This is a genomic window from Pantoea sp. ANP04, assembly GCF_041982285.1.
GTDB classification, from domain to species: Bacteria; Pseudomonadota; Gammaproteobacteria; order Enterobacterales; family Enterobacteriaceae; genus Pantoea; species Pantoea eucalypti.
In genome coordinates, this window is sequence record NZ_JAUTYS010000004.1 from 341,397 (window position 1) to 382,786 (window position 41,390).

The 41,390-nt window shown below is 52.6% G+C and carries 42 protein-coding genes, 1 pseudogene and 1 other annotated feature (1 of these 44 only partly in view); of the genes and pseudogenes, 22 read left to right on the top strand and 21 right to left on the bottom strand.

What is annotated here, in order from left to right:
• A protein-coding gene (gene sohB / locus Q7C21_RS08405) for a protease SohB (RefSeq protein ID WP_375150608.1) crosses the window boundary here: on the bottom strand, positions 1-60 show its start. 987 nt of this gene lie to the left of the window's left edge; only the first 60 of its 1,047 coding nucleotides appear in the window; its start codon is at positions 58-60; the stop codon falls past the left edge of the window.
• Between the two features lie 173 nt (positions 61-233).
• On the opposite strand from sohB, the gene Q7C21_RS08410 reads away from it, so the two are divergent.
• Both Q7C21_RS08410 and cobO read left to right on the top strand, forming a co-directional pair.
• On the top strand, positions 234-995 hold the full coding sequence (locus Q7C21_RS08410) for a YciK family oxidoreductase (RefSeq protein ID WP_003853876.1): 762 nt from the start codon (positions 234-236) through the stop codon (positions 993-995).
• Positions 995-1,585, top strand: coding sequence for a cob(I)yrinic acid a,c-diamide adenosyltransferase (gene cobO / locus Q7C21_RS08415; RefSeq protein WP_375150609.1), 591 nt, complete (start codon positions 995-997; stop codon positions 1,583-1,585). Before Q7C21_RS08410 ends, cobO begins: the two co-directional genes overlap by 1 nt.
• Positions 1,586-1,639: 54 nt before the next feature.
• Here the strand turns inward: cobO and rluB are convergent, their stop codons facing one another.
• Entirely contained in the window at positions 1,640-2,530 is an 891-nt protein-coding gene (gene rluB, locus Q7C21_RS08420; RefSeq protein WP_003853880.1) for a 23S rRNA pseudouridine(2605) synthase RluB, read from the bottom strand.
• A 779-nt stretch (positions 2,531-3,309) separates the two neighbouring features.
• On the opposite strand from rluB, the gene Q7C21_RS08425 reads away from it, so the two are divergent.
• Entirely contained in the window at positions 3,310-3,957 is a 648-nt protein-coding gene (locus tag Q7C21_RS08425; RefSeq protein WP_003853881.1) for a hypothetical protein, read from the top strand.
• A gap of 12 nt (positions 3,958-3,969) precedes the next feature.
• Here Q7C21_RS08425 and Q7C21_RS08430 read toward each other — a convergent pair whose 3' ends face one another.
• Both Q7C21_RS08430 and Q7C21_RS08435 read right to left on the bottom strand, forming a co-directional pair.
• Positions 3,970-4,590, bottom strand: a complete 621-nt coding sequence (locus Q7C21_RS08430; protein ID WP_003853883.1) for an L-threonylcarbamoyladenylate synthase — start codon at positions 4,588-4,590, stop codon at positions 3,970-3,972.
• 12 nt (positions 4,591-4,602) lie between these two features.
• Positions 4,603-5,520, bottom strand: a complete 918-nt coding sequence (locus Q7C21_RS08435) for a PHP domain-containing protein (protein ID WP_167518470.1) — start codon at positions 5,518-5,520, stop codon at positions 4,603-4,605.
• A 120-nt stretch (positions 5,521-5,640) separates the two neighbouring features.
• Positions 5,641-5,742 (top strand) — a sequence feature (Trp leader region).
• Positions 5,743-5,765: 23 nt separating this feature from the next.
• Here Q7C21_RS08435 and Q7C21_RS08440 point away from each other — a divergent pair.
• The 6 genes and pseudogenes from Q7C21_RS08440 (at position 5,766) to Q7C21_RS08465 (ending at position 12,792) form a co-directional block, all read left to right on the top strand.
• Positions 5,766-7,331: an anthranilate synthase component 1 gene (locus Q7C21_RS08440; RefSeq protein WP_375150610.1), complete on the top strand. Its 1,566-nt coding sequence runs from the start codon at positions 5,766-5,768 to the stop codon at positions 7,329-7,331.
• Positions 7,331-8,925 (top strand): annotated as a pseudogene (trpD, locus tag Q7C21_RS08445) (bifunctional anthranilate synthase glutamate amidotransferase component TrpG/anthranilate phosphoribosyltransferase TrpD). Before Q7C21_RS08440 ends, trpD begins: the two are co-directional and overlap by 1 nt.
• A gap of 2 nt (positions 8,926-8,927) precedes the next feature.
• Entirely contained in the window at positions 8,928-10,289 is a 1,362-nt protein-coding gene (trpCF, locus tag Q7C21_RS08450) for a bifunctional indole-3-glycerol-phosphate synthase TrpC/phosphoribosylanthranilate isomerase TrpF (RefSeq protein WP_003853888.1), read from the top strand.
• Positions 10,290-10,334: 45 nt separating this feature from the next.
• Positions 10,335-11,525 (top strand): tryptophan synthase subunit beta, encoded by a 1,191-nt coding sequence (gene trpB, locus Q7C21_RS08455; protein ID WP_003853891.1) that lies wholly within the window; start codon positions 10,335-10,337, stop codon positions 11,523-11,525.
• Positions 11,525-12,328 (top strand): tryptophan synthase subunit alpha, encoded by an 804-nt coding sequence (trpA, locus tag Q7C21_RS08460; protein WP_003853893.1) that lies wholly within the window; start codon positions 11,525-11,527, stop codon positions 12,326-12,328. The genes trpB and trpA overlap by 1 nt, the downstream gene beginning before the upstream one ends.
• A gap of 149 nt (positions 12,329-12,477) precedes the next feature.
• Positions 12,478-12,792 carry a BON domain-containing protein gene (locus Q7C21_RS08465; protein ID WP_003853895.1) on the top strand — a complete coding sequence of 105 codons (315 nt, stop codon included), beginning with the start codon at positions 12,478-12,480 and terminating at the stop codon, positions 12,790-12,792.
• 48 nt (positions 12,793-12,840) lie between these two features.
• Here the strand turns inward: Q7C21_RS08465 and ompW are convergent, their stop codons facing one another.
• Positions 12,841-13,476 carry an outer membrane protein OmpW gene (gene ompW, locus Q7C21_RS08470; protein WP_181162201.1) on the bottom strand — a complete coding sequence of 212 codons (636 nt, stop codon included), beginning with the start codon at positions 13,474-13,476 and terminating at the stop codon, positions 12,841-12,843.
• Positions 13,477-13,726: 250 nt separating this feature from the next.
• On the opposite strand from ompW, the gene Q7C21_RS08475 reads away from it, so the two are divergent.
• Genes Q7C21_RS08475 through yciA form a run of 4 tightly spaced genes read left to right on the top strand, consistent with a single transcriptional unit; the run spans position 13,727 to position 15,978 of the window.
• On the top strand, positions 13,727-14,143 hold the full coding sequence (locus Q7C21_RS08475; RefSeq protein WP_003853899.1) for a YkgJ family cysteine cluster protein: 417 nt from the start codon (positions 13,727-13,729) through the stop codon (positions 14,141-14,143).
• 27 nt (positions 14,144-14,170) lie between these two features.
• Complete coding sequence (locus Q7C21_RS08480) at positions 14,171-14,905, top strand: YciC family protein (RefSeq protein WP_003853901.1); 735 nt, start codon at positions 14,171-14,173, stop codon at positions 14,903-14,905.
• 51 nt (positions 14,906-14,956) lie between these two features.
• Complete coding sequence (locus Q7C21_RS08485) at positions 14,957-15,496, top strand: septation protein A (protein WP_375150611.1); 540 nt, start codon at positions 14,957-14,959, stop codon at positions 15,494-15,496.
• Between the two features lie 59 nt (positions 15,497-15,555).
• A complete protein-coding gene (gene yciA, locus Q7C21_RS08490) occupies positions 15,556-15,978 on the top strand; it encodes an acyl-CoA thioester hydrolase YciA (RefSeq protein ID WP_003853906.1) in 423 nt (140 codons plus the stop codon).
• Between the two features lie 36 nt (positions 15,979-16,014).
• On the opposite strand, the gene tonB is transcribed toward yciA, so the two are convergent.
• Positions 16,015-16,758: a TonB system transport protein TonB gene (tonB, locus tag Q7C21_RS08495; protein WP_008925290.1), complete on the bottom strand. Its 744-nt coding sequence runs from the start codon at positions 16,756-16,758 to the stop codon at positions 16,015-16,017.
• A gap of 197 nt (positions 16,759-16,955) precedes the next feature.
• Here tonB and Q7C21_RS08500 point away from each other — a divergent pair, with 197 nt between their 5' ends.
• Complete coding sequence (locus Q7C21_RS08500) at positions 16,956-17,252, top strand: YciI family protein (RefSeq protein WP_003853909.1); 297 nt, start codon at positions 16,956-16,958, stop codon at positions 17,250-17,252.
• A gap of 76 nt (positions 17,253-17,328) precedes the next feature.
• On the top strand, positions 17,329-17,514 hold the full coding sequence (locus Q7C21_RS08505; protein ID WP_003853911.1) for a hypothetical protein: 186 nt from the start codon (positions 17,329-17,331) through the stop codon (positions 17,512-17,514).
• A gap of 223 nt (positions 17,515-17,737) precedes the next feature.
• On the opposite strand, the gene ycgZ is transcribed toward Q7C21_RS08505, so the two are convergent.
• Positions 17,738-17,980, bottom strand: coding sequence for a regulatory protein YcgZ (gene ycgZ / locus Q7C21_RS08510; protein ID WP_105099130.1), 243 nt, complete (start codon positions 17,978-17,980; stop codon positions 17,738-17,740).
• Between the two features lie 352 nt (positions 17,981-18,332).
• On the opposite strand from ycgZ, the gene Q7C21_RS08515 reads away from it, so the two are divergent.
• A complete protein-coding gene (locus Q7C21_RS08515; protein ID WP_375150612.1) occupies positions 18,333-18,650 on the top strand; it encodes a hypothetical protein in 318 nt (105 codons plus the stop codon).
• Here the strand turns inward: Q7C21_RS08515 and Q7C21_RS08520 are convergent, their stop codons facing one another.
• Entirely contained in the window at positions 18,651-18,824 is a 174-nt protein-coding gene (locus Q7C21_RS08520) for a YciY family protein (RefSeq protein ID WP_003853917.1), read from the bottom strand.
• A 159-nt stretch (positions 18,825-18,983) separates the two neighbouring features.
• Here Q7C21_RS08520 and cls point away from each other — a divergent pair, with 159 nt between their 5' ends.
• Positions 18,984-20,444 (top strand): cardiolipin synthase, encoded by a 1,461-nt coding sequence (gene cls, locus Q7C21_RS08525; RefSeq protein WP_003853919.1) that lies wholly within the window; start codon positions 18,984-18,986, stop codon positions 20,442-20,444.
• Positions 20,445-20,489: 45 nt separating this feature from the next.
• On the top strand, positions 20,490-20,813 hold the full coding sequence (locus Q7C21_RS08530) for an HI1450 family dsDNA-mimic protein (RefSeq protein WP_003853921.1): 324 nt from the start codon (positions 20,490-20,492) through the stop codon (positions 20,811-20,813).
• A 48-nt stretch (positions 20,814-20,861) separates the two neighbouring features.
• Here the strand turns inward: Q7C21_RS08530 and oppF are convergent, their stop codons facing one another.
• The 7 genes from oppF to Q7C21_RS08565 all read right to left on the bottom strand — a co-directional run bounded on the left by oppF (position 20,862) and on the right by Q7C21_RS08565 (position 29,471).
• The gene (gene oppF, locus Q7C21_RS08535) at positions 20,862-21,863 is read right to left on the bottom strand and encodes a murein tripeptide/oligopeptide ABC transporter ATP binding protein OppF (RefSeq protein WP_003853922.1); all 1,002 of its coding nucleotides are present in this window, start codon (positions 21,861-21,863) and stop codon (positions 20,862-20,864) included.
• Entirely contained in the window at positions 21,860-22,876 is a 1,017-nt protein-coding gene (locus Q7C21_RS08540; protein ID WP_003853924.1) for an ABC transporter ATP-binding protein, read from the bottom strand. Before Q7C21_RS08540 ends, oppF begins: the two co-directional genes overlap by 4 nt.
• Positions 22,877-22,887: 11 nt before the next feature.
• Positions 22,888-23,796, bottom strand: a complete 909-nt coding sequence (gene oppC, locus Q7C21_RS08545) for an oligopeptide ABC transporter permease OppC (RefSeq protein ID WP_003853926.1) — start codon at positions 23,794-23,796, stop codon at positions 22,888-22,890.
• A 14-nt stretch (positions 23,797-23,810) separates the two neighbouring features.
• The gene (gene oppB, locus Q7C21_RS08550) at positions 23,811-24,731 is read right to left on the bottom strand and encodes an oligopeptide ABC transporter permease OppB (protein ID WP_003853929.1); all 921 of its coding nucleotides are present in this window, start codon (positions 24,729-24,731) and stop codon (positions 23,811-23,813) included.
• 92 nt (positions 24,732-24,823) lie between these two features.
• On the bottom strand, positions 24,824-26,464 hold the full coding sequence (oppA, locus tag Q7C21_RS08555; protein WP_008925291.1) for an oligopeptide ABC transporter substrate-binding protein OppA: 1,641 nt from the start codon (positions 26,462-26,464) through the stop codon (positions 24,824-24,826).
• Positions 26,465-26,617: 153 nt separating this feature from the next.
• Positions 26,618-28,252, bottom strand: coding sequence for an ABC transporter substrate-binding protein (locus Q7C21_RS08560; protein WP_375150613.1), 1,635 nt, complete (start codon positions 28,250-28,252; stop codon positions 26,618-26,620).
• 571 nt (positions 28,253-28,823) lie between these two features.
• Positions 28,824-29,471, bottom strand: a complete 648-nt coding sequence (locus Q7C21_RS08565; RefSeq protein ID WP_003853931.1) for a YchE family NAAT transporter — start codon at positions 29,469-29,471, stop codon at positions 28,824-28,826.
• Positions 29,472-29,931: 460 nt separating this feature from the next.
• Here Q7C21_RS08565 and adhE point away from each other — a divergent pair, with 460 nt between their 5' ends.
• Positions 29,932-32,619 (top strand): bifunctional acetaldehyde-CoA/alcohol dehydrogenase, encoded by a 2,688-nt coding sequence (adhE, locus tag Q7C21_RS08570; RefSeq protein ID WP_375150614.1) that lies wholly within the window; start codon positions 29,932-29,934, stop codon positions 32,617-32,619.
• A 67-nt stretch (positions 32,620-32,686) separates the two neighbouring features.
• Here the strand turns inward: adhE and tdk are convergent, their stop codons facing one another.
• On the bottom strand, positions 32,687-33,307 hold the full coding sequence (tdk, locus tag Q7C21_RS08575; protein ID WP_003852240.1) for a thymidine kinase: 621 nt from the start codon (positions 33,305-33,307) through the stop codon (positions 32,687-32,689).
• A gap of 410 nt (positions 33,308-33,717) precedes the next feature.
• Here tdk and hns point away from each other — a divergent pair, with 410 nt between their 5' ends.
• On the top strand, positions 33,718-34,134 hold the full coding sequence (hns, locus tag Q7C21_RS08580; RefSeq protein ID WP_110411361.1) for a histone-like nucleoid-structuring protein H-NS: 417 nt from the start codon (positions 33,718-33,720) through the stop codon (positions 34,132-34,134).
• A 71-nt stretch (positions 34,135-34,205) separates the two neighbouring features.
• Here hns and Q7C21_RS08585 read toward each other — a convergent pair whose 3' ends face one another.
• The 5 genes from Q7C21_RS08585 to rssA form a co-directional block, all read right to left on the bottom strand.
• On the bottom strand, positions 34,206-35,213 hold the full coding sequence (locus Q7C21_RS08585; protein WP_003852243.1) for an NAD-dependent epimerase: 1,008 nt from the start codon (positions 35,211-35,213) through the stop codon (positions 34,206-34,208).
• A gap of 14 nt (positions 35,214-35,227) precedes the next feature.
• The gene (locus tag Q7C21_RS08590) at positions 35,228-36,568 is read right to left on the bottom strand and encodes a UDP-glucose/GDP-mannose dehydrogenase family protein (protein WP_003852248.1); all 1,341 of its coding nucleotides are present in this window, start codon (positions 36,566-36,568) and stop codon (positions 35,228-35,230) included.
• 22 nt (positions 36,569-36,590) lie between these two features.
• Positions 36,591-37,499 carry a UTP--glucose-1-phosphate uridylyltransferase GalU gene (gene galU, locus Q7C21_RS08595; RefSeq protein ID WP_008925296.1) on the bottom strand — a complete coding sequence of 303 codons (909 nt, stop codon included), beginning with the start codon at positions 37,497-37,499 and terminating at the stop codon, positions 36,591-36,593.
• Between the two features lie 193 nt (positions 37,500-37,692).
• Entirely contained in the window at positions 37,693-38,709 is a 1,017-nt protein-coding gene (gene rssB, locus Q7C21_RS08600) for a two-component system response regulator RssB (protein ID WP_003852251.1), read from the bottom strand.
• Positions 38,710-38,808: 99 nt separating this feature from the next.
• A complete protein-coding gene (gene rssA, locus Q7C21_RS08605) occupies positions 38,809-39,714 on the bottom strand; it encodes a patatin-like phospholipase RssA (RefSeq protein ID WP_003852252.1) in 906 nt (301 codons plus the stop codon).
• Between the two features lie 96 nt (positions 39,715-39,810).
• Here rssA and Q7C21_RS08610 point away from each other — a divergent pair, with 96 nt between their 5' ends.
• Together Q7C21_RS08610 and purU are read left to right on the top strand one after the other, a co-directional pair.
• On the top strand, positions 39,811-40,266 hold the full coding sequence (locus tag Q7C21_RS08610) for a YchJ family protein (RefSeq protein ID WP_071591703.1): 456 nt from the start codon (positions 39,811-39,813) through the stop codon (positions 40,264-40,266).
• 55 nt (positions 40,267-40,321) lie between these two features.
• Complete coding sequence (gene purU, locus Q7C21_RS08615; protein WP_003852258.1) at positions 40,322-41,170, top strand: formyltetrahydrofolate deformylase; 849 nt, start codon at positions 40,322-40,324, stop codon at positions 41,168-41,170.
• Positions 41,171-41,390 lie beyond the last annotated feature (220 nt).

The following is a 41,390-nucleotide window of genomic DNA, read 5'->3' on the forward strand; positions in this document are numbered from 1 at the left end:
GGCAACCACCAGTGTCACCGCTTTCGCTAAAAACAGTCCATACGTTGAAATAAAATCCATCAGGTCGCCTTAGTTACAGAGAATCAAAAACAGTTCGCCAGTTTAGCCGTTTTGCCCTGCTCCGTCGCCTGAAATGCCAGCAGCCGGCACAGAATGCGCAGGTTGGCGATTGCGCCCATTCGTAAATTCAGGCATAAAGCGGAATCATGCTGTTTTCGCTGGAGGATCCCGCTGTGCACTATCAACCGAAAAGCGACCTGCTCAATCACCGTATTATCCTGGTCACGGGTGCTTCCGATGGTATTGGCCGGGAGGCGGCGCTGACTTACGCCCGTTATGGCGCTGAAGTGATCCTGATGGGCCGTAACGCTGATAAGCTTCAGCAGGTCGCACAGGCTATCAATCAACTTAATCAATGCCCTGCTCACACTGTGGTGTTCGATCTGGCCGATGCGACGCCGGAACGTTGCCATCAGATTGGAGAGCAACTGGCTCAGCAGTTTCCGCGTCTTGACGGCGTGCTGCACAACGCCGGTATCCTGGGTGAGATTGTGCCGCTGGCGGAACTGGACCCACAGATCTGGCAGGAGGTGATGAATATCAATCTGGATGCGACCTTCTTCCTGACCCAGGCACTGTTACCGCTGCTGTTAAAATCGGATGCCGGTTCACTGGTCTTTACCACCTCCAGCGTTGGCCGTACGGGTCGCGCGGGCTGGGGCGCTTATGCCGTCTCTAAATTTGCTACCGAAGGGATGATGCAGGTACTGGCTGATGAATATAAGACGCACTCGCTGCGGGTAAACTGTATCAACCCGGGCGGCACGCGCACCAAAATGCGCGCCAGTGCTTTCCCGCAGGAAGATGCTAATAAGCTGAAAACCCCTGCCGATCTGATGCCGCTCTACCTTTATCTGATGGGTGATGACAGCCGACGCAAAACCGGTATCAGCTTTGATGCACAGCCGGGCAGAAAACCGGGAGCCGCGGAATAATGGCTGACGATCGTCATCAACAACGTCAGCAACGTTTAAAAGAGCAGGTCGATGCGCGCATTGCAGCGGCCACCGAGGTTCGTGGCATCCTGATGGTGTTCACCGGCAATGGCAAAGGCAAAACCACGGCAGCCTTTGGCACAGCACTTCGCGCCACCGGACATGGCAAGCGAGCAGCAGCGATGCAGTTTATTAAAGGTGACTGGCCGAATGGCGAGCGAAACCTGCTGGAACAGCACGGTGTGGAGTTTCAGGTGATGGCAACCGGGTTTACGTGGGACACGCAGAACCGCGAAACGGATACCGCCGCCTGTCTGGCTGTGTGGCAGCATGCAAAGCGGATGCTGGCCGATGAGCAGATCGATCTGGTGGTGCTCGATGAAATCACCTATATGGTCAGCATGGATTATCTGCCGCTGGACGATCTGATCACCACCCTGCAACAGCGCCCGGCACATCAGAGCGTGATTATTACCGGACGAGGCTGTCATCGCAGCCTGACGGAGATGGCAGATACGGTAACGGAGATGCGGCCAGTGAAACACGCATTTGATGCCGGTATACAGGCTCAGCAGGGAATTGACTGGTAACAGAAAAAGAAAACGCAGCCACGGGGCTGCGTTTTTAGCATTCAGGCAACGCTATTAACCGGAGTTACGTTTGCTGCCCGGATTGCGGCGTGGCGCACGAGGTGTGCTGCTCACTTTAGTGTGCCGTTTCACGGCACGACGAATCTGGTTCGCCTTGGTACGACGACGATCTTTTTCGACCACCAGCTTAGTGACGGTTTCATCATCCAGCTCAACCAGGTTACGCAAGTAGTTTACCGCTGGCAGATCCAGTTCAGTCCAGCCACCACGTGGCAGGCCTTTTGGTAAGGTGATATCGCCGTAGCGGACACGCATCAGACGACTGACCTGCACGCCGACCGCTTCCCACAAACGACGTACTTCACGATTACGTCCTTCGGTGAGGGTGACGTTATACCACTGGTTGATCCCTTCCCCGCCGCCAAACTTAAGCGTTTTAAACGCAGCCGGGCCATCTTCCAGCTGAACACCTTTACTCAACTGACGAATTTTATCATCGTCGACCTGGCCAAAGACGCGCACTGCATATTCACGTTCCACTTCACGGCTCGGATGCATCAGGCGGTTCGCCAGTTCACCGTCGGTGGTGAAGAGCATCAGACCACAGGTGTTCACATCCAGACGGCCAACGGCAATCCAGCGTGAACCACGCAGACGAGGCAGGCGGTCAAACACCGTTGGGCGGCCTTCAGGATCGCTGCGGGTACAGAGTTCGCCTTCCGGTTTGTAGTAAGCCAGCACACGGCATACTTCGGTTGCGGATTCAGCAATCGATACCAGATGGCCATCAATACGGATTTTCAGGGATTTGCTGCTTTCGACGCGGTCGCCCAGTGTGGCGATCTTGCCGTCAACGCTGACACGGCCAGCAGCTATCATTGATTCGATTTCACGACGCGAGCCATGACCGGCACGCGCTAAGACTTTCTGTAACTTTTCGCTCATTGAGCTTCCTCTTTGTCGCCTTCCCAGGCGTCATGATTGGGTGATAATCCTTTCTAAATCAACAGGTTAACTTAGTAAGTTTGCCCCATTATACAGGCATTTAACGCTGATGTAACGTGCTTTATGAGCAGAGCAATGGCTTAATAATAGTTTGGTTTCTGATTGTTTTATATCTGATAATCTTTAATTTACATTTAAATAACATCACCCTTTATCATAAGAAAATATGTTTAATAAAACGCAGACATCAAAAACTTTATAGCTGAGCGTAATTAAATTTCTTAAGCATTCATTTCCAGGCAAAACCATGTTCTGATGATAAAAACCTTAACACTACCTTAAGCTTCTTTTGCTGGGCTCGTGCTTTTGATGCTCTGCAAAAAGCGCCAGTGCTAGTGTAAAAAACTGCCTGTTTGATTTTATCCATGACAAGCGATCGGTCGATATAAAAAAGGCAGTTGATTCCTTAGGGAGATTTATTTAAAACCTTATTTTCCGTAATATTTTTTTTTATTAACTTTAATAAATTGTACGATACTATTAAGATGGTACACTTAATCTCAGCAGTACAATAAAAAAGCATAAAAACGCGATAAAGCGTTTTTGCAACATCAGCGTGTGGTTATGCCATACGTTAATAAAAATAGCGTTTTTTAATTAATCCAATAAACCGGCGCATCCGGAGTTGTTGCGTTAATACGGTTCAGTGATGAACCTCGCTTGCATGTCACAAATCTTCACCAGGGATTTTCCGACATGCCTGAATAAAGAAAACCATTATGAGAAACCTGTTTCTGTGCCCGGTGCTTGCTGCACTGGTCCTGAGCGGTTGCTCTGTGGGCCATACTGAGTACAGTCGCACGGCGATGCAGCACGTAGATATGAGCGTGACGGGCATTCCGACGATCCTCGGCCTGGGCACACTGGGCACCAGCATACCTCTGACGCCTGAATATAGCCTCACCGCTGCGCACGTTGCTAAAACTGCCGTACAGCGCGTGAAGTCATATCACCCTTATTGCGACCTTGCGATTATTTATCACAAGAATGATGCCAGCACGCTGGCTAAATTCCGCAGCGGTGACATCGGCGATCCCGTTAAAATGTATGGCTACAGCTTTATTTCCGCGATGCCCGTTGAATCGACAGGGGTTAATTTAGCCCGCACGGCTATCAGGAATAACTGGAATAAAAGCCCGTGTATCGCCATGGCGTCTAACGCAGGCGTGGTTCAGGGAATGTCGGGCGGCGGCGTTTACAACCGTGATGATACGCTAAGCGGCGTTATTGTTGGCTATTCTGATTCGATTAAGAATGGTCGTAATAACAAAGTGATCCTGAAAGATGTGTCACTTTATATTCCTTACGGCCAGTTTAAGAGCTGGCTAGAGTCGAATCTGGCTCAGACACCGACCCGCGGTGTCTGAAGCCCGACTTAATTACAGGAACGGGCGGGTATCGCCCACCCCTTCACGCACAATTTCCGGCGCATCGGTGGTCAGATCGACCACCGTGGTCGGCTGCTGACCCAGCGTGCCGCCGTCAATGATCAGATCGACCAGCTTACCAATGCTGTGCTGAATCTCTTCCGGATCGGACTCGGTGAAATCGTTGCCCGGCAGGATTAATGAGGTCGACATCATCGGCTGATTCAGGGCTTCCAGCAGCGCCAGTGCGACTGGATTGGAAGGCACGCGCAGACCAATGGTCTTACGCTTCTCATTCATCAGGCGACGCGGCACTTCTTTGGTCGCCTTGAGAATAAAGGTGTAGTTACCCGGCGTGTTGTTTTTCAGCAGACGAAAGGCGGAGTTGCCCACCTGCGAATAAACCGACAGTTCTGAGAGGTCCCGGCACATCAGGGTGAAGTTGTGGTGCCCATCGAGCTGACGGATACGGCAAATGCGCTCCATCGCGCCCTTCTCTTCCAGCCGACAGCCCAGCGCATAGCCGGAATCGGTCGGATAGACGATGACGCTGCCTTTGTTCAGGTAGTCGACCGCCTGATTAATCAGGCGCGGCTGTGGGTTATCCGGATGAATGTGAAACAATTGACTCATAAAAACCTCGTGTCACCTTTCCGTGATTGCCAGGCTGGGAGCGAGATCCGGGAAGCGTTCCCAGACCGGCTCAACCGCCGCGGGCAGCCAGAGTTTGCGGCCCAACTCAATCCACGGGCAGGGTTGATGAAAATCAGAACCTTGTGATGCGGCCAGTTCATTATCTCTGGCGTATTGCGCCAGTGTCGTGCGCTCATTAGGTGGCTGCTGGCACTGTGCGACTTCCATCGCATCGCCGCCCGCTTCGCGGAAATGGGCGACCAGTCGTTTAAGCCACTTTGCCGATAAACCGTAACGGCCAGGATGCGCCAGCACGGCACAACCACCAGAATGATGAATCGCATCAATAGCTTGTTTAATTGTACACCATTGTGGCGGCACGTAGCCGGTTTTGCCACGCGCCAGATAATTTTTGAACACCTGCACCATGTTCTCAGCTTTGCCCTGCTCAATCAGAAAGCGGGCAAAGTGACCACGGGTAATGATGCCGCCATCTGCCAGTCGCATCGCTCCCGCCAGCGCATCCGGAATACGCGCCCTGGCCAGTCGTTCACCGATCTCTTCGGCCCGTATCCGACGGCACGCATGTTGTCCGGCCAGAAAGGTCACCATCGCCGGATGGTGGATATCAATGTTCAGGCCCACGATGTGAATCTCATGGTTCTCCCACAATGTGGAGATCTCTGCACCTGCCAGCACTTTTATCGGTAAATCCTGGTCGAGTGCCGTTTGCTGCGCTTCTTCTACACCTGCAACGCTGTCGTGATCGGTGATCGCCAGTACGCCGACGCGCATCTCTACAGCTCGCTGCACCAGCGCAGCTGGCGTCAGAAAGCCATCGGAGGCACGCGTGTGACTGTGTAAATCGTAAACCGGGAAACGGGCGATATCGCTCAAAAGAACTCCTGCTAATACTAAACCGGCCAGCATGATAACGATTTTAATGCTCAGTGAAAAAGGCTATTGACTTTTCCGCGCTGAACCCGTTAACTAGTACACAAGTTCACACGTAACGGGTATTGAATCATGGCTGTTGTAATCACGCATTTAAACGGTTGGCGCGATGTTCCCGAATACGGGCGACTGGGTCGTGCACACTTTGCGTAAACGCTGTGCTAATACCTGAGCCCGCCACCGAGCGGGCTTTTTTTTGAGCGAAATTCAGAGAAATCATCATGCCAAATGCGAAACCTACAGTGAAGTTGATTACCGGCAACGCGCCCTACCGCGAAGATCCGGCCGCAGTGTTTCATCAGCTGTGCGGCGCACGTCCGGCAACCCTGCTGCTCGAATCTGCTGACATCGACAGCAAGCGCAATTTGAAAAGCCTGCTGATTGTCGACAGCGCGCTGCGTATCAGCGCCATGGGTAATACGGTTACCGTTCAGGCGCTGTCAGAAAATGGCCGCGCCGTGCTGCCACTGCTGGATGAGGCGCTGCCCGCCTCCGTCAGCAATCAGGTCCGTCCCGATGGACGCGAGCTGACTTTCCCGCAGAGCACCGATCATCAGCAGGATGAAGATTCCCGCCTTAAGGCCCTGTCGGTGTTTGATGCACTGCGTCTTATTCCACAGCTGGTTAACTCCTCTGCCGACGAACGTGAAGCCGTTCTGCTGGGAGGCTTGTTTGCTTACGACCTGGTCGCAGGGTTTGAAACCCTGCCGGAGCTGGATAATCAGCAACGCTGCCCCGACTACTGTTTTTACCTGGCAGAGACCTTACTGGTGATTGATCACCAGACCCGCAGCGCGCGTCTGCAGGCCAGCCTGTTCTGCCCGTCCACCAGCGAATTCCAGCGCCTGCAACGTCGCATTGAGCAGCTCCATGGTCAGATGCTGCAGCCTGCTCCGGCCCTGCCGGTTCAGACGGTAGAGCAGATGTCGCTGACGACCAGCCAGAGTGATGAAGAGTACTGCGACGTGGTTCGCACCATGCAGCAGGCGATTCGCATCGGCGAGATTTTCCAGGTCGTGCCGTCGCGCCGCTTCTCGCTGCCGTGCCCGTCACCGCTGACCGCCTACGACACGCTGAAAAACAGCAACCCAAGCCCGTACATGTTTTTCATGCAGGATCAGGATTTCTCCCTGTTTGGCGCGTCGCCTGAAAGCTCGCTGAAGTATGACGCCACCTCGCGTCAGATTGAGATCTACCCGATTGCCGGTACCCGTCCACGTGGCCGCCATGCAGATGGTTCACTGGACCGCGATCTCGACAGCCGCATTGAACTGGAGATGCGCACCGACCATAAAGAGCTGGCTGAACATCTGATGCTGGTGGATCTGGCGCGTAACGATCTGGCGCGTATCTGCGTGCCCGGCAGCCGTTATGTCGCTGATCTGACCAAAGTCGACCGCTATTCTTTTGTGATGCATCTGGTTTCCCGCGTCGTGGGCACGCTGCGCGCCGACCTCGACGTCCTGCACGCCTATCGCGCCTGTATGAACATGGGCACGCTAAGTGGTGCACCGAAGGTTCGTGCCATGCAGCTGATTGCCGGTGCTGAACGCACGCGTCGCGGCAGCTATGGCGGCGCGGTGGGTTACTTCACTGCCCAGGGCGATCTCGATACCTGTATCGTTATTCGTTCGGCCTATGTCGAAGACGGCGTTGCCACTGTGCAGGCGGGCGCCGGTGTGGTGCTGGACTCGAATCCGCAGGCTGAAGCGGATGAAAGCCGCAATAAAGCCCGCGCCGTACTGCGCGCTATTGCAACTGCCCATCACTGCAAGGAGATCTTCTGATGGCCGATATTCTGCTGCTCGATAACATCGACTCATTTACCTATAACCTGGTTGATCAGCTGCGGACCTTTGGTCACAACGTGGTGATTTATCGCAACAATCTTCCCGCTGAACTGTTAATTGAACAGCTGCAGCGGATGGAAAATCCGGTGCTGATGCTCTCCCCCGGCCCCGGTGCACCAAAAGATGCTGGCTGTATGCCGGCGCTGCTGCGGGTGCTGCGCGGTCGTCTGCCAATTATCGGTATCTGTCTGGGACATCAGGCAATTGTCGAAGCCTATGGCGGCCATGTGGGTCAGGCAGGCGAGATCCTGCACGGCAAAGCCTCTTCCATCGTTCATGACGGCGAAGCCATGTTTAACGGCCTGAGTAATCCACTGCCGGTGGCGCGCTATCACTCGCTGGTGGGCAGCAACACGCCGGATGAGCTGACGGTCAACGCCAGTTACAACGGGATGGTCATGGCTGTTCGCCATGAAGCCGATCGCGTCTGCGGTTTCCAGTTCCATCCAGAATCGATTTTGACTTCTCAGGGCGCGCGTCTGCTTGAACAGACGCTGGCCTGGGCGCTGGCGAAGTAACAGGGAGAATAACGATGCAACAGACACTGGAAAAACTTTACCAGGCGCAGACGCTGAATCAGGCTGAAAGTCATGCGCTGTTCAGCGCCATTATTACCGGACAGCTGGAGCCCACGCAGCTTGCTGCCGCGCTGGTTGCCATGAAAGTACGCGGTGAAACGCCGGAAGAGATTGCCGGAGCCGCCACGGCGCTGCTGGAAGATGCCAAACCGTTTCCCCGCCCGGATTACGCGTTTGCCGATATCGTGGGCACCGGTGGAGATGGCAGTAACAGCATTAATATCTCGACGGCCAGCGCCTTTGTGGCCGCGACCTGCGGTCTGAAAGTCGCGAAGCACGGCAACCGCAGCGTCTCCAGTAAATCGGGTTCATCGGATCTGCTGGCCGCTTTTGGTATTAATCTTGATATGCCCGCTGACCGTGCGCGCCAGGCGCTGGACGATCTGAACGTCTGCTTCCTGTTTGCGCCCCAGTACCACACCGGCTTTCGCCACGCGATGCCGGTCCGTCAGCAGCTGAAGACCCGTACGCTATTTAATGTGTTAGGTCCGCTGATCAACCCGGCGCGCCCTCCACTGGCAGTAATCGGTGTTTATAGCCCGGACCTGGTGATGCCGATTGCCCAGACGCTGAAAGTGCTGGGTTATCAGCGCGCCGCAGTGGTTCACGGTGGCGGCATGGATGAAGTGGCGCTGCACGATGTGACACACGTGGCTGAACTCCGTGAAGGGGAAATCACCCGCTATCAGCTTTCGCCAGAAGACTTTGGTTTTGGCTTCCATCCCAAAGAAGCGCTGGCGGGCGGCACGCCGGAAGAAAATCGTGACATTCTGACGGCTTTACTCCAGGGTAATGGCCAGCAGGCCCATGAGGAGGCGGTCGCCGTCAACGTGGCGATGTTGCTTAAAGTATTTGGTCAGGAAGATCTGCGTGAAAACGCACAGCAGGCGCTTAACGCCATCCGCAGCGGACAGGCTTATGAGCGTGTAGTCGCACTGGCAGCAAGAGGATAATCATGAAAGGCACCGTGTTAGAAAAAATTGTTCAGGACAAAGCGATTTGGGTTGAAGCCCGCCAGCAGCAGCAGCCTCTTTCCACCTTTCAGAACAGCATTGAACCTGCCAGCCGTCATTTCTACGACGCGCTGCAGGGCGCAAGAACCGCGTTTATCCTGGAGTGTAAAAAAGCGTCACCCTCAAAAGGCGTGATTCGCGAGGATTTCGATCCAGCCGCCATTGCCGGGGTTTACCGCCATTACGCTTCCGCGGTGTCCGTGCTGACTGATGAGAAATATTTTCAGGGCGACTTCGCCTTTCTGCCGATTGTCAGCGCTGCCATCACCCAGCCTGTGCTGTGCAAAGATTTTATCATCGACCCTTATCAGATCTATCTTGCCCGCTACTACCAGGCGGATGCGATCCTGCTGATGCTGTCGGTACTTGACGATGAGCAGTATCGTCAACTGGCCGCCGTGGCGCACAGCCTGAAGATGGGCATTCTGACGGAAGTGAGTAATGAAGAGGAGCTTGAGCGGGCTATCGCGCTGCAGGCTAAAGTCGTGGGAATTAACAACCGCGACCTGCGTGACCTCTCTATTGATCTCAACCGTACCCGCCAACTGGCGCCACGCCTGTCGCACGGCGTGACGGTCATCAGCGAATCGGGTATTAACAGCTACGCTGATATTCGCGAGCTGAGCCACTTTGCGAATGGCTTCCTGATTGGCTCAGCCCTGATGGAAGAAGCTGACCTGACGGGCGCGGTGCGTCGCGTCACGCTGGGCAGCAATAAAGTGTGCGGCTTAACCCGTGACGAAGATGCACGTGCTGCGTATGAAGCTGGCGCGATCTACGGTGGTCTGATTTTCGCTGAAGGTTCACCGCGCCAGATCGACACCGCCACTGCACTTACCGTGATTGCTGCCGCGCCGCTGCGCTATGTCGGCGTATTCCGCAACAACTCAGTTAGTGACATTGTCACGCATGCCACCGAACTTTCACTGTCCGCAGTGCAGTTACATGGCAATGAGACACCGGAATTTGTGGCCGAACTGCGTGCGGTGCTGCCCGCAGAGATTCAGATCTGGAAGGCGCTGCGCATTGAAGGCACGTTACCGGCGCGCGACTGGCCCCATGTTGACCGCTATGTCTTTGATAATGGCGATGGCGGCACCGGACAGCGTTTCGACTGGTCGCTGTTGCAGGGTCAGACGCTGAACGATGTGCTGCTGGCCGGTGGCCTGAGCGCAGATAACTGTGTTGAAGCCGCGCAGCTGGGCTGTGCCGGACTGGACTTCAACTCTGGCGTGGAAAGTGCGCCTGGCATCAAAGATGCCCGTAAAATTGCCGCTGTGTTTCAGACACTGCGTGCCTACTGATTTGCCCGGCCTGCTCCACAGCGGGCCCGAGAAAGGAAGATAAAAATGACGTTACTGAATCCCTATTTTGGCGAGTTTGGCGGAATGTATGTTCCGCAGATCCTGATGCCCGCTCTTCAGCAGCTGGAACAGGCGTTTGTCGACGCCCAGAAAGATCCTGAGTTTCAGGCCGAATTTACCGACCTGCTGAAGAACTATGCGGGTCGTCCTACTGCCCTGACGCTGTGCAAAAACCTGACAAAAGGCACGAAAACCCGCCTCTACCTGAAGCGTGAAGATCTGCTGCATGGTGGCGCGCACAAAACCAACCAGGTGCTGGGTCAGGCGCTGTTAGCCAAACGCATGGGCAAAAACGAAATCATTGCCGAAACCGGTGCCGGTCAGCACGGTGTGGCTTCCGCGCTAGCCTGTGCGCTGCTGGGCATGAAATGCCGCATCTATATGGGTGCGAAAGATGTCGAGCGTCAGTCACCTAACGTATTCCGTATGCGTCTGATGGGCGCAGAAGTGATCCCGGTTCACAGCGGCTCCGCCACGCTCAAAGATGCCTGTAACGAAGCGCTGCGCGACTGGTCTGGCAGCTACGAGACCTCTCACTACATGCTCGGCACCGCGGCGGGTCCGCATCCCTTCCCGACCATTGTGCGTGAGTTCCAGCGCATGATCGGCGAAGAGACTAAAAAGCAGATTCTGGAAAGAGAGGGCCGTCTGCCAGACGCCATCCTCGCCTGTGTGGGTGGCGGCTCCAACGCTATCGGGATGTTTGCCGACTTTATCGACGAACCCGGCGTGAAGCTGATTGGCGTTGAGCCTGCCGGCCACGGCATTGAGACCGGCGAGCATGGCGCACCGCTTAAGCACGGCCGCGTCGGTATCTACTTCGGAATGAAATCACCGATGATGCAAACGCATGATGGCCAGATTGAAGAGTCTTACTCGATTTCTGCCGGTCTCGACTTCCCTTCAGTTGGTCCGCAGCATGCGCACCTGAACAGCATCGGTCGTGCAGAATATGTCTCCATTACCGATAACGAAGCAATGGACGCGTTTAAACAGCTGTGTCGTGCGGAAGGTATCATTCCGGCGCTGGAATCCTCTCACGCCCTGGCGCACGCTATGAAGATGATTCACGCCGAACCGGAAAAAGAGCAGTTGATTGTCGTTAACCTCTCTGGCCGTGGCGACAAAGATATTTTCACCGTTCATGATATTTTGACAGCGCAGGGAGAAATCTGATGGAACGTTACAATCAACTTTTTACCCGTCTGTCAGCGAACAACGAAGGGGCTTTCGTTCCTTTTGTGACGCTGGGCGACCCTTCTCCCGAGCTTTCACTGCGCGTGATTGACGCCCTCGTTGAAGGTGGCGCGGATGCGCTGGAGCTGGGCATTCCCTTCTCCGATCCGCTGGCGGATGGGCCGACCATTCAGAACGCAACATTGCGCGCCTTTGCGGCGGGCACCAACACCAGCCAGTGTTTTGAAATGCTGGCGACTATCCGCCGGAAATACCCGGATTTGCCGATTGGATTACTCATGTACGCCAATCTGGTCTTCACTAACGGCGTGGATGCGTTTTATGCCCGTTGTGCCGAAGCGGGTGTCGATTCGGTTCTGGTGGCGGATGTCCCGGTTGAAGAGTCAGCGCCTTTCCGCCAGGCGGCTCTGCGTCACGGCGTTGCCCCTATCTTTATTTGTCCGCCTAACGCCAGCGATGACCTGCTGCGCGAGATTGCGTCGCACGGCCGGGGTTATACCTACCTGCTGTCACGCGCCGGTGTCACGGGGGCCGAAAATCGCGCCAGCCTGCCGCTGAAGCATCTGATCGACAAGCTGCGCGGATACCACGCGGCACCACCGCTGCAGGGCTTTGGGATTTCAGAGCCTGAACAGGTGAAAGAAGCGATTGCTTCCGGCGCCGCAGGTGCGATCTCCGGTTCTGCGATTGTCAAAATCATTGAAAAGCATCATGCAGAACCTGAAGTGATGCTGAGCGAACTGAAAAATTTCGTCAGCCGCCTCAAAGCCGCCAGCCGTTAATCCTGCCAGCATGCCTTATCCCACGATAAGGCATGATTTGTTTCCTTTTTTTTCATTTCGCTATTTGCCCTTTTTGCAAAATCTGCACCACAATGACAATGCGCCGTTACGGTAACGTCGCATCCATTTTGTGACAGGGAGAGAAGGCAATGAAATTCGTTAAACTGCTGACAGGTGCTGTACTGGCGGGCGTGGTTGCGCTGACACTGAGCGCCTGTGCGCCAACCGCAACCAAAGAGGGAACCGGTGGCTATATTGATGACACCGTAGTGACCACGAAAGTTAAAGGTGAGCTGCTGAAAGATGAGTCGCTGAAATCAACTGAAATCAACGTAGAAACCTTTAAAGGTAAAGTTCAGCTGAGCGGCTTTGTTTCATCACCACAGATGGCTAATCGTGCCGTACAGGTCACGCGCAGCGTGCCGGGCGTGAAGTCAGTCGTCAACAACATGCAGATCAAATAACGTCTTAACAGACACAAAAAGGCCGCTGATTCAGCGGCCTTTTTCTCATCAGAAACGGTAACCCGCTCCGAAGAAGAAGACCCAGGGATCGATGCGCATATTGATGTTCTGCTGTTCGCCACCGGCTTTAAACTTTACTTCCGTGTCAATATCCATGTACCACAACGACGCGTTCAGCATCCAGTCACGGTTAATCTGATAATCCAGACCAACCTGACCTGCCATACCCCAGGAATCTTTTACGCTGAGATCGGTCAGTCCCGCATCGCGGCCCGTCTGATTGAAATCGGCATCGTAGAAGGTGGTGTAGTTGATACCTACGCCGATATAAGGACGCACTTTACTTTTGCTGTCAAAAAAGTAGTACTGCGCCATCAGCGTGGGGGGTAACTGGCGCACGGTAGCCAGCGTGCCGGTCGGACCAAGACCCACTTTATGGCGGAATGGCGTGGCCGCCAGTAGCTCGACGCCAATGTTATCCGTTGCCATATAGGTAAAGGTCAGACCCAGTTGCGTGTCGTTGGAAGCGCTGAAAGACCCCATCCCCAACACATTATCGGAACCTTCGGTAGGACGGACGGTGGCACTGCCGGCCCGCATAAAGAAGTCGCCCGCTTCGTGTGCCATTGCCAGCTGGGGAAGAGCCAGCGCCAGCAGCATCGCGCATTTTGCCAGTTTCATCATCACTCCTTTGCTTAATGTGAATGTAGCGACTGTCATCGCTTTTTAGCTGGCAATTATTTAACGTGATTCAGAGAAAATTGCACTCTGTAACATTCAGATAAAGTTTTTAAAAAACAATGGATTGATTTAGATCAATTTCAACTGCGGCGGCCACAGCCAAATTCCCCTTGCTGAATAATTTTGCCCGCTCTATGTTGCTTATCTTCATTGTTGATTTTGGTTCGATGCCCTGGGAGGGGCGGATGATCAAATGAGTGAGCTTTCCAACCCTTGTGTCAGCTGTGGCGCCTGCTGCGCCCATTTCCGTGTCTCATTTTACTGGGCTGAAGCCGATGATGCGGGCGGCCTGGTGCCGACCGAATTAACCGAACCGCTTAACCTGTTCATGCGTAATATGCGTGGCACTAACCGTGCAGCACCCCGCTGCGTTGCTTTACAGGGCGAAATTGGCGGCTGTGTCTCTTGCGGCATCTATGAACAGCGTCCTGCGCCCTGTCGGGAGTTCACTTTGTCCGGTGAAGGAGGTATTCATAATGAAGCCTGCGATCGTGCCCGCGCCCGTTATGGTCTTCCTGCCCTTTTTTCGCCATCTTTACCTGTTATGACAGAAAGTTATGCCCTGCCGGGTGCCCCGGAGCTGCCAGAACATGTACAATCGCCGGGTTAATTAACCCGGTTCCTTCAAGGAGTGTACATGTCTATCACGGCAAGCTCGTTATACCGTGACACAGGAAATTTTGCGCGGCATCAACTCTCTACAGTGTTGTTGATGTCGCTGCTGGCCGCTTTTGTCACTGTCATGCTGGTGCATGTGCTGACACCCGGTGCCGATCAGATGGCCATCCTGCAACAGGGCGATGACAGTGCCAGTTCGTTGTTTGAGATGGTGCAGAATATGTCACCGGAACAGCAGCAGGTGCTGCTGCGTGCCTCGGCGGCCAGCACCTTTGCGGCGCTGATGGGGAATACGCTGCTGCTTGGCGGCATGCTCTATCTGATCCCGATGGTCTCCTCAGGCCAGCGTGTCAGTGCGCTGCGGGCGATTGGTGCGTCAGCGCCGCTGTTGCCAAAGCTGCTGCTCCTGACCTTCCTGATGACGCTGGTGGCGCAACTGGGCTTTATGGTGCTGGTGGTGCCAGGCATTCTGCTGACGATTCTGCTGTCGCTGGCGCCCGTGATGGTCGCCAGTGAGAAGATGGGTGTCTTTGCCGCGATGCGCGCCAGTATGCGGATGGCCTGGAAGAATGTGAAGCTGATTGCCCCCGCAATACTGCTCTGGCTGCTGGCCAAAGTGATCGTGATGCTGTTTTTCTCTTCGCTGACGGTACTTCCGCTGAATGTTTCCTCGGTGATTTTCACTGCAGCAGGCAATGTGGTTTCAGCAATGTTGATTATCTACCTCTATCGGCTCTATATGCTGTTACGTTGATTGACGGTGTGCCTTCGGGCGCATTTGAAGCCAACTCTGAATGGAAAAACTATGAAGCAGCTACTCGACTTTCTCCCCCTGGTGGTCTTTTTCATCTTTTATAAGCTTTATGACATTTTTGTCGCCTCGGGCGCCCTGATTGTGGCAACCGGTCTGGCCCTGGTGGTCAGCTGGGTGCTTTATCGCAAGCTGGAAAAGATGACGATTTTCACCTTTGTGCTGGTGGCCGTTTTTGGCACCCTGACGCTGGTGTTCCACAACGATGAGTTCATTAAGTGGAAAGTCACGGTGATCTACAGCCTGTTTGCCGCCGCCCTGCTCTACAGTCAGTGGTTTATGGAGCAGACGCTGATTCAGCGCATGCTGGGTAAAGAGCTGCAACTGCCTGATGCGGTCTGGCGCAGGCTCAATGTCGCCTGGGCGCTGTTCTTCCTGGTCTGCGGCCTGGTCAACATCTATGTTGCCTTTTGGTTATCTCAGGCGTTTTGGGTTAACTTTAAAGTGTTCGGTCTCTCGGGTCTGACCTTACTGTTTACCCTGCTTAGCGGGCTTTACATCTGGCGACAGATGCCGCAGCAGGAACAAAAATAATCATCTGCCCGGCTCGCCGGGCATTTTTTTAGCATTTACCTGCATAAAAAGTGGAAGCAATGGGCGAAAAACATAAATTACCGCAAGGCGAAATGGTGCTGCGAACGCTCGCCATGCCGGCAGACACCAACGCCAACGGCGATATTTTTGGTGGCTGGCTGATGTCACAGATGGATATGGGCGGCGCTATCCTGGCAAAAGAGATCGCTGAAGGACGTGTGGTTACCGTGCGCGTTGACGGTATGTCATTCATGAAGCCTGTCGCGGTGGGCGATGTGGTGAGTTGCCATGCGAGCTGTCTCCGTACCGGTAACAGTTCCATGACGATTAACGTGGAAGTGTGGATCAAAAAAGTGTCATCTGAGCCGATTGGTCAAACCTACTGTGCAACGGAAGCGGTATTTATCTATGTGGCAGTCGACAATGAGGGGAATTCACGTCCTCTGCCAGCCGGCCGCGCCAATCAGCAGCCTGCAGGATAACTGACGGGTCAGGCAATCTGAGCCTGACCCGGCGCCTTACTCAATACTGGCACCGCCATTGATTTTGAAAACGATATTCATCGTCAGCCCCTGTCCTGGCTTCTCTTTCTCGTAGCGCCAGTTTTTCATCGCCTGTTTGACGGTCCGCTCAAACATATTGCTCGGCTGTGCAGAGAGGATCTGGATATTATCCACCCGTCCGTCGCTGTCCACATCGAATTTTACCCGAACGCGCCCTTCTATCCGCAGTGCCAGAGCACGCGGCGGATAACCTGGCTTGGTAACGGCCAGGGCTTTGGGACCGGTTGAGGCCGATGCCGTGGGTGACGGCGTTGCTTTTGGCGCTGCAGCAGGTTTGTTCTGGGTCGCCGGAACATCCTGCTTAAAGGGGTCAGCCTGCGGTTTGGTCTCCCGACGCGGCTTCACCTCGCGTTTGGGCTGCTCCCGCTTGTGCTCCGGTTTGGGTTTAGGTTTGGGCTTTGGTTCAGGTTTAGGGATCGGCACCGGCTCTGCTTTCGGCGGCTCCGGTACAGGCTGCGGTTCGGGTTCTGGCTGGGGTTCTGGCTGCGGCGCAGGCGGCTGCACGATGGCCGGTGCAGGCTCGGGCTGGACCTCCGGCGCGACCATCGTCACGCTGATAGGCTGCGACGCCTTAGGCACCTCACTCACCTGCTGGAATGACATATACAGAATTCCGGCAATCACAGCGCCATGCAAAGCTACAGACAACAACATGGAGACAGGCGTGCGTTTAGGTAATGGCATAGTCAGCGTGGTCATAACAGTCGCGGCGATTGAATGAAGCAGCGATTTTAAATGCAAATAGCAATCAGTTTCAATAACTCCCGCCATCCTCTCTGAAGAAAAGCGCTTTTTAGCCCTTTATGCTGAGCGATTCACCCTCTACAGGTTTCGTTTGCACTCTAATCGTCAATCCCTTAACGTGTTGCAAAATTCGGATAATCAGGAGTTCCTTAGTGCTTTACGTCATTTATGCAGAAGATACTGCAGAGTCACTGGAAAAACGTAACGCCGTTCGCCCCGCCCATCTGGCGCGGCTTAAACTGCTGCAGGAAGAGGGACGCCTGATCATTGCAGGGCCGATGCCTGCAGTTGACAGTAACGATCCGGGCGTGGCGGGCTTTACCGGCTCAACGGTGATTGCTGAGTTTCCATCATTAGAAGCCGCACAATCCTGGGCGCAGGATGACCCTTATTTTGCCGCAGGCGTCTACAAACAGGTCTCGGTTAAACCATTCAAACGCGTCTTCTGATAGAGAACATGCAGTCAAAATGGCTTCTGTGCCTGGCACAGAAGCCATTTTTGTTTTTATCATTGAAGGAGGAAAGATGCAGATAATCATTATGGGACTGCTGGCAATTATCACGCTGCTGATTGGCGGTGCAGTTTATCTCTGGCGCACCCAGGGGTGGCGTAATAAAAAACAGTGGATTGTCATGCTGATTGTGCTGGCGGCCGCCCTGCAACTGGTCAACGTTACGCTGATGATGACGGCGCAGCGTCTTCCGGGATAATGTTCACTTAGCAATGCATCTGGTTCACAGAATAATTGATTAACGCTTTAACCTTAACTGTGTTGCGAGATAATCATAAGGCAACCCAATTTAATACCGTGGCGTTTATGCAGGACCACAATTAATAAAGGCGTTGCCCCTGACTGACTGAATTCGATCGCGTAGTGAGATTCGCCTGCACTCTGCTTTACACATCTCTTGCTGACACAATATCGGCGCGCGATTAACTCCGGTCCAGGATCAGGCTAATTAATGCATGGTAGTGCTGCTCTTCTTCCGGGTTGTCGACATGTTGTAAACGGCTGATAAGTTTTGAGCAGATAGCTTTACGATTCAGGCTACGGCCAGAACTGATAATTTCTGTCACAACAGATCCAAGAATGGCCTGCTGGGAAGGCTGCGCAGCACTGTGCAAATAAGCTGAGATATCAGATACTGAAGCGGGAATACGAACGTTAGTCTGCATGGTTGACCCTCATAGGATTCATTAAAAGTTACTAACCGATGCGGTAAAGCTATACAACCAGGCCTTAGTTGTACAGGTATTTAGGTAAAAAAATCGCTGATTTGTACATTTAAAAAAATAAAATCATAAATTTCAGTAGCTTGACTAAATGTAAAGTTGTACAGGTTTCCTGTCATTCATCACCTCTTGTTCTGGTATCCTGACCGCTACGCGCTGTTGTTCGGCTAATTATGATCTGAACATCATTTTTTTAGCTTTAAAGAGGAATTATTCAGAAGGGCTGTCTACATTTATTACTGATTAGTTACACCTCTGACCTCGAAGGGATGCGCAGTATCGTCGCGGGCTCATTATGAATAAAACCTATACTCGCCAGACTATTACGCTGTTTGATCCGCTGTTATCACGGATTCAGGCTATTGCCGATCCAAAAATTGAAGTTCTGAGTGGTTATCCGGCCAACTGCTCAGCGTGGCTGACCGTTTATTATCATCGTAAGTCTGATAAATGGTCTTTTGAATGGTATGACCGTGTGGGTTATCGCAGACCCACATCGCTGGGCAGCGTAGTGGATTGTCTGATGCGTGAAGTCACCGATCGGGGAGCGTCACGACAGGAACATTCCATGGCGCGACGAGTGATGGATGAATTAGGGTTTCTGGAAGCCTGATTATATTATCTGCGTAATAAACAGAATCGAGCGACGCTGCTGCTGGGCCAGTTGATGGCGGATGCAGTGGATGCGTTTATAGCGTCGCGACTGCCCTTCCAGCCAGCGTGAACGACGGCGATGCACCTGACGTAACATTCTCCAGCGCGCCACTTCATTTCTGCTTCGTTTCATCACTTCCTCACTGACGTCATCTATGCCGGGGCATTATAGAGATCTTTGCGGCAATGCCAAATCGGATCCTTCATCGATGATGTCCTGGATTAAGGGTTTCGTTAACCGGCTTCTGCACGTAAACTTGCCGGACGAAAGCGCGAAAGGGACGTCCACTTTATGACCACTTTTTACACCCTGATTAGCTGGTTACTGGTATTTGGTTACTGGCTGCTCATAGCCGGGGTGACGCTGCGCGTATTAATGAAAAGACGTGCGGTAACATCCGCCATGGCATGGCTTCTGGTTATCTATATTCTGCCACTGGTAGGCATAATCGCTTATCTTTCGTTTGGCGAACTGCATCTGGGTAAACGTCGTGCGGAGCGTGCGCGCACCATGTGGCCGTCTACCGCCCGCTGGCTCAGTGACCTGAAACAGTGCCGTGAAATTTTTGCCACTGAACACAGTGACGTTGCTCGCTCGCTCTTCGAGCTTTGTTACCATCGCCAGGGCATTGCCGGGGTCAAGGGAAACCAGCTTCAGCTGCTTACCAGCTCTGACGATGTTATGCAGGCGCTGATTCGTGATATTCAACTGGCACGCCACAACATAGAGATGGTTTTTTATATCTGGCATCCCGGTGGGCTGGCAGATGAAGTCGCAGAATCGCTGATGGCGGCCTCGCGCCGTGGCGTTCACTGCCGACTGCTGCTCGACTCAGCGGGCAGCGTCGACTTTTTCCGCAGTCCCTGGGTGGGCATGATGCGCAATGCCGGGATCGATGTCGTAGAGGCGTTGCAGGTTAGCCTGCTGCGCGTCTTCCTGCGACGAATGGATCTCCGCCAGCATCGAAAAATCGTTCTGATTGATAATTACATCGCCTATACCGGCAGCATGAACCTGGTCGATCCGCGCTTCTTTAAACAAAGCGCGGGCGTAGGCCAGTGGATTGACCTGATGGCGCGTATGGAAGGTCCGGTAGCGACCGCGATGGGCATTGTTTTCAGCTGCGACTGGGAGATTGAGACCGGTAAGCGCATTCTGCCGCCGCCGCCCGATCGCAACATCATGCCGTTTGAACAGGAGAGCGGCCACACGGTGCAGGTCATCGCCTCCGGTCCTGGCTTCCCGGAAGATATGATTCATCAGGCGCTGCTGACCGCGGTCTATTCAGCGCGTGAGCAGCTGATCATGACGACTCCTTACTTAGTGCCGAGCGACGACCTGCTGCATGCTATCTGTACGGCCGCACAGCGTGGCGTTAATGTCAGCGTGATTGTGCCGCGTCACAACGACTCGCTGCTGGTCGGCTGGGCCAGCCGCTCCTTCTTCAGCGAGATGCTGGAAGCGGGCGTGAAAATCTATCAGTTTGAAGATGGTCTGCTGCACACTAAAAGCGTGCTGGTCGATGGACAGCTGAGCCTGGTGGGCACCGTGAACCTGGATATGCGCAGTTTATGGCTCAATTTTGAAGTGACGCTGGTGGTCGATGATGCCGGTTTTGGCAGCGATCTCGCCTGTGTGCAGGATGATTATATCGCCCGTTCCCGCCTGCTGGATGGCAAGCGCTGGGCAAAACGTGCGTGGTGGCAGCGCATCGTCGAACGACTGTTTTACTTCTTCAGCCCTTTACTGTAAAACGAGCCAGATTGTGTAAATGGCCGCAGGCCGACAGGACAGACTATGGATTTAAATAATCGCCTTACCGAAGATGAAACGCTGGAACAAGCCTACGATATCTTTCTTGAACTGGCTGTCGACAATCTTGATCCGGCAGACGTCATTCTCTTCAATCTGCAGTTCGAAGAGCGCGGTGGCGCAGAGCTGTTTGATCCGTCTGAAGACTGGAAAGATCATGTCGATTTCGATCTGAACCCTGACTTTTTCGCCGAGGTGGTGATTGGGTTGGGTGAAGCGGACGGTGAACCGATTACCGACGTCTTTGCTCGCGTGTTGTTGTGTCGCGAAAAAGATCACAAGCTCTGTCATATCCTGTGGCGTGAATAAGCGTCAAAGCAGATAAGAAAACGCCGGGCAAGTGCCCGGCGTTTTGCATTATAGCGGGTCGACTTTCAGACAGGATACCGCATGGTGGAAACTGCCTTCCAGAAGCGGACGGGTTTTCGCACATTCCGGACCGGCAATCGGACAACGGGTGCGGAATACGCAGCCGGATGGCGGATTAATCGGCGACGGCAGCTCCCCTTCCAGCAGCTGAATCTCCTTGTTCTTCTCTTTATCCGGATCGGGAATCGGTACAGCAGACATCAGCGCACGGGTGTATGGATGCTGCGGATTGGTGTAGACCTCTTTGTAAGTCCCCAGCTCCACCGCATGCCCCAGATACATCACCAGCACCCGGTCAGAGATGTGTTTCACCACCGCCAGATCGTGCGCAATGAAAATCAGCGACAAGCCCATTTCCCGCTGCAACTGCTGCAGCAGGTTCACCACCTGCGCCTGAATCGAGACATCCAGTGCAGACACCGGCTCGTCACAGATAATCAGCTTCGGCTCCAGAATCAGCGCACGTGCGATACCGATACGCTGACACTGCCCACCCGAGAACTCATGCGGGTAGCGGTTAATCAGGTTTGGCAGAAGCCCGACTTTCATCATCATATTTTTGACACGGTCTTTGACTTCCTGACGCGCCATTTTTGGATGATAAGTACGAAGCGGCTCTGCGATGATATCGCCGATGGTCATGCGCGGGTTCAGGGACGCCAGGGGATCCTGGAATATCATCTGGATATCGCTGCGGGCTTTGCGCCACTCCTCTTCGCTCTGACCCAGCAGATCGCGGCCTAACCAGGCGACACGACCTTCGGTGGCCTTAACCAGGCCGATAATGGCGCGCGCCAGCGTCGATTTACCGCAACCCGACTCGCCCACCACGCCCAGGGTTTCACCCTCATACAGACGCAGGCTGACACCATCCACCGCTTTCAGGGTTTTTGATGGCTGCCAGAACCACTGTTTGCCATCTTTAATGTCGAAATGCACCTTGAGATCGGCGATTTCCAGTAACACTCTTTTTTCAGCTACGGTGCTCATACTAACTCCTCCACCGGCTTAAAGCAGGCACGCAGACGGCCATTGCCAAACGGTTCCAGCGGCGGTGCCTGGGTGCAGATATCCATCGCGTGCGGACAACGCGGCTGGAACGGGCAGCCCTGCGGCAGACGCAGCAGGTTCGGTGGATTGCCCGGAATGGTGGCCAGGGTTTCGCCTTCAATCGCATCCAGACGTGGCACCGCATTAAGCAGGCCAATTGAGTAAGGATGGGCTGGCTGGTAGAAGACATCACGGGCGCTGCCATACTCCATAGTGCGTCCGGCATACATCACCAGCACTTTGTCGCAGATGCCTGCCACCACGCCGAGATCATGGGTGATCATGATAATGGCGGTGTTGAACTCGCGTTTCAGGTCGTTGAGCAGCGTCATAATCTGCGCCTGCACCGTCACATCCAGCGCGGTAGTTGGCTCATCGGCAATCAGCAATTTTGGGCGGCACAGCAGCGCCATGGCGATCATCACACGCTGACGCATTCCGCCGGAGAATTCATGCGGGTACATTTTCATGCGTTTGCGTGCTTCCGGCATTTTCACCGCATCCAGCATCCTTACGGACTCTTCGAATGCCTGGGCGCTGTTCATCCCTTTGTGCAGCTTAAGCACTTCCATCAGCTGCTCGCCTACCCGCATATAGGGGTTCAGTGAGGTCATCGGATCCTGGAAGATCATCGCAATCTGTTCGGCGCGGAGTTTATTGAGCTGGTTCTCAGGCAGATTCAGGATCTCTTTACCGTTGAACATTGCTGATCCGCCAATGCGGCCATTTTTTGCCAGCAGCCCCATCAGGGCAAAGGCGGTTTGTGACTTGCCAGAACCAGACTCGCCAACAATGCCCAGCGTTTCACCGGCGCGCAGCGAGAAGTTCAGGTCGTTGACGGCGGTAACATCCCCATCGTGCGTGCCAAAGGTCACGCGTAAATCTTTGACCGTAAGTAGCTGTTCGCTTCCCGCGCGGGCCGCCATCGCTGGCTGGAATTCATGAATAGTCATCGGGAAACTCCTTAACGATCTTTCGGGTCGAGGGCATCACGCAGGCCATCGCCAATAAAGTTGAAACAGAACAGCGTGACCACCAGGAAGCCCGCCGGATAGAGCAACAGCCACGGCGACACCTCCATTGAGTTAGCCCCGTCGCTCAGCAGCGCGCCCCAGCTACTCAGCGGCTCCTGTGTCCCCAGACCCAGGAAGCTCAGGAAGGATTCAAACAGGATCATGCTCGGTACCAGCAGCGAGGCGTAAACCACCACCACGCCCAGTACGTTTGGCACTATGTGACGTACCACGATTTTCCAGGTTGATACCCCACCGACATGCGCCGCTTCGATGAACTCTTTGCGCTTCAGGCTCAGCGTCTGGCCGCGCACAATACGCGCCATATCCAGCCATGAAACCATGCCGATAGCGGCAAAAATCAGCAGGATATTACGACCAAAGAAGGTCACCAGCAGGATCACGAAGAACATAAACGGGAAGGAGTTGAGAATTTCCAGAATACGCATCATCACCGAGTCGGTTTTGCCGCCCAGGTAACCGGCTATTGAGCCATACAGCGTGCCGACGATCACCGCAATCAGCGCAGACGCTACGCCCACCATCAGTGAGATACGACCACCGATGGCCACACGGACCAGTATGTCACGTCCCGATGAATCGGTGCCAAACCAGTGACCAGATGTCGTATCGGGCGGTGAGGACATCATGGACCAGTCGGTATCGTCGTAGGTGAAATGCGCCAGCATCGGCGCAAAAATCACGAACAGCGTGATTACTAACAACACCAGCAGACTGATTAAGGCTGCCCGGTTATGGATAAAACGACGACGCGCGTCCTGCCAGAGACTGCGCCCTTCTACTTCCAGCTTTTCACTGAACGCATCAAGAGCTTCGCTGTTTTTCTTACTTAACATCATGGCGAACTCCGCAATCAGTAACGAATTTTGGGATCGATAACGGCATAGAGCACGTCAACAATCGCGTTAAACAGAATGGTCAGCAAACCGACCAGGATGGTCAGGCTCATCACCAGAGAGTAGTCACGGTTCAGCGCGCCGTTCACAAACAGCTGACCGATACCCGGCAGACCGTAGATCGACTCAATCACCATCGAACCGGTGATGATGCCGACAAACGCCGGTCCCATGTAGGAAATCACGGGCAGCAATGCGGGCTTGAGCGCATGACGCAGCACAATGCGGCGCAGCGGCAAGCCTTTGGCGCGCGCGGTGCGGATAAAATTGGAGTGCATCACTTCAATCATTGAACCACGAGTGATACGCGCAATACTGGCGATATACGCCAGCGACAGCGCCACCATCGGCAACAGCATGTAGTTCCACTGACCACCGTTCCAGCCACCGCCGGGCAGCCATTTCAGGGTGATGGCGAAGAGCAGAACCAGCAGCGGCGCGACCACGAAACTCGGTATCACCACGCCGGTCATTGCCACCCCCATCACCACGAAGTCCCATATACTGTTCTGTTTAAGCGCGGCGATCACACCCGCCGTGACGCCCAGTATCACCGCCAGCAGGAACGCGGCCAGGCCGAGTTTGGCTGAGACCGGGAACGCGTGCGCGACCAGATAGTTGACCGAATAATCTTTGTATTTAAACGAAGGGCCGAAATCGCCGTGCGCCAGCTGCAGCAGGTAATCAACATACTGCTTACCGATGGGATCGTTGAGGTGATATTTCGCCTCAATATTGGCCATCACTTCCGGGGCCAGGGTGCGCTCGCCGGTAAACGGGCTGCCGGGTGCCAGTCGCATCATAAAGAAGGAGATGGTGATCAGGACGAACAGCGTCGGAAGCGCTTCAAGCAAGCGACGCAGGATGAATTTTAACATTGCCGTACCTACCAGGCTGTTGCATCACAACATATAAATAAGTAAAAAAGGCGGCGCCAGAGGCGCCGCCACTGCTGATAGCCTGAATGCTATTAGTGTTTGATAATGTAGAAGTCTTTATCCAGGGTTTTATCCAGTGGATCTTTACCGGTATAACCGCCGACATAAGGCTTCACCAGACGCGTATTTACGTAGTAGTAAACCGGTACGATGGTGCTGTCTTTATCCAGGATCTGCTCCGCTTTCTGATAATCCACTGCGCGGGCTTTCGCATCCGGTGCCTTAATCGCGTCACGGATCACTTTGTCAAACGCCTCGCTCTTATAGTGCGAGGTGTTACTGCTGCTGTTAGACAGCATGGTGTTCAGGAATGAAGTGGGTTCGTTATAGTCCGCACACCAGGCCGCACGCGATACATCGAAGTTACCCTGATGACGGGTATCCAGGAAGGTTTTCCACTCCTGGTTTTCCAGCTTGATGTTCACACCGATGTTTTTCTTCCAGATCGACGAGGCGGCAATCGCCAGCTTCTTATGCAGATCGGAGGTGTTATACAGCAGGTTAAAGGTCAGCGGTTTGTCGGCGGTATAGCCGGCTTCAGCCAGCAGCTTTTTCGCTTCGGCATTACGTTTGTCCTGTGACCATTTGAACCAGTCTGGCGGCAGGATATCCATGCCGTCGGTTGATGGCGGCGTGTAGCTGTAGGCCGGCTTCTGGCCCTGCGCCAGCACTTTGTTAACCATGATGTCACGATCCAGACCCAGCTTCAGGGCGGCGCGAACGCGTGGATCGGTGAATGGCGCTTTCTGGTTGTTGATTTCGTAGTAATAGGTGCAGAGATAAGGATCGACGTGCAGCTCTTTGCCGTTGTCACGCTGCAGTTTCTTAAACAGCTCAATCGGCAGATTGTTGTAAGTCATGTCGCTGCCGTTCTCGGAGAAGTAACGGTTAACGTCGCTGACTTCGGAACTGATTGGCAGGAAGGTGACTTTGTTCAGCACGGTGTGTTCGTTGTCCCAGTAATTCGGGTTACGCACCAGGGTGATACGCTCGTTGATCACGTGCGCGTCGAGTTTAAAGGCACCGTTGCCGACCCAGTTCTGTGGCTGAGTCCACTGATCGCCAAACTTCTCAATCGCCGGTTTATAAACCGGTGACATTACGGAGTTGATCAGCAGTTTATCAAAATAGGGAACCGGCTCACTCAGCGTGACTTCCAGCGTGTGATCGTCCAGGGCTTTCACGCCCAGATCGGTAATCGGTTTTTTACCGGCAATGATGTCATCGACGTTCAGGATATGACCATATTGCGGATAACTGGCGTACGGTGAAGCGGTTTTAGGATCGACCAGACGCTCCCAGCTGTAAACGAAGTCCTGCGCGGTCACCGGCTCGCCGTTGGACCATTTAGCATTTTTACGCAGGTGGAACGTCCACACTTTGAAGTCTTTATTTTCGTAACTTTCCGCTACAGCCGGAATCGGTTTACCGTTGCTGTCATTGACCAGCAGACCTTCGTAAAGATCGCGCGCCACGTTGTCTTCCGGCACGCCTTCGATTTTGTGCGGATCGAGCGACTGCACTTCATCGCCATTGCCGCGAATCAGCTCCTGTTTAGCGGCCAGCTCAACGCCTGCGGGCACATTTGCTGCGAAAGCCGCATTCCCTGCCAAAGCACTCACTGCGGCGAAAACACCCGCTGCTATCAGGCTTTTTTTCGTGATGTTGTTCATTATTACACTCCAGTTTTATTATCGTCACCGTGGCGATGCGCTGCCCCGGCGTCCCCCGTCTCCGGGCTCCCTGGCCTGTTACCAGGGAGATTGACCCCAAAATGGTCTGTACGTTGATGCGTTCCCGACTGTCTCGCCGTACGGGCGATCAGATCAGTGTTGTTTGATGAAATAGTACTTCAGGTCTGTCATGTCCTGCGGGTCTTTGCCCGTAAAGCCGCCAACCCAGGGCTTTACCAGGCGCACACTTACGCGGTAGTAAACTGGCACAATTGGTGAGTCTTTGTCGAGTTGTGTTTCAGCCTGCTGATACAGGTCGGCACGCTGCGCCTCACTGCCCGCCGTCAGCGTTTCCTTCATCAGACGATCGAAGGTCGCGCTGCTGTAAAACGCGGTGTTGATCGAGGCGTTGCTGATTAGCATATTCAGGAAGGTTGAGGGTTCGTTGTAATCGGCACACCAGGTAGCACGAACCACGTCATATTGCGCCTGATGGCGGGTCTCCAGCATGGTTTTCCATTCCTGATTCTGCAGTGTCACTTTCGCGCCAAGGTTTTTCTGCCACATCGAGGCAGCTGCAATCGCCTGCCGTTTGTTCTGATCTGAGGTGTTATAGAGCAGCGTAAAGGTCAGCGGATGGGCAGCATCGAAGCCTGCCTCGGCCAGCAGCTTCTTCGCGGCGTCATTACGCTGCGCCTGCGTCCAGGTGAACCAGGCAGGCGGCGTGAGTTTGATACCGGCGGTGAAAGGCGGTGTCAGGCTATAGGCGGGAATTTGTCCCTGGGCCATGATCTTATTGGCAATCACTTCGCGATCGAGGGTCATTTTCAGCGCGGCACGAACCCGTGCATCGGTGAACGGCGCCTTTTTATTGTTAATTTCGTAGTAGAACGTACAGAGCAATGGACTGACTTTCACTTCGTCGCCCAGCTCTTTGCGTAGTTTGCCAAACATCTCCGGCGGCACCGCACTGTTGGTCATATCCGTGCCGCCGCTGCGGTAGCGATTGATATCACTGTTTTCAGAGGCGATAGGCAGAAATGTCCCCTGCTCAATGACCGTATGGGCATTGTCCCAGTATTGTGGATTGCGTTTCAGGACGATTTTTTCATTGACGATCCAGTCGTCCAGCGTATAAGCGCCGTTACCAATGTAATGACCCGGACGCGTCCAGGCTTCACCCCACTGCTTAATGGCCGGTTCATAAACCGGCTTCATCGCGGTAAGCGCCAGCATCGCGACCAGGTAAGGCACTGGTTCACTCAGGGTAATCTGCAGACGATGGGCATCCAGCGCTTTCACACCCAGTTGATCAGGTGACGCTTTACCGGCAAGGATGGCATCGATATTGGCAAAATGGGCTGCCTGCGGATAGCTTGAATAAGGCGACGCCGTTTTCGGGTCCACCAGGCGACGCCAGCTGTAGACGAAATCATTCGCGGTCACCGGCTCACCATTGCTCCACTTTGCATCACCCCGCAGATTAAAAATCCAGACGGTAGGTTGCGGATTCTCCCAGCTTTTGGCGACGCCTGGCACGACCTGACCGCTGTTGTCAGTATTGACCAGTCCGTCCAGCAGATTTTGAATAATATTGGACTCCGGCACGCCTTCAGTTTTATGCGGATCCAGTGAAGAGACTTCGCTTCCGTTATTAATCACCATCTGCTGTTGCGCAGCCAGTGCCGTTTCCGGCGGAACGGTGGCGGCATAGGCCGGTGAAAACGCCAGTAACAGAACACCTGCGAGTGAGGACCGCTTTTGCTGCAAGTTCTTTATCCCAATCATCCGAAACGCCAACCTTATTTAAGTATCCCGATAGGCTTAAGCAAAAAGCGTTCTCACTTTGGGCTTTCAGAGAAAAAATTCACGTTAAGCCAAAAATTATCAGAAGGCGTTAAGGGGCGCCAAAGCAAAATAACGAAAATGTTAACTAATTCTCTTTTATCATGAGATGTCACGAAGCGGAAGTGTTAATTTTCGTTCTGAAAATTTCATATCAATATGAAAAATAGGCGTTTTAGCCGGAAAGCTCTTTGCGAAGCAGGATCAGGTGACAAATTGTGCCTGTTTTGGCATTCATACTGATAAATCCGGCTTCAGCATGATGAAATTCAGGCTTACCGTAATATTGTGGCGGATTATGAGGCAGAGTTAAAAGTGCAGAGGAGAATATCGTGTGAAAATAGTGACATTATTTCCCACGAAAAAGTCTGTGAGCAAACACGCAGTAATGAAATTTATAATCGTGCCTCTATTTTAAGTATCGCGAATAATTGCATCGTAATAGTGCAATGAAAGGCCATTTTGCACCATTACGGATCATTACTTCATTTCATTGCCTGAAATAAGTGAGGGTTTAATTCAGCAGACCGGGAAAAATAGACTTCATACCGGTTACAACAAATTCAATGCCCAGTGCCATCAGTAACAAACCCATGATACGGGTAATGACGTTGATGCCGGTCTGGCCGAGAATACGCACCATTAATGGTGCAGCCCTGAACAGTAACCAGCAACAGAAGGCAAAGATAGCAATTGCCAGGGTAAACCCCATCAGGTTCAGCCAGCTGTGATAACGGGTACTCCAGACGATTGTCGAGCTGATAGCACCTGGCCCCGCCATCAGTGGCAGCGCCAGAGGCACAACGCCCACGCTTTCACGGATCGCCGTTTCTGACTTTTCCTGCTTGTTCTGCTTATCCTCACCCAGCTTGCCGCTGATCATCGACATCGCAATGGTGACGACCAGAATCCCACCCGCAATGCGGAAAGAGTCAATCGAAATACCGAACACATGCAGAATCGCATCGCCCAGAAAAAGTGACGTCCAGAGAATGATGGCCACCGCAAGATTAGCGGTAAGGTTAGTTTTATTACGCTCAGCCACGCCCTGATATCGGGTCATGCTGATGAACACCGGAATAATGCCCACTGGATTGACCAGCGCAAAGAGCCCGACAAAAAATTTTATATAGCCTGATAAATCTAACAGCGCAGGGTTCACGACTTTAACTCCGTACCACAGGGGGGAAACGCGCCTAATGTATGTGAAAACAGACCCGTACACCAGATGCTGAGCCAGCTATTTATATAGATGAATGAACGCTCCTTTAGCGCTTTACACCAGAGATTAAAAAGTGACTGGATTTAGACGCTACCAGGCTGACTGCCAGCATGTGAAAGTCCATTTGAGCTGATAAAGGATCAGCGCCGTGCTGAAAGGTGTCAGCCTGCGGTTAAATTGATCTGCATCAAAATTGACCTACCCCAAACCAGGTAATATTTTCACAACGGAAGTATTAGCGGCATCAATGAAAACGTCTTCACAGACAACGCAAGACTTATTCAGTAAGCAGTTGAAAATCCTGACATTACATCCTGATATAGCGCATTTTTTGAGCATAGCTATACTCAGGGCGCAGGATTGTTTACTAAAAAAGTTTAACTTCCTTCAGGAGAACACCATGGCCGTAACCAATGTCGCTGAACTCAATGCACTGGTTGAACGTGTAAAAAAAGCCCAGCGTGAATATGCCAATTTTTCTCAGGAACAGGTCGACGCCATATTTCGTGCCGCCGCCCTCGCTGCCGCAGATGCCCGCATCCCCCTTGCTAAGATGGCTGTTGCCGAATCCGGTATGGGCATCGTCGAAGACAAAGTCATTAAAAACCATTTTGCTTCAGAATATATCTACAACGCCTATAAAGATGAAAAGACCTGCGGTGTGTTAGCCACCGACGATACTTTCGGCACCATCACCATCGCCGAGCCGATTGGCCTGATTTGCGGTATCGTCCCGACTACTAATCCAACTTCAACCGCCATTTTCAAAGCCTTAATCAGCCTCAAAACCCGTAACGGTATCATTTTCTCGCCACATCCACGTGCCAAAGACGCGACGAATAAAGCGGCAGATATCGTCCTGCAGGCCGCGATTGCCGCCGGTGCGCCTAAAGACATTATCGGCTGGATCGACGCCCCATCTGTTGAGCTGTCAAACCAGCTGATGCATCACCCCGATATCAACCTGATTCTCGCCACTGGTGGACCGGGAATGGTGAAAGCGGCTTACAGCTCCGGCAAACCGGCAATTGGTGTGGGTGCCGGTAATACGCCGGTGGTGATTGATGAAACCGCCGATGTGAAACGTGCCGTTGCGTCAATTCTGATGTCGAAAACGTTTGATAACGGCGTGATCTGCGCCTCAGAACAATCGGTAATCGTGGTTGATTCGGTCTATGACGCAGTGCGTGAACGTTTTGCCAGCCATGGTGGTTACATGCTGCAGGGCGCCGAGCTGAGTGCAGTTCAGAATATCATCCTTAAAAACGGCGGCCTCAATGCGGCCATCGTGGGTCAACCGGCATTTAAAATTGCGGAGATGGCCGGGCTAACCGTACCAGCAGACACGAAAATTTTGATTGGTGAAGTGAAACTCGTGGATGAATCTGAACCTTTTGCCCATGAAAAACTCTCCCCAACGCTGGCGATGTATCGGGCGAAAGATTTCCAGGATGCGGTTAATAAAGCGGAGAAACTGGTCGCGATGGGCGGTATCGGTCACACCTCCTGCCTTTATACCGACCAGGACAACCAGACTGAGCGCGTGCACTACTTCGGCGACAAAATGAAAACTGCGCGTATTCTGATCAACACGCCGGCTTCACAGGGCGGTATCGGTGACCTCTACAACTTTAAACTGGCCCCCTCTCTGACGCTGGGTTGTGGTTCATGGGGCGGTAACTCTATTTCAGAAAACGTCGGTCCAAAACACCTGATTAATACCAAAACTGTCGCCAAGCGAGCTGAGAATATGTTGTGGCATAAACTTCCTAAATCCATCTACTTCCGTCGGGGTTCACTGCCTATTGCGCTGGAAGAAGTGGCAACGGATGGCGCGAAACGTGCCTTTATTGTCACTGACCGTTTCCTGTTCAACAACGGCTATGCCGACCAGGTCACCCGCGTGCTGAAATCACACGGCATCGAAACCGAAGTCTTCTTCGAAGTTGAAGCTGACCCGACGCTGAGCATCGTGCGTAAAGGTGCCGAGCAGATGAACAGCTTCAAGCCTGATGTCATCATCGCACTGGGTGGTGGTTCCCCGATGGATGCCGCGAAAATCATGTGGGTGATGTACGAACATCCGGAAACCCACTTCGAAGAGCTGGCGTTACGTTTCATGGATATCCGTAAACGTATCTACAAATTCCCGAAAATGGGCGTAAAAGCACGGATGGTGGCCATCACCACGACCTCCGGGACCGGTTCAGAAGTCACACCGTTCGCCGTGGTGACCGATGACGCGACAGGTCAGAAATATCCACTCGCTGACTATGCATTGACCCCGGATATGGCGATTGTCGATGCTAACCTGGTGATGGATATGCCGCGTTCACTCTGCGCCTTTGGTGGTCTGGATGCAGTGACCCACGCGCTGGAAGCCTACGTTTCTGTGCTGGCAAATGAGTACTCTGATGGGCAGGCACTGCAGGCACTGAAACTGTTAAAAGAGAATCTGCCAGCCAGTTATGCTGAAGGCGCGAAAAATCCGCTTGCGCGTGAACGTGTCCACAACGCTGCTACTATCGCCGGCATTGCGTTCGCCAACGCCTTCCTTGGGGTCTGTCACTCAATGGCGCACAAACTGGGTTCAGAATTCCATATCCCTCACGGCCTGGCTAATGCGCTGTTAATCTCGAACGTTATTCGCTACAACGCCAATGACAACCCGACTAAACAGACCGCTTTCAGCCAGTATGATCGTCCGCAGGCCCGTCGTCGCTACGCTGAAATTGCGGACCATTTAGGTTTGAGCGCGCCGGGCGACCGCACTGCTCAAAAAATCGAGAAGTTACTGGCATGGCTGGATGAGATTAAAACTGAACTGGGTATCCCGACCTCCATCCGTGAAGCGGGTGTGCAGGAAGCGGACTTCCTGGCAAAAGTCGACAAACTGGCCGATGATGCCTTTGATGACCAGTGTACCGGTGCTAACCCACGTTATCCGCTGATTGCTGAGCTGAAACAGATTATGCTCGACACTTTCTACGGTCGTGAATTTGTTGAACCGTTCTCAAGCGTCGCTCAGGCGGTTGCTGAGCAGCCGGTTAAAGGAATCAAGGCTGATAAGAAGGCGAAAAAGGTCTGATAATGACCCGCTGACACTGTGATAAGAAAACCCGCCACGGCGGGTTTTTTATTACCTGAAAAGAGGGTTACGGCAGCGGAGTCTGTGCACCATGAATCGCCTGTAACGAGCCCTGCTCTATCGCCTGTTTATAGTGCTTACGACAGACGGAGATATAACTTTCGTTACCGCCAATCACGACCTGCTCACCTTCACTGAACGGTTTACCTTCACTATCCAGTCGCAGCACCATGCTGGCCTTGCGGCCGCAGTGACAGATAGTTTTAAGCTCAACCAGCTTATCAGCCCATGCCAGCAGATACTGACTGCCCACAAACAGTTCACCCCGGAAATCAGTTCGCAAGCCATAACAGAGCACAGGGATGTCCAGATCGTCCACGACATCAGAGAGCGCTTTGACCTGTTCCCGGGTCAGGAACTGACTCTCATCAACTAACACGCAGTGAATAGGCTGCACAGCATGTTCAGCAGCAATTTCACTGTAAAGTGCAGTCTCTGCATTGTAGAGCACAGCGGGAGACGAAAGTCCGATGCGGGAACTCACCTGCCCGGCACCAAAGCGATTATCGATCTCAGCGGTGTAGACCAGTGAACGCATGCCGCGCTCCTGATAGTTATAGGAAGATTGCAGCAGTGCAGTTGATTTCCCTGCATTCATGGCAGAGTAATAGAAATAGAGTTGGGCCATAGGAACGTATCTTCATCGGGACTGAACAGAATGGCGCGCATATTAACACAAAGCGCAGGGAATACGTTGACGCCGATGGAGGAATAGAGCGTAATGCCCGCCCGCTTACCGTTAAACAGGCAGTTTATGACGACCGTCAGGTGCGTCAGGAAAGAGAATAAGTTTTGCTTATTTTAACTGCAATGCAAACAATGACATTTTTGTTACTGCCTTAAATACATTAAATTTATTTCATATCACACTAAGCGAAAATATTTTTCATTCGGCATAATTATGAATTATTCCCCCTCAGGTTATTTTAATTTCCAGCGTTATTAGCCGTGATCATTTTTTTTATGATTGAAGTTATTTAACGTCACCACTACTATTAGCGGGCAACACAACTTTCCCCTTATTCAGAGACCAGGACAATGAGCGAAGCACTAAAAGTTCTTAATAATATCCGTACGCTGCGCGCCCAGGCCAGAGAGTATTCCGTAGAAACACTGGAAGAGATGCTGGAAAAACTGGACGTGGTGGTAAAAGAACGCCGCGAAGAAGAGTCGCATTTTCAGGCAGAAAATGAAGAACGCACGCGTAAACTTAATCAGTATCGTGAAATGTTGCTGGCCGATGGAATCGACCCGAATGAACTGATTAACGTCCAGGCCGCGACTCCCCGAACTGCGGCAAAAGCTAAACGCTCAGTGCGCCCGGCTAAATATGCTTATACCGATGAAAAAGGTGAGTCCAGAACATGGACCGGTCAGGGACGTACACCTGCGGTGATCAAAATAGCACTGGAAGAACAGGGTAAAACGCTGGACGATTTTTTACTGAAACAGTAAACAGTGCCGCGACATTAGTATCAGCCTGATGCGCAAAAAAAAGGAAGCAGACGCTTCCTTTTTTCTTTAAATCAGACGCTGTAAAAATCCCGATACCAGTCAACGAATTTTTTAACGCCCTCTTCAACACCGGTCTGCGGTTTAAAACCAATGGCCTCAAACAACGCGCTGGTATCCGCACTGGTTTCCAGTACATCACCGGGTTGCATCGGCATCAGATTTTTATTCGCAGTAATACCCAGTGCTTTCTCAATCGCTTCGATATAGCTCATCAACGTAACAGGCTGACTATTACCAATGTTATAAACACGATATGGGGCTGAACTGGTTGCGGGTGAACCGGTTTCAACGGTCCAGTGATCATCCTTCTGAGGTATAACATCCTGCAGACGAACAATCGCTTCAGCAATATCGTCAATATAGGTAAAGTCGCGTTTCATCTGGCCCTGGTTATAAACATCTATCGCTTCACCGGCAATCATTGCGCGCGTGAATTTGAATAATGCCATATCCGGGCGGCCCCACGGCCCATAGACGGTAAAGAAGCGCAATCCGGTTGTCGGCAACTGATAAAGATGCGAGTAAGTATGCGACATGAGCTCATTGGCTTTTTTGGTCGCCGCATATAATGATACCGGATGATCAACGCTGTCTTCCGTTGAGAACGGCATCTTGCGGTTCAGACCATAAACTGAACTGGATGAAGCATAGAGCAGATGTTCAATTTTATGATGACGGCAGCCTTCAAGGATATTGAGGTGACCGATCAGATTAGCGTCTGCGTAAGCATGAGGGTTTTCGATGGAATACCTGACACCAGCCTGAGCGCCAAGGTGAATAACGCGCTGGAACCTGTTCTGGCCGAACAGTGATGCCATTGCATCACGGTCCGCCAGGTCCATCTCAATAAAGGTAAAACCTGGGTTGGCTTTAATTAAATTGAGACGGGCATGCTTGAGATTTACGTCATAATAATCATTCAGGTTGTCGATACCGACAACCTGGTGACCGGCGGCCAGTAGACGCTGACTAACATGAAAACCAATAAAGCCTGCGGCGCCGGTGACCAGAAAGTTCATAAATCCCTCGTTAATTATGCAGTTTGAATAGACGCTCCGCGGCCGATTGCATAATAAACGAAACCGCGTTTGCTGATACGCTCTGGATCATACAGGTTACGACCATCAAAAATCACGGCTTCTTTCAGCGCATTTTTGATAATGTCGAAGTCAGGCGCACGGAAGTTTTGCCACTCCGTACAGATGACCAGACCGTCTGCACCCTGCAGGGCTGCTTCTTTGGTCCCCATCAGCTTCAGATCGCTGCGGTGACCATAGATACGCTGCGCTTCGTCCATTGCTTCAGGGTCAAACGCCTGAACAGAAGCGCCCGCTTCCCACAGCGTTTCCATCAGCACGCGGCTTGAGGCTTCACGCATGTCGTCCGTATTAGGCTTGAATGACAGACCCCAGAGTGCAAACGTTTTACCTTTCAGATCGTCGCCAAAATGACGCTTAATGAAGGTAGGCAGTTTATTTTTCTGGTTGTCATTCACATCTTCCACGGCCTGTAACAGACGTGGCTGATAGCCAATAGACTCCGCGGTACGGATCAACGCCTGCACATCTTTCGGGAAGCAGGAGCCGCCGTAGCCACAGCCAGGGTAGATAAAGTGGTAGCCAATGCGGGGATCTGAACCGATGCCCTGGCGTACTTTTTCAATATCCGCACCTAAACGTTCAGCCAGGTTAGACATCTCGTTCATAAAGCTGATTTTGGTTGCCAGCATGCAGTTAGCGGCATACTTAGTCAGCTCTGCGCTGCGGATATCCATCATGATCATGCGATCGTGGTTACGGTTAAACGGTTCATAAAGCTCACGTAAAAGCTCTACCACGTCGTCGTTGTCAGTACCGACAACGATACGCTCCGGACGCATGCAGTCATTAACTGCAGCACCCTCTTTCAGGAATTCAGGGTTTGAAACCACATCAAATGTGATGTTGGCATCACGCGCTTTCAGCGCTTCCGTCATTACCGCACGAACTTTGTCTGCTGTGCCAACCGGAACGGTTGATTTGTCGATAACCACTTTGTGATCGTTCATATGCTGCGCAATGGTGCGCGCTACGGCGGTCACATATTTCAGATCGGCAGAGCCGTCTTCATCCGGTGGAGTACCGACTGCAATAAACTGCATAACACCATGGTTTACGCCCAGCTCAGCATCAGTGCTGAACTTCAGACGACCCGCTTCGTAATTGGACATTACCAGCGGCGTTAAACCTGGTTCGAAAATAGGAATGATGCCTTTTTTCAGATTTTCGACTTTGTTTTCGTCGACATCAATGCAGAGAACGTCATGTCCGACTTCGGCTAACACCGCAGCCTGAACCAGACCGACATAGCCGATACCAAATACAGTGACTTTCATCGAGTTATCCTGTGTTTATGAATTACTTTTTGTTGCCAACTGCGCCATCGAGCCATTCAGAAAAATCTTTGCCCAATACCGGATGACGAACACCGTACTCAACGAAAGCCTGCATGTAGCCCAGCTTATTACCGCAATCATGGCTCACGCCTTTCAGGTGGTAAGCTTCGACAGTCTCTTTTTCCATCAGCATGGCAATGGAGTCAGTGAGCTGAACTTCACCGCCTGCACCTGGAGGGGTTTTCGCCAGCAGTGGCCAGATCTCTGAAGAGAGAACATAACGACCGACTACAGCCAGGTTAGAAGGTGATTCTGACGCTTTAGGCTTCTCAACCACACCGACCATCGGCGCGCTGTCGCCTGGGTTCAGTTCTGCGCCCTGGCAATCAACAACACCATAAGCGGTCACATCGGCAACCGGCTCAACCATGATCTGGCTGCGGCCAGACTCTTCATAACGGCTCAGCATTTCTGCCAGGTTATCTTTGGTTGGGTTGGATTCGTATTCGTCGATGATGACGTCTGGCAGGATAACGGCAAATGGCTCATCACCGATCAGTGGGTGTGCACACATCACTGCGTGACCCAGACCTTTGGCAATGCCCTGACGAACCTGCATGATGGTAACGTGTGGCGGGCAGATTGACTGGATTTCGTCCAGCAGCTGACGCTTAACACGTTTTTCCAGCATGGATTCCAGTTCGAAGCTGGTATCAAAGTGGTTTTCGATGGCATTTTTTGATGAATGCGTTACCAGCACAATTTCATTGATGCCAGCAGCGATACACTCGTTAACGACATACTGGATTAACGGCTTATCAACCAGCGGTAACATCTCTTTTGGAATCGCTTTGGTAGCCGGGAGCATACGCGTGCCCAAACCCGCTACCGGGATTACCGCTTTTTTTACTTTGGTATTATTGGCAGACATTAAGATACCTCTCTCATAGGCCGTTCAAGTTAATACTTGATATGTCGGTTTAAATTCGGAAATGAGTATATCAGCTAGTATCGAACGGATTTATCCTGGAAGGCATGAAACCGTCGAAATTAAGACTATTACCCAACTGTAAAGCTAAACTCTGGCCCTGTCCTCAGCACCAGAATCTTTCGTTTTTTAGCCCTTATTCTTCGGTCGACAGCATCAGCCGGATGCGCCCGCCCGCGCCCCACACATGGCATTGCCAGTTATCAGCACGCTGACTGATTTGGTTCAGATGGGTGCTACCCATAGTGCCAAGAGGGACGCCATTGCTGAGCTGAATCTGATGGGTATGAACATGAAGTGTGGCGTTTAATCCGGCGGAAACCAGGATCAAGTTTTTTAAACCGCGGTGATAGTAACCAACCAGCAACGGGAACTGACCGCTGAGATTTGCCTGACGGAGTAACAGATTAACCTGTCTGAGCAATCCATTAAGCTCTGGCAGGCGCTGTTTTTGTCCGGTCAGCTGCTCCTGTAACAGACCATTGAACAGAGCCCGCAACAGCAACGCCGCCAGCACGCCATTGTCACCGGCGCGCGTGACGTCCAGACAGTAAAATGCCAGATCTTTATCGGAGAGCGCCGCGATATCAAGCACCAGTCCGGGCTGCTCAGCCATTGTCAGCTGGCGGTAGTTAACCCGACAGTTGGCAATCGTCTGTTGTACCGGAGGCTGGAGTTGCTTAAGCAGCTTGGCAGCCGCTTTGGGATCGCGAACCAGCGCATCCCAGTCCTGGAACAGTTGCTCATCCTCTTCCACTTTCGAGGTGAACATAGAGGGATAGAGACACTCATAGACCGCTTCACGGAAGCGTTCAAAGTTTTTCAGCGGTTTCAGCAGCACATCCTGCACCCCAAGACGCAGTACGTGAGCGATATCAGACATGTTTTCAGTGGCCGAAATGATTAAAATCGGCACCACATTGCCACGGGTGCGAATATGCTCAACAAACTGGATGCCGCTCATGCGAGGCATTTCCAGATCGCAGATAATCAGGTCGACAGTATGCTGTTGTAGTTGTGTAATTGCTTCCAGACCGTCTTCCGCTTGTAACGTCACAGCACCCATCGATAACAAAAATTGGTCCAGCAACGAACGGAAAACAGCCTCATCTTCGACAATGAGTATCTTTTTGCCGAGTAGTGGTTTTTCCATTCTTTCCCCCTGCGTACCAGATATTTCAATAGTGGTTCATAAAACGCAGTTGCGCCTTTCAGAATTGCCCGAAGTCACCGCTTTGAATGAACAACTTCATTATCTGCCACGGACCAGTGGTAATAGTTCATCCATTTTCTTCTCTACGGCCGCCCTGCCTGCCTCGATAGCCTCTTCAGCACGATGAAAGTCCAGCGTCGAAATTTGCGGACAGACCGGCTGTATTAAAACGTCGGGTGGATCGCCTGCCATACGGTTCATCTTCAGGCGATTCTCCAGCACCTGGATTGAGGTGGACATAATCTCCATCGCGCCAGGCGACTGAGATGCACGGCGCTGGGTGAAATTCACCAGGCGCTGTCGCAGTTTCCCACCCCAACTCAATGCCGCTGCTGCGGCTTCTTCTTCGCTGTTCTGAGGCGTAACGGAAAAGAGATCCTGTTGCATTAAATGCGCGTCATGCTGTAAATCAACGGCAATAACAATGTCTGCGCCCAGGGCTCGCGTCAGTGAGACTGGCACCGGATTGACCACGGCACCATCTACCAGCCAATACCCATTGTAGCCCACTGGTGGTAATAAACCTGGCATACTACAGGATGCACGCACGGCCTGATGTAAATCGCCCTCAGTGAGCCAGAGTTCACGACCGGTACTGAGGTTGGTCGCCACCACGCCAAAAGGTTTATGGCACTGCTCAATCGCATCGTTAGGGATAAGCTGACGAACATGGTTGAAAACCCGCTCGCCGCGTAAAAGTCCGCCACGCTGCCACGAGACATCCATCAGACGAATAACATCCCAGTAGCGGAATGCACTGACCCATTTCTGCATCAACGGCAAACGATTATTCACATAGGCAGACCCAACCAGTGCGCCGACTGAGCAACCTGCAACAACGTCAATCTCAATGCCAGCGCGCTCCAGGGCGTTGATCACACCAATGTGTGCCCATCCTTTGGCCGCTCCAGACCCCAGAGCCAATCCAATTTTTACTTTTCTCATTTGTATCTGGTCCTGCCGTCAATACGTAGCGTCACAACGTGGGGTCAGCTAACATAGCGCGCCTGTGAAATCGACTCATCATTCTCTGGAGATAATGTGTCAGAAACCTGCCCATGTTGTAGCGGAGAGCAGTATAGCGTATGTTGCGAGCCCTTTCTGCAGGGCAACCAAATTCCTTTTACAGCTGAACAACTTATGCGATCCCGTTATTGCGCTTATGTTCAGCATAATGCGGAGTATCTGGTTGCGACCTGGCATCCTGATAAACGCCATCCCGGCCTGTCAGGGCTTTTATCTGAAAGTTTCCCGGGTACCGTTTGGCTTAGCCTGAATGTAACCCGTTGTAATCATGGAAGCCATGAGAACGAAGCTTTCGTCACCTTTTTTGCGCGATACCGCGAGAACGACAACATTCATGCCATTCATGAGTGTTCACGCTTTCTTCGCGAGGATCAACGCTGGTACTATGTTGACGGTACAGCACCGCCCGTGGGGCGTAACGATCCCTGCCCATGTGGCAGTGGCAAAAAATACAAAAAATGTTGTGGTTAAGCTGATGGCTGCCCCAGCGGTTTACCCCTAATGCTTTGACAGGACTCTGATTGAGATGCAAGCGCAAACCATGCAAAGAAAAGTTTTACGAACCATTTGTCCCGATGCAAAAGGTCTGATCGCCAAAATCACCAATATTTGTTACAAGCACGAACTCAATATCGTGCAGAACAATGAGTTTGTTGATCATCGCACCGGGCGTTTTTTCATGCGCACCGAGCTGGAAGGGATTTTCAACGACAACACCCTGCTCGCCGATCTCGACAGCGCTCTGCCACAGGGTTCAGTGCGTGAACTGCACAGCGCCGGTCGTCGTCGCGTAGTGATTCTGGTCACCAAAGAAGCGCACTGCCTGGGCGACCTGTTAATGAAGAGCGCCTTTGGCGGCCTGGATATGGAGATCGCGGCAGTCGTCGGTAATCACGATACGCTGCGTTCGCTGGTTGAGCGTTTCGATATTCCCTTTGTGCTGGTGAGTCATGAGGGTCTGACGCGGGAAGAGCACGATAACCGCATGGTGGAAGAGATTGATCGCTATCAGCCCGACTACGTGGTGCTGGCAAAATATATGCGTGTCCTGACGCCTGCTTTTGTGCAGCGTTATCCGAACCAGATCATCAATATTCACCACTCGTTCCTGCCCGCCTTTATCGGTGCCCGCCCTTATCACCAGGCTTATGAGCGTGGCGTGAAGATCATCGGTGCCACCGCGCACTATGTGAATGACAATCTCGATGAAGGCCCCATCATCATGCAGGATGTGATCAACGTCGATCACAGCTACACCGCTGATGAGATGATGCGCGCCGGTCGCGACGTAGAAAAGAATGTTCTGAGCAACGCACTCTACAAAGTTCTGGGGCAGCGCGTCTTCGTTTATGGCAATCGCACGATTATTCTTTAATCAGCCAGCGTGCTGAATTGTCTGCAGATTCAGCGCTACGCGTAAAAAGTGGGCAAACAGATGTTGTTTTGCCAGTGGGCGCTTTACACCTTTATCGCATTTGGTATGATGCGCCCCGCTTTAAGAGAGAAAGATTCAGGCCATGGTGGGATTCCCGAGCGGCCAAAGGGAGCAGACTGTAAATCTGCCGTCACAGACTTCGAAGGTTCGAATCCTTCTC

Coding starts and splice junctions, on each gene's coding strand:
- cobO (WP_375150609.1), top strand. CDS start 995: ATGGCTGACGATCGTCATCAACAACGTCAGCAACGTTTAAAAGAGCAG.
- rluB (WP_003853880.1), bottom strand. CDS start 2,530: ATGAGCGAAAAGTTACAGAAAGTCTTAGCGCGTGCCGGTCATGGCTCG.
- Q7C21_RS08425 (WP_003853881.1), top strand. CDS start 3,310: ATGAGAAACCTGTTTCTGTGCCCGGTGCTTGCTGCACTGGTCCTGAGC.
- Q7C21_RS08430 (WP_003853883.1), bottom strand. CDS start 4,590: ATGAGTCAATTGTTTCACATTCATCCGGATAACCCACAGCCGCGCCTG.
- Q7C21_RS08435 (WP_167518470.1), bottom strand. CDS start 5,520: ATGCTGGCCGGTTTAGTATTAGCAGGAGTTCTTTTGAGCGATATCGCC.
- Q7C21_RS08440 (WP_375150610.1), top strand. CDS start 5,766: ATGCCAAATGCGAAACCTACAGTGAAGTTGATTACCGGCAACGCGCCC.
- trpCF (WP_003853888.1), top strand. CDS start 8,928: ATGAAAGGCACCGTGTTAGAAAAAATTGTTCAGGACAAAGCGATTTGG.
- trpB (WP_003853891.1), top strand. CDS start 10,335: ATGACGTTACTGAATCCCTATTTTGGCGAGTTTGGCGGAATGTATGTT.
- trpA (WP_003853893.1), top strand. CDS start 11,525: ATGGAACGTTACAATCAACTTTTTACCCGTCTGTCAGCGAACAACGAA.
- Q7C21_RS08465 (WP_003853895.1), top strand. CDS start 12,478: ATGAAATTCGTTAAACTGCTGACAGGTGCTGTACTGGCGGGCGTGGTT.
- ompW (WP_181162201.1), bottom strand. CDS start 13,476: ATGATGAAACTGGCAAAATGCGCGATGCTGCTGGCGCTGGCTCTTCCC.
- Q7C21_RS08475 (WP_003853899.1), top strand. CDS start 13,727: ATGAGTGAGCTTTCCAACCCTTGTGTCAGCTGTGGCGCCTGCTGCGCC.
- Q7C21_RS08480 (WP_003853901.1), top strand. CDS start 14,171: ATGTCTATCACGGCAAGCTCGTTATACCGTGACACAGGAAATTTTGCG.
- Q7C21_RS08485 (WP_375150611.1), top strand. CDS start 14,957: ATGAAGCAGCTACTCGACTTTCTCCCCCTGGTGGTCTTTTTCATCTTT.
- yciA (WP_003853906.1), top strand. CDS start 15,556: ATGGGCGAAAAACATAAATTACCGCAAGGCGAAATGGTGCTGCGAACG.
- tonB (WP_008925290.1), bottom strand. CDS start 16,758: ATGACCACGCTGACTATGCCATTACCTAAACGCACGCCTGTCTCCATG.
- Q7C21_RS08505 (WP_003853911.1), top strand. CDS start 17,329: ATGCAGATAATCATTATGGGACTGCTGGCAATTATCACGCTGCTGATT.
- ycgZ (WP_105099130.1), bottom strand. CDS start 17,980: ATGCAGACTAACGTTCGTATTCCCGCTTCAGTATCTGATATCTCAGCT.
- Q7C21_RS08515 (WP_375150612.1), top strand. CDS start 18,333: ATGAATAAAACCTATACTCGCCAGACTATTACGCTGTTTGATCCGCTG.
- Q7C21_RS08520 (WP_003853917.1), bottom strand. CDS start 18,824: ATGAAACGAAGCAGAAATGAAGTGGCGCGCTGGAGAATGTTACGTCAG.
- cls (WP_003853919.1), top strand. CDS start 18,984: ATGACCACTTTTTACACCCTGATTAGCTGGTTACTGGTATTTGGTTAC.
- Q7C21_RS08530 (WP_003853921.1), top strand. CDS start 20,490: ATGGATTTAAATAATCGCCTTACCGAAGATGAAACGCTGGAACAAGCC.
- oppF (WP_003853922.1), bottom strand. CDS start 21,863: ATGAGCACCGTAGCTGAAAAAAGAGTGTTACTGGAAATCGCCGATCTC.
- Q7C21_RS08540 (WP_003853924.1), bottom strand. CDS start 22,876: ATGACTATTCATGAATTCCAGCCAGCGATGGCGGCCCGCGCGGGAAGC.
- oppC (WP_003853926.1), bottom strand. CDS start 23,796: ATGATGTTAAGTAAGAAAAACAGCGAAGCTCTTGATGCGTTCAGTGAA.
- oppB (WP_003853929.1), bottom strand. CDS start 24,731: ATGTTAAAATTCATCCTGCGTCGCTTGCTTGAAGCGCTTCCGACGCTG.
- oppA (WP_008925291.1), bottom strand. CDS start 26,464: ATGAACAACATCACGAAAAAAAGCCTGATAGCAGCGGGTGTTTTCGCC.
- Q7C21_RS08560 (WP_375150613.1), bottom strand. CDS start 28,252: ATGATTGGGATAAAGAACTTGCAGCAAAAGCGGTCCTCACTCGCAGGT.
- adhE (WP_375150614.1), top strand. CDS start 29,932: ATGGCCGTAACCAATGTCGCTGAACTCAATGCACTGGTTGAACGTGTA.
- tdk (WP_003852240.1), bottom strand. CDS start 33,307: ATGGCCCAACTCTATTTCTATTACTCTGCCATGAATGCAGGGAAATCA.
- hns (WP_110411361.1), top strand. CDS start 33,718: ATGAGCGAAGCACTAAAAGTTCTTAATAATATCCGTACGCTGCGCGCC.
- Q7C21_RS08585 (WP_003852243.1), bottom strand. CDS start 35,213: ATGAACTTTCTGGTCACCGGCGCCGCAGGCTTTATTGGTTTTCATGTT.
- Q7C21_RS08590 (WP_003852248.1), bottom strand. CDS start 36,568: ATGAAAGTCACTGTATTTGGTATCGGCTATGTCGGTCTGGTTCAGGCT.
- galU (WP_008925296.1), bottom strand. CDS start 37,499: ATGTCTGCCAATAATACCAAAGTAAAAAAAGCGGTAATCCCGGTAGCG.
- rssB (WP_003852251.1), bottom strand. CDS start 38,709: ATGGAAAAACCACTACTCGGCAAAAAGATACTCATTGTCGAAGATGAG.
- rssA (WP_003852252.1), bottom strand. CDS start 39,714: ATGAGAAAAGTAAAAATTGGATTGGCTCTGGGGTCTGGAGCGGCCAAA.
- purU (WP_003852258.1), top strand. CDS start 40,322: ATGCAAGCGCAAACCATGCAAAGAAAAGTTTTACGAACCATTTGTCCC.